Raw genomic sequence first — 54,817 nt, 5'->3', positions numbered from 1 at the left:
AGGTGCACTGCGAACTGCAACCCCACGCCAGCGCCAGCGAGGCCGAGCGCCAGGCGATTGCCACCTGGGTGCAGCAGCGCATGAAAACGCTGATCGGCATCTCGGCCAGCGTGCGCGTGTTCGACCCCGACGCGATCGAACGCACGCAGACCGGCAAGGCGCGACGCGTCGTCGACACGCGGCCCAAGACCTGACCTTAAGCGAAGGACACCACATGTACACCCAAGCCATGGACACCCTGGGCAAGGACGGCGCAGACAGCAAGCCCAAGGCCGTGCGTTGCGCCGAAGAGCTCGCGCTGCAGGCGCGCTTCGACGCCCACATCGACGCGGGCGACTTCATCGAAGCCAAGGACTGGATGCCCGAGCACTACCGCAAGACGCTGGTGCGCCAGATCAGCCAGCATGCGCATTCGGAGATCGTGGGCATGCTGCCCGAGGGCAACTGGATCAGCCGCGCGCCCACGCTCAAGCGCAAGGCCATCCTGCTGGCCAAGGTGCAGGACGAGGGCGGCCATGGCCTGTACCTCTACGCTGCAGCCGAGACGCTGGGCACCTCGCGCGACCAGATGCTGGATGCGCTGCACACCGGCCGCGCCAAGTACAGCTCCATCTTCAACTACCCCACCTTGAGCTGGGCCGACATGGGCACCATCGGCTGGCTGGTGGACGGCGCGGCCATCATGAACCAGGTGCCGATCTGCCGCTGCTCCTACGCGCCCTATGCGCGCGCCATGATCCGCATCTGCCGCGAGGAGAGCTTCCACCAGCGCCAGGGCTACGAATCGCTGCTGACCATGATGACGCAGGGCACAGAGGCGCAGAAAGCCATGGTGCAGGACGCCGTGAACCGCTGGTGGTGGCCGTCCATCATGATGTTCGGCCCGCCGGACGACCAGTCGCCCAACTCCGCGCAGTCCATGCGTTGGGGCATCAAGCGCTTTTCCAACGACGAGCTGCGCCAAAAGTTCATCGACGCCACGGTGGAGCAGGCCCGCATCCTTGGCGTGACCCTGCCCGACCCGGACCTGAAATGGAACGAGGAGCGCCAGGCCCATGACTTCGGCGCCATCGACTGGAGCGAGTTCTGGCGCGTGATCGCCGGCGACGGCCCCTGCAACCGTGAGCGCCTGCAGGCCCGCGTGGACGCCTGGGAGGAAGGCGCCTGGGTGCGCGAAGCCGCGCTGGCCCACGCCCACAGACACAGCATGCAGGAAGCCGCATGAGCACCGACACCACGCAACAAGAGTGGCCCCTGTGGGAGGTCTTCGTGCGCAGCAAGGCCGGCCTGGACCACAAGCACTGCGGCAGCCTGCACGCGGCCGACCCCAAGATGGCGATCCAGCTCGCGCGCGACGTCTACACGCGGCGCCAGGAGGGCAGCAGCATCTGGGTCGTGCGCTCCGACCAGATCGTGGCCAGCGACCCGGGCGACAAGGACATGTTCTTCGACCCCGCGGAGGACAAGGTGTACCGCCATCCCACGTTCTACCAACTGCCCAAGTCCGTGGACCACATGTAAGCCATGCAAGCCTCGATCGAACTGAACCGCACGCCCGCCGTGCAGTACCTGCTGCGCATCGGCGACACCTGCCTGGTGCTGGCCCAGCGCCTGGGCGAATGGTGCGGCCACGCGCCCGTGCTGGAAGAAGACATCGCGATGGCCAACATCGCGCTCGACCTCGTGGGCCAGGCGCGCGCGCTGCTCACACATGCCGGCCAGCTAGAAGGCCGCGCGCACGACGAAGACCAGCTGGCCTTCCTGCGCAGCGAGCGCGACTACTTCAACCTGACCATCGCCGAGCTGCCGCGCGGCGATTTCGCGTTCGCCGTGCTGCGCAACACCATGGTCGCCACGCTGCTCAAGCTGCTGTGGCAAAGGCTCGCGGCATCGAACGACGCCGAGGTCGCCGCCATCGCGGGCAAGGCGCTCAAGGAAGCGCGCTACCACCAGCAGCATTCGGGCGACTGGGTCGTGCGCCTGGGCGACGGCACGGCCGAGTCGCGCCGCCGCACCGAGAAGGCGTTGCGCCAGCTCTGGCTCTACATGCCCGAGATGTTCGAGGGCGATGACATCGATGAGGCTGCCAGCGCCAGCGGCCTGGGCCCGGCCTGGAGCGAGCTGCGCGCGCCCTGGCTGGCCGAGATGCAGCAGGTGCTGGACGCAGCCGGCCTGGCCATGCCGGCCGAGGCGGCCTTCCGCAGCACGGGCAAGCGCGGCGTGCACAGCGAGCACATGGGTTTCATGCTGGCCGAGATGCAGCATTTGCAGCGCAGCTTTCCCGGGGGCCGGTGGTGATCGCCGCCACCACGCGCGTTGAGGCAGCCTGGGCCGTGCTGCAGGGCGTGCCCGATCCGGAAGTGCCGGCCGTCTCGGTCTGCGACCTGGGCATCGTGCGCGAGGTGGTCGAGCATGACGACGGGCTGGAGATCGTGCTCACGCCCACCTATTCCGGCTGCCCCGCGACGGAGGCCATCACGCAGGACGTGCTGGCTGCCATCGCGGCGGCCGGCCTTGGCCCGGCCCGCGTCACACTGCGCCGAGCGCCGGCCTGGACCAGCGACTGGATCAGCGAAGCAGGCCGCGCCAAGCTGCGCAGCTACGGTATTGCGCCACCCGCGCATCTCGGTGAGTCCGTTCCGATCCGCCTCTTCGGCCGCATCGCCGGCGAGCGCATCACCTGCCCGCGCTGCGACAGCCCGCGCACCGAGCGGCTGTCGGCCTTCGGCTCCACGGCCTGCAAGGCACTGTACCGCTGCCTGGCCTGCCGCGAGCCGTTCGAACATTTCAAGCCGATCTAGGCGCCAGCACGATGAGCACCCTGTTCCACCCCCTGCGCGTGCGCGCCGTCGAGCCCGACACGCACGAGGCCGTCATCGTCTCGTTCGAGGTGCCGCCCGACCTGCGCGAGGTCTTCGGCTTCACGCAGGGCCAGTACCTCACGCTGCGCAAGGACATCGATGGGCAGGACCTGCGCCGCTCCTACTCCATCTGCGCCGGCATCGACGACGGCGAGCTGCGTGTGGGCGTGCGCAAGGTGCGCGATGGCGTGTTCTCCAACTGGATCAACGCCAGCCTGCAGCCCGGCGACACGCTGCAGGTGATGGCGCCGCAGGGCCGCTTCTTCGTGCCGATCGAGCCGCAGGCGGCGCGCCACCACGTGGGCATCGCGGGCGGCAGCGGCATCACGCCCATCCTCTCGATCATGAAGACCGTGCTGGCACGCGAGCCGCGCAGCCGCTTCACGCTGATCTACGGCAACCGCCAGCTTCGCTCCACGATGTTCAAGGAAGAGATCGAGGACCTGAAGAACCGTTACATGACGCGCCTGGTGCTGCTGCATGTGTTCTCGGACGAGGCCACCGATTCACCGCTGGGCTCGGGCGTGATGAACCGCGACAAGATCGGCGAGTTCCTCGGGAGCGTGGTGCCGGCCGCGGGCATCGACCATGTCTACGTGTGCGGTCCGTTCCAGATGAACGACGAGGCCCAGGCCGCGCTGGAGGCGGCCGGCGTGCCCGAGGAGCGCATCCACATCGAACGCTTCGGCGTCGCCATGCCCGCCGGCAACCCATCCGCCAGCCAGGTCGGCGCGGTGCTGCACGAGGCCCGGCCCGGCGACGCCCAGCAGGCCCGCGTGACCATCGTGCGCGACGGCCTCAAGCGCGAGATCACCTTCACCGAAGGCCAGCCCAGCATCCTCGACGCCGCCTCGGCCGCAGGGCTGGAAGTGCCGTTCTCCTGCACCTCGGGCGTGTGCGGCACCTGCCGCGCCAGGCTCATGGACGGCCAGGTGCGCATGGAGCGCAACTTCGCGCTCGACAAGCACGAAGTGGCGGCCGGCTTCGTGCTGACCTGCCAGGCCCACCCCCTCACCGAACGCGTCACCCTGTCGTTCGACGAACGCTGAACTCAAGATCACCACCCCAGGAGACCCACCCCATGAACGTCCTCAAGCCCTTGCTGATCGCCGCGCTGTGCGCCACGGCGGCCGCCGCCTGGGCCGACATCAACGTCGGCGTCACCATCTCGGCCACCGGGCCGGCGGCCTCGCTCGGCATTCCCGAGAAGAACACCATCGCGCTGATGCCCAAGACCATTGGCGGGCAGAAGATCAACTACATCGTGCTGGACGATGCGTCGGACACCACGGCCGCGGTGAACAACACGCGCAAGCTGATCGCCGAGAACAAGGTCGACGTGATCCTGGGCTCCACCACCACGCCGAACTCGCTGGCCATGATCGACGTGGCCAGCGAGGCGCAGACGCCGATGATCTCGGTAGCCGCCTCGGCCCGCATCGTCGAGCCCATGGACGCCAAGAAGAAGTGGGTGTTCAAGACGCCGCAGAACGACATCATGATGTCGCTGGCGATTGCCGAGCATATGGCGGCCAACGGCGTGAAGACGGTGGGCTTCGTCGGCTTTGCCGATGCGTACGGCGAAGGCTGGTCGCAGGAATTCGCCAAGGCCGCGGAGCTCAAGAAGATCAAGGTGGTGGCCAACGAGCGTTACGCGCGCACCGACACCTCCGTCACCGGCCAGGTGCTCAAGCTTATGGCGGCCAGGCCCGATGCGGTGCTGGTGGCCGGCTCCGGTACGCCGGCCGCGCTGCCGCAGAAGACGCTCAAGGAGCGCGGCTACACCGGCAAGATGTACCAGACGCACGGCGTGGCGAACGCCGACTTCCTGCGCGTGGGCGGCAAGGACGTGGAAGGCACCTTCCTGCCGGCCGGCCCGGTGCTGGTGGCGGACCAGTTGCCGGCCAGCAACCCGGTGAAGAAGTCTGCGCTGGCCTACGTGGCGACGTATGAGGCCGCGCACGGCAAGGGCTCGGTGTCCACCTTCGGCGCGCATGCGTGGGACGCGGGGCTGCTCATGAGCGCGGCCATCCCGGCGGCCCTCAAGAAGGCCCAGCCCGGCACGGCCGAGTTCCGCGCCGCGCTGCGCGATGCGCTGGAGCAGACGGCCGAAGTGTCGGGCGCGCATGGCGTGTTCAACATGACGCCGAACGACCACCTGGGGCTGGACCAGCGCGCGCGCGTGATGGTCAAGATCGAGAACGGTGGCTGGAAGTACCAGCCTTGAGGAAGGCCACGCAGACCCTCACCCCGACCCTCTCCCGCAGGCGGGAGAGGGAGCAAGGGGGTCTTCACTCCCTCTCCCTCTGGGAGAGGGCGGGGGTGAGGGCCAGCGGCGGTAAAGGAAGTGTGCCGCTTGCACAGGCTACAGCCCCTCACCCCCACCCTCTCCCCAGAGGGGCGAGGGAGCCAGATGGCCCGCACGCTGCGCGCGGCGGACTTCGTTCTATCGGCCCATCAACGGACCCCTGACATGGATCTTCAGATCGCCCTGCTCCTGGCGCAGGACGGCATCGTCAACGGCGCCGTCTACGGACTCATGGCGCTGGCCCTGGTGCTGGTGTTCTCGGTCACGCGCGTGATCTTCATCCCGCAGGGCGAGTTCGTCGCGTTCGGCGCGCTGTCCATGGCCATGCTGCAGACCGAGCGCACCCCGGCCACGCTGTGGCTGCTGCTGGGCCTGGCGGCCGCCACGCTCGTGGTCGAGCTGTGGCGCCACCAGCGCGGCGTGGCCGTGGAATGGCGCTCGGCGCTGACCTGGTGCGCCGCCTTCCCCGCGCTGGCTGCCGCCCTCGTGCTGGGACTCAAACCCAGCGCCCCCGCGCTGCAGGCCCTGACCACGCTGGTGCTCATCGCCCCGCTCGGCCCACTGCTCTACCGCCTGGCCTACCGCCCGCTGGCCGACGCCAGCGTGCTCATGCTGCTGATCGTCTCGGTCGCGCTGCACGGCGTGCTGGTCGGCCTGGGGCTGTACTTCTTCGGGGCAGAGGGCTCGCGCACCACGCCGTTCTGGGACGCGCGCTTCGACCTGGGCGGCATCCCCGTCAGCGGCCAGTCGCTGGTGGTGGTCGGCGTCACCTTCGTGCTGGTGGTCGCCATGTTCTGGTTCTTCGGCCGCTCCATGGTCGGCAAGGCGCTGCGCGCCACGGCCATCAACCGCGTGGGCGCGCGGCTGTCGGGCATCCCGACGGAGCTGTCGGGCGACCTGAGCTTCGCGCTCGCGGCCGTGATCGGCGCCGTCTCGGGCATGCTGATCGCGCCGCTGACCACCGTCTACTACGACACCGGCTTTTTGATCGGCCTCAAGGGCTTCGTCGCGGCCATCGTCGGCGGCCTGGCCAGCTACCCGCTGGCGCTGGCCGGCGCGCTGCTGGTCGGCCAGCTCGAGGCGTTCGCCTCGTTCTGGGCCAGTGCCTACAAGGAGGTGCTGGTGTTCACGCTGATCATCCCGGTGCTGTGGTGGCGCTCGCTGCACAGCCACCATGTGGAGGATGACGAATGAACTCGTCCGTCTCTGCTGCAGTGCCTGACGAGGGCAGGCCGCTGGTCACGCCACGCACGCTCACGCTGGTCGCCATCGCCGCGCTGGCCCTGGCCTGGGGCTGGCTGCCGGACTTCACGGTGGCCGTGCTCAGCAACATCGGCCTGTACGCATTGGTGGCCGTGGGCCTGGTCATGCTCACCGGCGTGGGCGGCATGACGTCCTTCGGCCAGGCCGCCTTCGTGGGCATGGGTGCCTATGCCACGGCCTGGCTCTGCACCTCGCCCATGGCCGCGGGCTGGGCGCTCGCGCCCTGGATCGGCCTGGCACTGGGGCTGGCGCTGACCTTCGCGCTGGCCTGGGCGCTGGGCGCCGTCACGCTCAAGCTGTCGGGCCACTACCTGCCGCTGTGCACCATCGCCTGGGGGCTGAGCCTGTACTTCCTGCTCGGCAACATGGCCTTCCTGGGCGGGCAGACTGGCATCACGGGCGTGCCGCCGCTGGTCGTGTTCGGGCTCTCGCTGGCCACGCCGCGCGCGCTGGGCGTGGTGATCTGGGCCGTGCTGCTGCTGGCGCTGTGGGCGCTGCACAACCTGCTGGACTCGCGCGAGGGCCGCGCCATCCGCGCGCTCAAGGGCGGCAGGCTGATGGCCGAGTCCATGGGCGTGGACACGGCGCGCCACCGCATCAAGCTGTTCGTGCTGGCCGCGCTGCTGGCGGCCGTGTCGGGCTGGCTCTACGCGCACCTGCAGCGCTTCGTGAACCCCACGCCGTTCCACCTCAACATCGGCATCGAGATGCTGTTCATGGCCGTGGTCGGCGGCGCGGGCCACCTGTGGGGCGCGGTGCTGGGCGCGGCGCTGATCACGCTGCTCAAGGAGAAGCTGCAGGACGTGCTGCCCGCGCTGCTGGGCACCAGCGGCAACTTCGAGGTCGTGGTGTTCGGGCTGTTGATGCTGGTGGTGCTGCAGCGCTTTGCCGACGGGCTGTGGCCCACGCTGGCACGCGTGACGCGGCGCTGGGTGCGGCCCGTGGCGGTGCCCGCTGCGGCCGTGGCCACGGCGCCGCTCGAGCAGCGCGCATTGCCGGCCAAGGGCACCGTGCTGCTGCAGGCCGACGCCGTGACCAAGCGCTTCGGCGGCCTGGTGGCCAACGACGCGATCGCCATGACGCTGAACGCGGGCGAGGTGCACGCGCTGATCGGCCCGAACGGGGCCGGCAAGAGCACCTTCTTCAACATGGTCTCGGGCGTGGACGACCCCACGTCGGGCGACGTGCGGCTGATGGCCCAGCCCATGGCCGGCCAGCCCTCGCGCGCGTTCGCGGCGCGCGGCATGGGCCGCACCTTCCAGCATGTGCGCCTGCTGGGCCAGCGCAGCGTGCTGGAGAACGTGGCGCTGGGCGCGCACCTGCGTGGCCAGCGCGGCTGGCTGGCGGCCATGCTGCGGCTGGACCGCGCCGAGGAGGCCGCGCTGCTCGCCGAGGCACGCCGCCAGATCGAACGCTGCGGCCTGGGTGCGCATGTGGACACGCCCGCCGCCTCGCTCTCGCTGGGCCGGCAGCGCGTGGTGGAGATCGCGCGTGCGCTGGCCGGCCAGCCGGCCGTGCTGCTGCTGGACGAGCCCGCCGCTGGCCTGCGCCACCTGGAAAAGCGCGCGCTGTCGGACCTGCTCATTCAGCTGCGCGCCGAGGGCCTGGGCATCCTGGTGGTGGAGCACGACATGGAGTTCGTCATGAACCTGGCCGACCGCATCACCGTGTTGGAGTTCGGGCGCGTGATCGCCACGGGCACGCCGGCCGAGGTGCAGGCGAATCCGAAGGTGCTGGAGGCGTATCTGGGTGGGGCGGACGATGAACTGCTGGGGGGCGCGCCATGACCCACCCCCTGCTCCAACTCGAAGACTTCAGCGTCGCCTACCGCAGCGTCGAGGCCGTGCACAGCGTGCGCCTGCACGTGAACGAGGGCGAGATCGTCACCGTGATCGGCCCCAACGGCGCGGGCAAGACCACGCTGCTGTGCGCCGCCATGGGCCTGTTGCCTTCGACCGGCAAGCTCGCGCTTGACGGTGCGCCCATCCCGCGCGTGAGCGTGGCGACCATGGTCGCGCGCGGCGTGGCGCTGGTGCCCGAGCGGCGCGAGCTGTTCGGCGAGATGTCGGTCGAAGACAACCTGCTGCTGGGCGGCTTCTACCCCTGGCGCAAGGGCCGGCGCGACCAGCGTGCGCGCATGGACGAGATCTTCGCCATCTTCCCGCGGCTGCGCGAGCGGCGCCCGCAGATGGCGTCCACGCTGTCGGGCGGCGAGCGGCAGATGCTGGCCATCGGCCGCGCGCTGATGGCGCGCCCGCGTTTGTTGATGCTGGACGAGCCCTCGCTCGGCCTGGCGCCGCTCGTGGTGCGCGAGGTGCTGCGCGTGGTGGCGCAGCTGCGCACGCATGGCGTCTCGGTGCTGCTGGTCGAGCAGAACGCACGCGCCGCGCTGCAGGTGGCCGACCGCGCCTACGTGCTGGAGATGGGCGCCGTGGCGCTCGAAGGTCCAGCTCGCGAGCTGCTGCACGACCAGCGAATCATCGACACCTACCTCGGCATCGGCAACCGAAGCACATGAAGCCACCCCGTTTGGATGTCTCACTTCGTGTAGACATCCCATCCCCCTTGTATCTTCGCCAAGGAGCCTTTCCATCAGTTTGCGTCAGTGCGCTAAACCTGTTTCCCCCTGGAGCCTTGAGTTCGCCCTTGAGCATCCGGNCCCCCTTGTATCTTCGCCAAGGAGCCTTTCCATCAGTTTGCGTCAGTGCGCTAAACCTGTTTCCCCCTGGAGCCTTGAGTTCGCCCTTGAGCATCCGGTCAACGCACTGACCTCTTTCAYCCTTTCATGTAGCCCGAACAGTTGCCAATCATGAACATGCATGCACAAGGTGGGGTRGTGAACGACCCGACGCGGCCCAACSCTGGCATTGACGTGTCCAAGCAGCATCTCGATGTTTGCCTGGGCACTCAAGATCTGCGGGTGCCCAATGACGGGCCAGGGTGCGAGGAACTGGTTAAGCAGTTCAAGGCCGAGCAGATCGATCTGRTGGTGGTCGAGGCGACGGGTGGCTACGAGCGTGACCTCGTGATGGCTCTGCAGGACGCAGGCATTGCAGTTGCTCGCATCAACCCCCGCCAGAGTCGTGACTTTGCCAAGTCCATGGGGCAGTTGGCCAAGACCGACAAAGTCGATGCGCGCGTGCTGCGTGACTTCGCCGATGTGCTTGCGCGTCACAAGGAGCGAGCAAGCTACATCACCGCCCCTGTGGATGCGCACCGCGCAGAGTTGGCGGCACTGATGACGCGGCGGCGCCAGCTCATCGAAATGCGGGTGGCCGAGAGCCACCGTCTGGAGATGGCAAGCAAGCGCACGGCACGCAGCATTGCCGCGGTCATCAAGACGCTGGACAAGCAGATCGCTGGGATCGATGCTGACGTGGACGCGCACCTGGACAGCCACTTCAAGAGMCAGCGAGAGCTGCTCGATAGCGTCAAGGGCGCGGGACCAGTGGCTATCTTGACGCTCACTGCTGCATTGCCTGAACTGGGGCAACTGGGACGYCGACAGATTTCAAAGCTGGTTGGAGTGGCACCACTGGCCGACGACTCCGGTCAGCGCAGTGGCAAACGCCGAGTYTGGGGCGGACGCGCGCAAGTACGCGCTGTGGTCTACATGGCCACGCTTACGGCGGTTCGCTTCAATCCCGTCTTGAAGGCCTACGACGAGCGCCTGGTGCAAGCGGGCAAGCCCAAGAAGGTGGCCTTGGTCGCTTGCATGCGCAAGCTACTGACGATCCTCAACGCCATGCTCAGGAACCAGGCCCCCTGGGATCCTTTGAAGCACGAGGTCACCCATGCAAACGCTTGACTTTCAACACAGTTGCTCAAGGGGCGCACTCAACGCCATGCTCAGGAACCAGGCCCCCTGGGATCCTTTGAAGCACGAGGTCACCCATGCAAACGCTTGACTTTCAACACAGTTGCTCAAGGGGCGCCGCCAGCGGCCTGGCAGAGCCAGTTCCGCGGCGGCTGCTGGCATGGCCTGCCCCGCGGCCTTCAGCCGCGAGATCTGTGGCCAAACGCCGTGCAACATCGGCAGCGCGGCCAGCCATGGTGCGGCGATGCACTTCGCGAGCGTGGGCGACAATCCCGCCCATGTTTGCCCCCCTCCAGAACGACAGCTTCCTCCGGGCGTGTTTTCGCCAGGCCACCGACCACACGCCGATCTGGCTGATGCGCCAGGCCGGCCGCTACCTGCCCGAATACCGCGCGTCGCGCGCCAAGGCCGGCAGCTTCATGGGGCTGGCGACCAACCCCGACTACGCGACCGAGGTCACGCTGCAGCCATTGGAGCGTTACGCGCTGGACGCGGCCATCCTGTTCAGCGACATCCTGACCGTGCCCGACGCCATGGGCCTGGGCCTGTCGTTCGCGCTGGGCGAGGGCCCGCGTTTCGCTTCGCCGGTGCGCGACGAGGCGGCCGTCGCCAGGCTCGCCGTGCCCGACATGGACAAACTGCGCTATGTGTTCGACGCGGTCACGTCCATCCGCCGCGCGCTGAACGGCCGCGTGCCGCTGATCGGCTTTTCTGGCAGCCCCTGGACGCTGGCCTGTTACATGGTCGAAGGCCAGGGCTCGGACGACTACCGCCTGGTCAAGAGCATGCTGTACAGCCGGCCCGACCTCATGCACCGCATGCTGCAGGTCAACGCCGACGCCGTCGCCGCCTACCTCAATGCACAAATCGAGGCTGGCGCCCAGGCGGTCATGGTGTTCGACAGCTGGGGCGGCGTGCTGGCCGATGGCGCGTTCCAGCAGTTCAGCCTGGCCTACACGCAGCAGGTGCTGCGCCAGCTCAAGACCGAGCACGACGGCCAGCGCATTGCGCGCATCGTGTTCACCAAGGGTGGCGGCATCTGGCTCGACCAGATGGCTGAACTGGATTGCGAAGTGTTGGGCCTGGACTGGACGGTCAACCTCGGCCAGGCCCGCGCGCGCGTGGGCGGTGGCGTGGGCGACGCGCCCGATGCGCGCGCCAAGGCCTTGCAAGGCAATCTGGACCCGAATGTGCTGTTCGCCCCGTCCGCACACATCGCGGCCGAGGCCACGCGACTGGTGGACAGCTTCGGCCGACCACACCAGGGCACCGGCTACGGCCCCACGCACATCTTCAATCTGGGCCATGGCATCAGCCAGCACACGCCGCCCGAGCACGTGCAGGCCCTGGTGGAGGCGGTGCACACGGCATCGCGGGCCGCGCGCCGTTGATCGGCACGCTGCATACATCGATTGCTGACTGACGCCTCGGCGCGGCAGCTTACTTATGCACAAAAGAACAGGGGGACTGGACGGGGGTGTCAAGCCCCACCTGACCCTCGCTACAAAAGCCATAGCCAAGCTAAGTCGTTGATTCATAACGACATCGCAATTTGCTTTTTTTGCGGGCAATGCAGCGGGAACCCTTGATTTGCAAGGGTTTGGAACTGATCCGCCGAGGCTATCAACAAAGTTATCCACAGAAATGTTGGATGACTTCCAAACGGTTTTCAAATCAACGACTTAACGCCGCTTCCGTGAGTTCACATCAACAAACTGCGCTACGCCGGGCCTGACATGTCCTCGGCGCTCGCCGTCGTCGTGCAGACGCCGGCCCACAGCGGGCTGGCCGGGCCGCTGCGTTACCGAAGTGAGCTGGCACTCGCGCCGGGCACCTTGGTGCGCGTGCCCCTGGGCACGCGCGAGACGCTGGGCGTGGTCTGGGACGGCGAAGCGCCCGGGCTGGCCGAGGGCGAGGCCCGCCCCGTCACTGCCGTGCTGGATGGCATCGCGCCGTTGAACCTGGCCTGGCGCCGCCTGGTGGGGTTCGCCGCCGGCTACTACCAGCGGGCGCTGGGCGAGGTGGCGCTGGCCGCCCTGCCGCCGCAGTTGCGCGAGCTCGACGCCGCCCAGTGGGAGCGCCGGCTCAAGCGCCGCAAGCCGGCCGAGCCGGTCGCCCCCGCGGCCGCGCTGCCGCCCGAGCCCAGCGCCGAGCAGGCCCAGGCCTTGGCGCAGATCGCGGCCGCGCCCGGGCCATTCGTGCTGTTCGGCAGCACTGGCAGCGGCAAGACCGAGGTCTACCTGCGCGCCGTGCAGGACCTGTTGCTGGCCGACCCGCAGGCCCAGGCCCTGGTCATGGTGCCGGAGATCAACCTCACGCCGCAGCTGCAAGAGCGCTTCGTGGCCCGCTTCGCGCCGCTGTTCGGCCGCCAGGCGCTGGTCTCGCTGCACAGCGGTATGACGCCGGCGCAGCGGCTGGCGAGCTGGCTGTCTGCCCATGCCGGGCCGGGCGCGGGCGGCGCGCGCATCGTGCTGGGCACGCGCATGGCCGTGTTCGCGTCCATGCCCGGCCTGCGGCTCATCGTGGTCGATGAGGAGCATGACCCCAGCTACAAGCAGCAAGAGGGCGCGCGCTACTCGGCGCGCGACCTGGCCATCTACCGCGCCCAGCTCGAAAGCCGGCTGGCCAGCCCGGGCGCGCAAGTGGGGCCGGCCCGCTGCCGCGTGCTGCTGGGCTCGGCCACGCCCTCGCTGGAGACCTGGCATCACAGCCGCCCGGCGGCCGAGGGGGGCAAGTACCAGCGGCTGGCCATGCCCAGCCGCGTGGGCCTGGGCCGGCTGCCCGCCGTGCGCCTGGTCGACATGAACCAGCAGCCGCGCAAGACCGTGTTCGCCCCCGCGCTGCTGGCCGCGATCGCCGAACGCATCGCGCGCGGCGAGCAGGCCATGGTGCTGCTGAACCGCCGCGGCTACGCGCCGGTGCTGGCCTGCGGCAGCTGCGACTGGAAGAGCGAATGCCCGAACTGCAGTGCCTACCGCGTGTTCCACAAGATCGACCGCACGCTGCGCTGCCACCACTGCGGCTTCACGGAACGCGTGCCGCGTGCCTGCCCCAGCTGCGGCGACATCGACCTGGCGCCCGTCGGCCGCGGCACCGAGCGGCTGCAGGAGCATCTGGAGGAGTTGCTCGCCGGCCTGGAACGGCCCGGCGCCGAGGGCGAAGACCGCCGCGTGCGCGTGTTGCGCATCGACGCCGACAGCACGCGGCACAAGGGCGCGCTGGAGACGCAGCTGGCCCAAGTGCACGCCGGCGACGTGGACGTGCTGGTCGGCACGCAGATGATCGCCAAGGGCCACGACTTTCGGCGCATCACGCTGGTCGCGGCGCTGAACCCGGACGGCGCGCTGTTCTCCAGCGACTTCCGCGCGCCCGAGCGGCTGTTCTCGCTGCTGATGCAGGCGGCAGGCCGGGCCGGCCGCGATGCCGCCCATGGCGCAGCCAGCGAGATGTGGATCCAGACCGACCACCCGCAGCATGCCCTGTTTGCGGCGCTGCGCCGGCACGACTACCCGGCGTTCGCCAAGGCCCAGTTGGAAGAGCGTGAGCAGGCCGGCATGCCGCCGTTCAGCTTCCAGGCCCTGGTGCGCGCCGATGCCCGCACACAGGAGGCGGCGCAGGCCTTCCTGAACCTGGCCAGCCAGGGCGCGGCCGGCCTGCCCGGCGCGGGCGACATCAGCCTGTACGCCGCCGTGCCCATGACCATCCAGCGCGTGGCGAATGTGGAGCGCGCGCAGATGCTGGTGGAAAGCCCGTCGCGGGCCGCGCTGCAGCGCTTTCTGGCGGCCTGGCTGGAGGTGTTGCGCGCCACGCGCCAGGCGCCCGAGGCCAAGGGCGTGATCCGCTGGGCGGTGGACGTGGACCCGCTGTCGATTTGAGCGGCGCGCAGCTCAGTAGAACATCGGCTCGGGGCCGATCTCGGCCTCCCCGATCAGGCCGCGCGCGAAGCGGTTGCGGTTGGCTTCCAGCCAGTGGGCCGGATACCGCGCGGCGATGGCGCGGGCGCCTTCGGCGTACTGCGGCGTGTGCAGCAGGCGCGCGATCGCTTCGCGCGCACCGCACTCGATGGGGTGCCAGACCGCGCCGGCGCCGGTGGCGGCCAGGCACTGGGCGACCTTGAGCTTCTCGAAGTCGGTCGGCATGATGAGCTGGGGTTTGCCGGCCAGCAGGGTCTGGCAGACCAGCGCGGTGGAACCCTGGTTCACGACCGCGTCCGCCTCGGCCAGCACGCGCTCCAGCCGCACCGGCTGGCGCACGATGCGCACGCCGGTGTTGCGGTAGCGCGCCATCACCTCGTCGGGCGCATCGCGCCAGACGCACAGCGTCACGGCATCGGACAGGCGCAGCTCATCCAGCAGCTCGGTCGCGCCTGCGGTGCTGCGCATCTGGGCGAACACGCGGCGGTGCTGCAGCCGGCTCTCGGGCCAGGGCACGTCGACCGTGTCCTGCGGCGCGCCCAGCGGCCCCAGCCACAGGGCCTGTCTGCGCGGGCCATAGGGGTCCAGCTCAGGGATGCACTCGAAGATCTTGCGCGGATGGCGCAGGATGGCCTCCAGCGAACTGCGGGGCCGGCCGGCGAACCGGTCGGCCACCTGCTCGATATGGGCCGACAGCCGGGCCACCCTGGCCGCATTGCGCTGCGCCAGCGCGGAATCGGCGCGCACGCCGGCATAGGGCGGGCAGTCCGGCGGCGGAGCGTCGAAGCCGTTGGTCAGCTGGAAGGCGCGCAGCCCCAGAACGTGGCAGGCCAGCTGCGCAACGGGCGCGTAGTCCAGCAGGACGCACTCAGGCTGTTGTTGCTCGATGATCCGGGCCCAGGCCTGCGTCGCTTCCAGCAGTGCATCGGGCCGGTCGAACCCCACGGGCAGCAACAAGTCGGCAAACGAGTCTGCGCGGAAATCGGGTGCGAAGATTTGCTGTTCGATGACCGGAGACACGAAGCGCCGGTGCGAGAGGCTGACGAGGGCCGGCGCATTGCGCTGGCTGCGCGGCACCACCCAGACCGGCTCGCCGCCCTGCTGCTCGATCAGGCGCGCCACCGTCAGCAACCGCGACAGCCGCCCGAAATTGCGGCCGTGCTCCCAGGCCAGCAGCACGCGGGGACGGCGGCCAGGAGCAGGCCACCGGCGGCTGTTCAACGCGGCATGCTGCGCCGGTTCCACCCCCGTCGCGTGCGGCGCAGGCTGCAAACGTAAGGGTTCGACATCCGACTGCGTGTGGCCCAAGTCCAGTGCCGCACCCGGCGGTCCCATTGCATTCATCATCAGTTACAAAGCTCCAACTTTGTAACTGTATGCAATACATATGGCGGGAGCAAACGGTTTTTACCGCCTCCACGGGCCACCGTCGCTTTATCGGAACCAAGCGCGCAAAAGTCCGCGCGCCGGCCGGCTCGCGCTCAGCGCAGGGGCTGCAGCCAGCCCAGGCCGGCACTGGTCCCGGCGGCCGGCCGGTATTCGCAGCCGACCCAACCCGCGTAGCCCAGGGCGTCCATCACACGCATCAAGTGCGGGAAGTTGACCTCGCCGACATCGGGCTCGTGGCGGGCCGGCACGCCGGCGATCTGGAAGTGCCCGACATGGCCGGTCGGCAGGTACTGCCGCATCTTCATCTCCAGGTCGCCCTCGACGATCTGGCAGTGGTACAGGTCCATCTGCACCTGCAGGCCCGCGTCGGCCACCGCGGCGACCACGGCATGGGCCTGGTCCTGCCGCTGCAGGAAGTACCCCGGCATGTCGCGCCCGTTGATGGGCTCGATCAGCACATGGCGGCCGGCCGCACGGGCCAGGCCCGCAGCCCAGCGCAGGTTCTCGACATAGGTGGCCTGCATGCGGTCGCGGTTCCCGTCCGCGGCCACGAGACCGGCCATGACGTGCAGGCGCGGGCACTGCAGCGCGTCTGCATAGGCAAGCGCCTGCTCGAACCCGGCCCGGAATTGCGCCTCGCGCCCGGGCAGCGCCGCCAGCCCGCGCTCACCGGCGTCGAAGTCGCCGGGCGGCGCATTGAACAGCACCTGCTGCAGGCCGTGGGCAGCCAGCCGCCCGGCCAGCTCCTGTGCCGGCCAGGCGTAAGGAAACAGGAACTCCACACCCTGGAAGCCGTCGCGCGCGGCCGCCGCGAAGCGGTCCAGGAACGCGTGCTCGGTGTACATCATGCTGAGGTTGGCGGCGAAACGTGGCATCGCGGGCTCCTGAAGGACGTCATGCAGAGAAGGACTCGCGTCCGGCCCGGCGATTGTGACCAGCGCCGCCTGCGTGGCATCCAGGGCAACCCGCAGACGAGGGGCGCGACAAGGGCCCCGGCTGAGACCGTGGGGCGTACAGTGGGCGCGGGCCAGGAAGGTCCTGGCCCATTCGCCGGAGATGCCATGTTCCCTGAATACCGCGACCTGATCGCCGAGCTCAAGCGCAGCGATGTGCATTTCCTGCACCTGTTCGACAAACACAACGCCCTGGACCAGAGGATCAAGAACATGGAAGCGCGCACCGAGGCCGGCACGCCGGACGAGATCGAGGTGCTCAAGAAGAAGAAGCTGCTGCTCAAGGACCAGCTGTACGGCATGCTGCAAAAAGCCCGGCCGCAGGGCTGACGCGCCTGTGCCTCAGGCCGTGTCGCCGACGGCATCGCGCAGCGCGAGTTGCTTGTGGAAGTCGGCCTCGGTGTCCGGGTAGCGCCGCGCGATCTCCTGGAATTCGTCCTCGATCGCCAAGAAGGCGTCGACCACGTCCGGATCGAACAGCCGGTCACGCGCCGCGCCGATCAGCGCGACCGCCTCGGCATGGGCGCAGGGCACGCGGCCGATGCGCGGCTGCGTCATCTGGTTGTACACATCGGCCACCGCCACCAACCGCGCCGACAGCGGAATCGCCACGCCAGCCAGGCCGCGCGGGAAGCCGCTGCCGTCCCAGCGTTCTTCATGGGCATGGGCGATCTCCTTGGCAAGCTCCAGCCAGGGCACCGTCCGGCCGAGCCGGCGCTCCACCTGCTCCAGCGCCGCGCGGCCGCGCGCCGGGTGCGTCTGCAGCAGCGCGGTCTCGCGCTGCGTCAACGGTGTGGGCTTGACCAGGATGCGGTCCGGGATGCCAAGCATGCCGATGTCGTGCATGGGGGCGGCGCGGAACAGCAGGTCGATCACGGGCGTGGACAGAGCCGGCGCATGGCGCGGCTGGCGGCTCAGCCTGCGGGCCAGGGCCTGCACGAAGTGCTGCAGGCGCACCAACTGGTGGCCCGTGTCGTTGTCGCGCGCCGTCGCCAGGCCCGCGAGCACCAGCGCCGTCGCCTCATGCACGCCATTCATCTCGTCGGTGCGCCGCGTCACCTCCTGCTCCAGGAACCGGTTCTGCTCATGCAGGCGGTCGCGCGCCTGCTTCAAGTCCAGTTGCACCGCCACCCGGGCCATGACGATGGCGGGGTTCACGGGTTTGGAGATGTAGTCTGCCGCGCCCATGCCCAAGCCCATCTCCTGGTCGATGTCCTCGGCCATGGCCGTGAGGAAGATGACCGGGATGTCGCTGGTGCGCGGGTCGGACTTGAGCTTGCCGCACACGGCATAGCCGTCCATGCCCGGCATCATGATGTCGAGCAGGATCAGGTCCGGTGGCGCGCTCCCTCGCACGATCTCCAGCGCACGCGCGCCGCCGGGTGCCACCTTCACGTGGTAGAGCGGCTGCAGCAGGCCGCTGATGTGCGAAAGATTCTCCGGGACGTCATCGACCACGAGCACGGTGAACTTGGGCCTCGGCATACGGGCAGCTTGCATGGTGCTTCCTCCGTTCCCCCGTCCGGCCCGTGCGATCCCTGCGCGCGCAGGACCTCCGTCCACGGCCATAGAGGTGGTGCCTGGCCAGTTTAGCGACGGCCTGCACGTCGCACAGCGATTTTCGTGTCAAGGGGTTCGGTCCGTCCCCGGCCACGCCTTAACAGGCAACAGGCCCGGTCGCATAATGCCTGCCACCAGACCATGGAACAGACGCCCGTACCGACTCGCCTCGCCGCGTCGCTGCTTGCGGCCGGCCAGGACAGCCGGCGCCAGCAGACACGCAATGCGCTGCGTTGCCCGGTCAGCATCGCGATCGCCGGTGGCCACGCCCGCATGGGCACGACGGTGGACCTGAGCCAGGATGGGCTGTCGCTGTCCACCGACCGCCCCATCGCGCCGGGCTCGCGCTGCACGCTGTGCCTGCACCCGGGCGACCCCGCGCGCAGCTTGTGGTTGGAGGTGAAGTCCGTGTACTCGTCCTATAGCGCACCGGGCGACTTCCGCATCGGCGTGGTGTTCACCGTGCCGGACGCGCAGGCCCAGGGCCGGTTGCGCGCGCTGGCCGCGCAGGGTTGATTAGGCCAGCGGGCCGCCCCACAGCTGCTCCAGGTCCTTGAAGTTCCAGTCCTCGGGCGACTCGCAGCCCACCACCTTGTCCTGCGCCATGGCACCGGCCAGGTCCAGCTCAAAGGGCTCGATGCGGCGCCTGGCCTGCGTGCTGTAGAACACCTTGACCCGCGGCGTCATCGGCGCGTGCGCGTTCTGCCGCGTGACCACGGCCAGCTGCCCCGAGTGCAGCCGCACCAGCGAGCCGATCGGGTAGATGCCCACGGTCTTCACGAAGGTCTGGAACACGGCCGGATCGAAGTGCCCCTTCCACTGCGCCATGCGTCGCAGCGCCTCGCCCGGGTCCCAGCCTTTGTTATAGGGCCGCACCGAAGTGATCGCGTCGTAGACGTCGCAGACCGTGCCCATCTTGGCCATCAGGCTGATCTTGTCGCCGGCCAGGCCGTGCGGGTAGCCCGTGCCGTCGAACTTCTCGTGGTGGTGCAGGCACACGTCCAGCACGACCGGGCCGGCGCCGTGGCCCTCCAGCAGCAAGGCGTGACCGAGTTCCGGATGCCCCTTCATGACCGCGAACTCGTCCTCAGTGAGCTTGCCGGGCTTGTTCAGGATGGCCAGCGGCACCATGGCCTTGCCCAGGTCGTGCAGCATGCCGGCCAGGCCCGCGCGGCGCAGCAGGTTGTCGTTCAACCCCATCTGCCGTCCCAGCGCCAGCATCAGCCCGCACACGGCCACCGAGTGCATATAGGTGTAGTTGTCGTGGCGCTTGAGCCGGGCCACGCTGATCAGCGCGCCGGGGTCGGCCGACACGGAGCGCGCGATCTCATCCACGAGCGCCTCGCAGCCCTGCATGTCCACGGCCTTGCCCATGCGCGCCTCGTTGAACATGGAGGCGATCTGCGGCACGGAGCGGCGCACCAGCGCAGCGGCCGCGTCCATCTGGCTTTCCTGGCTGGGCGACAGCAGGTCCAGCGGCGCGGGCATCGTGACGAACACCTCCAGCCGCCGCTCGACTTCCTCGTCCACCTTCTGGCGGTCGATCACCGCACCGGCCTCCACGTCCAGGCCCTTGGCCGTGTCGATCCACAGCTCGGACACGCCACCCTGCACGACCCGCTGCACCTCGGCCTGCGTGCGGATCGTGAACTTGGAACGCCAAAACGGGTGGTCCATCCACGAGCCGCAGAACTCGTGCACGTGCATACCCACGCGCAGCTGGCTGCTGAGGATCTTCTTGATCATCTTGCGGGCTGCACGTGGGCAGCGGTTCGCGCGGGCATCGGGCCAGTATAGATTTGCGTCAGCGCGGTGCGAGCGGCAGCCACACCACCGCGTCCAGCCCCAGCACCCGCCCGTCGGACGCGCTGCGGTTGTCCAGCGCGATGCGCCCGCCCAACGCCAGCACGATCTCGCGGCAGATCGCCAGGCCCAGGCCCGAGCCGCGCGCCACGTCGCCGGCCGCGAACGGCGCGAACAGGCGCTGGCGCAGCTCGGCCGAAATGCCCGGCCCCGCGTCGCCGACACTGCACCAGGCCTGGCCGTCGCGCGCGGCCACGCGCACCTGCAGCGTGCCCTGCACGGGGCTGTGCTTGATCGCGTTGTGCAGCAGGTTGCGCGCCAGCTCTTGCAGCATCCAGCGGTGGGCGCGCACCTGCACGGGCGCGGCCTCCAGCGAGAAGTCCAGCAGCTTGTCGGCGATCAGCGGCGACAGGTCCAGCGCCACCTCACGCACCAGCGCGGCCAGGTCCAGCGGCTCGAACTCTGGCTGCTGGCGCAGTTGCTCGACCTTGGCCAGCGACAGCATCTGGTTGGCCAGCAGCGTAGCGCGCTGCACCGTGTCGCCGATCTCGGCCAGCGCCAGCGCCGGCGGCGCATCGCCGCGTTGCGCGGACTGCACCTGGGTCTTGAGCACCGCCAGCGGCGTGCGCAGCTGGTGGGCGGCATCGCGCACGAAGCGCTTCTGGTGGTCCAGCAGACGCTGCAGCCGGCCCATCACCGCGGTCATGGCATCGACCAGCGGCGCCAGTTCGCGCGGCACGTCATCGGCGTGGATCGGCGAGAGGTCGTCGGCAGCGCGCTCCTCGATGGCCTGGCCCAGCGCGCGCACGGGGCGCGTGGCGCGCTGCACCACCAGCACCGTGGCACCGGCCACCACGGCCAGCAGCAGCAGCTGGCGCCACAGCATGTCGACCAGCAGCCGGCGCGCCAGCGTTTCGCGCAGCTCCAGCGTCTCGGCCACCTGCACCACGGCCATGCCGCGCCCACGGTCGCTGGCCACGGGCTGCAGCAGCACGGCCATGCGCACCGGCCGGTCGCGAAAGCGCGCATCGTAGAAGTCGACCAGCGCAGCGTACGGCGGGCGCGGCGGCAGCTGGCCGCGCCAGAACGGCAGCTCGGCGAAGCCCGACACCATCTCGCCCTCGCGCGTGGACACGCGGTAGAACATGCGGCTCTGGTTGTCGGCCTCGAAGGCTTCCAGCGCCGAGTACGGCACGGTGGCGCGCAGGATGGCGGCCTCATCGAAGCCGTCCACGTCCAGCTGCTCGCCGATGGTCTTGGCCGAGGCCAGCAGCGTGCGGTCATAAGCCGTGGTGGCGGCGGCCAGCGCCTGGCGATAGACGCTCACGCTGTTGATGACGATGAACAGCGTGAGCGGCGCCAGGAGACCCAGCAGCAGCCGAAAGCGCAGCGAGGTGCGGTGCAGCTTCACTGCGCGGCTTCTTCGCGCAGCAGGTAGCCCAGGCCGCGCAGCGTCATGAGGCTGGCGCCGCTGCCGGCCAGCTTCTTGCGCAGCCGGTAGGCCACGACCTCGATGGCCTCCACCTGCACCTCGCCCTCGCCCGGGAACACCAGCGCGAACAGCCGCTCCTTGCCGACCGCGTGGCCGGGCCGGGCCATCAGCGCGCGCAGCAGGGCCAACTCGCGCGGCGTCAGCTCCAGCACCTCGCCGCGCAGGTAGACCGCGCCGTCGTGCGGGTCCAGCCGCAGCGCGCCGACCTCGGTCGCCACCTCCACGGGCTCGCCCTGGCGGCGGCGCAGGGCGCGCAGCCGCGCCTCCAGTTCGTCCAGGTCGAAAGGCTTGGGCAGGTAGTCGTCGGCGCCGGCGTTCAGGCCCAGCACACGGTCGCCCACGGTGCCGCGCGCGGTCAGCAGCAGAACGGGCGTGCGCAGGCCGGCGGCGCGCGCCTGGGCCAGCACCTGCAGGCCATCGAGGTTCGGCAGGCTCAAGTCCAGCGCGACGACATCGGGCTCCAGCACACGCCACTGCTCCAGCGCCAGTGCGCCGTCGCCGCACACGCGCACGTCGATCTGCCGTCGGCCCAGCGCGCGCTGCAAGGTGGTCTGCATGGAGGGATCGTCTTCGACCAGGAGCAGCTTCATGGGCCGTTGTGAGTGTTTACCCCAGGCTGGTGGACAGCCAACTGACAGGCATGCGCGGCATGATAGCGACGCGATCAGGTTCCAGTCAGCAAGCCTGGGCCTGCTTTTCATCCCTGCAAGGAGACACCCCCATGCGCCGCGATACCTTCCTCAAGTCCCTGGCCGCCCTGGCCGCCACCGGTGCCCTGCCCCTGGCCGCGCATGCCGCGCCCAACGTCAAGATGATGATCCCGGCCAACCCCGGCGGCGGCTGGGACACCACCGGCCGCGCCCTGGGCAAGGCCCTCACCGACGCCAAGGTCGCCGACACCGTGGCCTACGACAACAAGGGCGGCGCGGCCGGCGCCCTGGGCCTGGCCCAGTTCGTCAACGGCTCCAAGAACGACCCGACCGCGCTGATGGTGATGGGCGCCGTGATGCTGGGCGGCATCATCACCGGCAAGCCGCCGGTGAACCTGTCGCAGGCCACGCCGATCGCGCGCATCACCAGCGAATACAACGTGTTCGTGCTGCCGGCCGATTCGCCCTTCAAGACCATGGCCGATGTCGTGGCCCAGCTCAAGAAGGACCCGGGCAGCATCAAATGGGGCGGCGGCTCGCGCGGCTCCACCGAGCACATCGCCGCGGCCATGATCGCGCAGAAGGTCGGCGCCGACCCGTCCAAGATCAACTACGTCGCCTTCCGCGGCGGCGGCGAGGCCACGGCCGCCATTCTGGGCGGCAACGTGAGCATCGGCGGCAGCGGCATGAGCGAGTTCGCACCCTACATCGAGAGCGGCAAGATGCGCGCCATCGCCGTCACCTCGGCCCAGCGCCTGCCGGGCAGCAACGTGCCCACGCTCAAGGAGCAGGGTATCGACGTGGAGATCGGCAACTGGCGCGGCGTGTATGGCGCGCCCGGCATCACGCCCGAGCAGCGCAAGGCCCTGACCGACATGGTGCTGGCCGCGCTGAAGAGCGCCGCCTGGCAGGAGGCACTCAAGAAGAACGAGTGGACCCCCGCCGTGCTGAGCGGCCCGGCGTTCGACAAGTTCGTGGACGATGAGTTCGCGAGCCTGCGGGCCATCATGGCCAAGTCCGGGATGGTCTAGAAGCCCTCCACCGTTTGAACGGCGCACTGCGTGGTGCCGTTCCATCCCCCCGCAGGGGGCGCGACCCGCGGCCTGGCAGAGCCAGTTCCGCGGTGTCCCACGAACGAGCTTCGCTGCGCTCGTCTCGCGTGGCACTCGGTTCTGTTTTCCTCCATCGCTTGGAGTCTCTTGATGACGCTTGATCCTTCGAACCCGCCCGCGGCGGGCAACGGGCCGCAGACGCTGGTCGCGCTCGGTGTGCTGGTCACCGGCCTGGCGCTGGGCTGGGGCGCGGCCGGCATTTCCTCGGACGCCGGCTACGGCGGCGTGGGGCCGAACTTCCTGCCCTGGCTGTGTTCCATCGCGCTGACGCTGTGCGGCGGCTGGCTGCTGTGGGAGGCCCGCACGGGCGGCTTTCGCGGCCTGTCCGACGAGGGTGGCGAGCGCGCCAACTGGAGCGGCTTCGTCTGGGTCTCGGCCGGCCTGCTGCTCAATGCCTCGCTGATCACCACGCTGGGCTTCATCCTGGGTTGCACGCTGTGCTACGTGCTGGCCGTGCAGGGCCTGCGCCGCGCGAGTGGCCAGGCGGTGGCCTCTGCGCCGCGCACCTGGCTCGTCGATGCGGTCACGGGGCTCCTGATCGCCGCGCCCGTGTTCTGGATGTTCACCAAGTTCCTGGCGATCAGCCTGCCGGGATTGACCAGCACCGGCTGGCTGTAGGAGCGGCACGATGGATATTTTCAACGCGCTCCTGGGTGGCTTCGCGCAGGCCATCACCTTCACGAACCTCATGTGGTGCCTGGTCGGTTGTGCCCTGGGCACGGCCGTCGGCGTGCTGCCCGGCATCGGCCCGGCCGTGGCCGTGGCCATGCTGCTGCCCATCACGGGCAAGGTCGAGATCACGTCCTCGATGATCTTCTTCGCCGGCATCTACTACGGTGCGATGTACGGCGGCTCCACCACCTCCATCCTGCTGAACACGCCGGGCGAGACGGCCAGCATGGTCACCGCCATGGAGGGCAACAAGATGGCCAAGAGCGGCCGCGCCGGCGCCGCGCTGGCCACGGCGGCCATCGGCTCGTTCGTGGCCGGCACCATCGCCACCGTGGTCGTCACGCTGTTCGCGCCCGGCGTGGCCGAGTTCGCCGTAAAGCTGGGCCCGCCCGAGTACTTCATGCTGATGCTGCTGGCCTTCACCACGGTGAGCGCCATCATGGGCGAGAGCACATTGCGCGGCATGACGGCGCTGTTCGTCGGGCTGGCCGTGGGCTGCGTGGGCCTGGACCAGATCTCCGGCCAGGGCCGCTACGTGGGCAACATCCCCGAGCTGCTGGACGGCATCGAGATCGTGCTGGTCGCGGTCGGCCTGTTCGCCGTCGCCGAGGTGCTGTACGCCGTGCTGTACGAGGGCCGCGTGGTCGAGACGCAGAACAAGCTGTCGCGCGTGCACATGAGCGGGCGCGACTGGAAACGTTCCGTTCCGGCCTGGCTGCGCGGCACGGCCATCGGCACGCCGTTCGGCTGCATCCCGGCCGGCGGCACCGAGATCCCGACCTTCCTCTCCTATGCCACCGAGAAGAAACTGCTCAAGGACCCGCAGGACAAGGCCGAGTTCGGCACCACCGGCGCCATCGAAGGCGTGGCCGGCCCCGAGGCAGCGAACAACGCGTCCGTCACGGCCGCGCTGATCCCGCTGCTGACGCTGGGCATCCCGACCAGCAACACCACGGCCATTTTGCTGGGCGCATTCCAGAACTACGGCATCCAGCCCGGCCCGCAGCTGTTCACCACATCGGCTGCGCTGGTCTGGACGCTGATCGCCTCGCTCTACATCGGCAACGTGATGCTGCTGGTTCTGAACCTGCCGATGGTCGGCCTGTGGGTCAAGCTGCTCAAGATCCCCAAGCCGCAGCTGTACGCGGGCATCCTGATCTTCGCCACGGTCGGTGCCTACGGCATGCGCCAAAGCGCGTTCGACCTGGTGCTGCTGTATGCCATCGGCGTGCTGGGCGTGGTGATGCGGCGCTACAGCTTCCCGACCGCGCCCGTGGTGGTCGGCATGATCCTGGGCCCGCTGGCCGAGGCGCAGCTGCGCAACGCCATGTCGATCGGCGAAGGCAGCGCGATGGTGTTCCTGCAGCGGCCCATGTCGCTCACGCTGCTGGTCATCGTGGTGCTGGTGCTCGTGCTGCCGCGCCTGCTGGCACGCCGGGCCAAGCGGCTGGCCGCAGCCGCCTGAGCCCCGGTTCTACAAGACCTGCGGGTTGCGCTGCCAGATGGACCAGCTCAAAGCGCAGGCGAAACTGACCCAGGCCAGGTAGGGCAGCAGCAGCAGGCCTGCGCTGCGCCGGATGCGCCAGAACACCACCACCGTGGCAGCCAGCAGCAGCCACAGCAGCGCGACGTCGGCAAAGGCCAGCGCGCCCTGCTGCCAGCGGAAGAACAGCCAGGTCCACAGCGCATTGGCAACGAGCTGCAGCACGAACAGCAGCAGCGCGCCCGATCCGCGCGCCCAGCCACGTGCGCGCCAGACCTGCCAGGCCGCCACCGCCATCATCGCGTACAGCGCGGTCCACACCGGCCCGAAGACGGAGGCCGGTGGCGCCCAGGCCGGGCGGTCCAGCACGTCGTAGATGCCCGCGGAATTGAGCGAAGCCGCCGCGCCCACCGCCGCCACCGCGTAACACAGGGCCAGCCAGGCCAGCAAGGCGAGCCACGGCCGGCCGCCTTCCCTGCGGCGCGCAGCGCCATCCGAAACCAGTGTGTTGTCCATGCGCCGATGGTGAAGCCGGCCAGGCCTGCAACGCGTAGGAACAGCGCCTCTGCCCATGCAGGCCCGCGCTGCCGATGCCCTGGACGACATGGGGGCTTGCTGGCGCAAGCCTACGCGACGGGCGTAATCTGGCCGCCCTTTGACACTCGCAACAGGGGCGCCACATGGAAACACAGGAACTGCACCGAGGCCGGCTGATCGACCACATCCAGCTGGTGGTCCGCGATCTGGCCGCCAGCCGAAGGTTCTACGAGGCCGTGTTCAACGTATTGAAGGTGCCCCTGGGCGGCACGGGCGACGATTACTTCTGGGCCGACGAGCTGTTCGTCTCGTCCAAGGACAGCCAGGCCGCCACAGGCCACCTGACCGGCCGGCACCACCTCGCGTTCCAGGCGCAGGACCGGGCCATGGTGGACGCCTTCCACCAGGCTGCGCTGGCCGCAGGGGGCCAGGACAACGGCGCACCCGGCGAGCGCGCCTACCACCCCGGCTACTACGGCGCCTTCGTGCTCGACCCGGACGGCAACAACATCGAGGCCGTGTTCCACGGCGCGTCGCAGCGCAGCGCGCCGTCGGTGCAGGTGACGTTCTGACCGCCATGCAGATCCGCGAGATCGCCTGCGGGCTGCAGTTCCCCGAAGGCCCGGTGGCCCTGGCCGACGGCTCGGTGCTGCTGGTGGAGATCGCGCGCGGCACGCTGTCGCGCGTGACGCCGGACGGCCGCATCCACGTGGTGGCCGACCTGGGCGGCGGCCCCAACGGCGCGGCCATCGGGCCCGACGGTGCGGTCTACGTCTGCAACAACGGCGGCTTCGCCTGGACCACGGAGCACGGCAACCTGCGCCCCAATGGCCAGCCCGACGACTACTCCGGCGGTCGCATCGAGCGGGTGGACCTGGCCACCGGCCGCAGCGAGCGGCTCTACGACCAGGTGGACGGCATCGGCCTGCGCGGCCCGAACGACCTGGTGTTCGACCCGCAGGGCGGCCTGTACTTCACCGACCTGGGCAAGACGCGCGCGCTGGACATGGACCGTGGCGGCCTCTACTACGCGCGGGCCGACGGCAGCGCCATCCACACCATCGCGCGCCCTGTGCTGACGCCCAACGGCATCGGCCTGTCGCCCGACGGGCGCTCCCTGTACTACGCCGAGACCGAGGGCGCGCGGCTGTGGGCCTTCGACATCACGGCGCCGGGCCAGGTGCGCAAGGACGCCTGGCCTTCGCCGCACGGGGGCCGCATGCTGGCTGCCGCGCCGGGCGGGCACTACCAGCGCTTCGACTCCCTGGCCGTGGACGCTTTCGGCAACATTTGCGTGGCCACGCTGCTGCACGGCGGCATCACCGTGATCGCGCCCGATGGGCGGCTGTTGAGCCATGTGCGCTTGCCAGACCTGTACACGACCAACCTGTGCTTCGGCGGGCCGGGCTTGCGCACGGTCTACGCCACCCTGTCGGGCAGCGGCAAGCTGGTCGCCATCGATGGCTGGCCCGTGCCCGGGCTGCCGCTCGCCTTCAACGCCTGAGCCTCAGCGCCTGGCCTTGCGCGCCGTCTTGGCCGTGGCCTCGCGCTCCTTCCAGCGCCGGTAGCGCTCGAGCAGCTTGCGGCCCTTGGCGGCGATGCGGCGCGCCGCCGCCTCCGTCTTGGGCACGGGCTCGCCCCAGGCGTGGGCCGACAGCGCAAAGCGCGTGGGCTGGCCCTTGGCGTCGACCAGCGGCGGCAGCGTGGCGCGGCCATAGAAGCGCGCGGCCCAGCTGCCTTTGCGGCGCATGTCCTCGGGCGTCATCTCGGCCTCGGCGCGGCGTACGCCAGGCTTCAGATGCGCACCGTCGCTGCGTCGAAACGCGGCGCGCCCGGCCGCCGTCAGCCCGCCCTGCGGGTCGTGCGTGGGCGACTTGGCTTTCTTCGGAACCGCGGCGGCGCGGTGCATCACGGCGGTCGCACTCATTTCTTACCCGCCTTCTTGGACCGCGCGGCCTGCATGTTGTCGACCAGGTTGGGATAGGGCCGGCCGGCCTCCTTGGCATGGCGCTTGGCCGTGGCCTTCTGCGACGGCGTCAAGGTCTTGCTCGGCTCGCCCTTCTTGTGCTTGGGGTTCTCGTGGTCCCACGGCCCGTCGTCTCGCTTGTGCTTGGTGGTGGTCATGGCATCTCCTGCAAGCGGCGCCTGGAATGGCCCGCAGCGCCATGCTGGCGGCTTGCCCACGGCCAGCGGGTGCGCCGAATGCGGTTGCGCCTGTGGGACGCGGCCCACCCCCCGCGTGCGTGCGCAGCTGGCCCGCGCCAGCCCGTGCCGCGGCAACAGCACCGGCGTACGGCCGCGGGGCTGGGCACAACAGGCGGCCCGGCGCGGCGCGCGGTAGCCAAGGCGACAGGCCGCATGCCTGTGCCGCGCTAGGCTCGCCGCTGTCTCGACCGCCGGACCCGCCGCACCATGGACTTCAGCCTTTCCCCCTTCCAACTGGACCTGCAGGAACGCACGCGCCGCTTCATCCTGGATCAAGTCATCCCGCTGGAGAACGACCCCCGCCAGGACCACCACGGCCCCCACGAGGCCCTGCGCGACGAGCTCGTCGCGCGTGCCCGACGCGCCGGCCTGCTCACGCCGCATGCGAGCAAGGAGCACGGCGGCCTGGGCCTCTCGCACGTGGACAAGGCCATCGTGTTCGAGGAGGCCGGCTACTCGCCGCTGGGCCCGGTCGCACTCAACATCCACGCGCCCGACGAAGGCAATGTGCACCTGATGGAAGTGGTGGCCACGGCCGCGCAGAAGGCGCGCTGGCTGCAGCCCCTGGTGGACGGCACGGTGCGCTCGTGCTTCTGCATGACCGAGCCGCCGCCCGGCTCGGGCTCGGACCCGTCCATGCTGCAGACCACCGCCGTGCGCGACGGCGACGACTACCTCATCACCGGCACCAAGTGGTTCATCACGGGCGCCACGGGCGCGGGCTGGGCCATCGTCATGGCGCGCATGGAAGACGGCTCGGCCACGATGTTCCTGGCCGACATGGACCAGCCGCAGATCGTGATCGAGCGCCAGATCGACGCCATGGACAGCTGCTTCACGGGCGGCCACGGCGTGGTGCGCTTCGACGGCCTGCGCGTGCCCGCCACCGACGTGCTAGGCGAGCTGGGCCAGGGCTTTCGCTACGCCCAGGTGCGGCTGGCGCCCGCGCGGCTCACGCACTGCATGCGCTGGCTGGGCCAGGCGCGCCGCGCGCACGAGGCCGCCAGCGACTACGCCAAGAAGCGCCACGCCTTCGGCCAGCCGCTGGTGGAGCACGAGGGCGTGGGCTTCATGCTGGCCGACAACGAGATGGACCTGCATGTCTCGCGCCTGGCCATCTGGCACTGCGCCTGGCTGCTGGACCAGGGCAGCAAGGGGCGCCACGAATCCAGCGTGGCCAAGGTGCTGTGCTCGGAGGCCGAATGGCGCGTGGTCGACCGCTCGGTGCAGATCCTGGGCGCGGCCGGCGTGTCCGGTGAAAGCATCGTCGCGCGCATCTTCAAGGACATGCGCGCGTTCCGCATCTACGACGGCCCGAGCGAAGTGCACCGCTGGAGCATCGCCAAGACCATCGGCCGGCGCTGAGCCGCAGCCGCGCGGAACATCGGGCCGCTACAACGTCACCAGCATCGCGACGACCATCAGCGCCATGGCGCCCGTGGCCACCCATCCCATCCAGCGCAGCCGCCGGCCGATGGCATGCGGCCCCATGGTGGCGGCGCGCGAGGCCAGCAGCATCATGACGACCATGATGGGCACGGCGATCACGCCGTTCAGCACGGCCGCCCAGAACAGCTCCCTGACCGGATCGGTCGGCGTGAAGCACAGCGCCACGCCGCCCACGGTCGAGGCTGCGATCACGGCGTAAAAGCCCCGCCCCTCGCCCTTGTCCAGCCGGGCGCTCAGGCTGCCCGGCCAGCCCGCGGCCTCGGCCACGGCGTAGCCGGCCGAACCCGCCAGCACCGGCACGGCCAGCAGCCCGGTCCCGATGATGCCCAGGCTGAACAACAGGAACGCCAAGTCGCCGGCCAGTGGGCGCAGGGCCTCGGCGGCCTGGGCCGAGGTCTGGATGTCGGTAACCCCTGCGGCGTGCAGCGTGGCCGCCGTGCTCAGGATGATGAAGAACGCGACCAGGTTCGAAAACCCCATGCCGGCGATGGTGTCCACCTTGATGCGCCGCAGGTGCAGGCGCACCTCGCTGGCGGTGTGCGGGGCGCTGTCGCTGGTCTCCTCCACTTCCTGGCCGGCCTGCCAGAAGAACAGGTAGGGGCTGATGGTGGTGCCGAACAGCGCGACCACCATGAGCAGCAGATCGTGGTCCCACGCCATTCGCGGCATGACGATCTCGCGCGCGACCTGCGCCCAGTCCAGGTGCACGGTCCACGCCACCGCCACATAGGAGAGCAAGGCCAGCGTGAGCCATTTCAGCCAGCGCACGTAGGCCTGATACGGCAGGAAAACCTGCAGCACCAGGCACAGCAGCCCGAAGGTGACGGCATAGACATGGGCCGAGCCGCCCACCAGCAGGCGCAGCGCCTCGGCCATCGCGGCGATGTCGGCCGCCAGGTTCAGCGTGTTGGCCACCAGCAGCATGCCCACCACGGCAAGCAGCACGCTGCGCGGAAAGGCCTGCCGGATGTTGGCCGCCAGCCCACGGCGCGTGACATAGCCGATGCGCGCCCCGACGATCTGGATGGCCACCATCAACGGCAGCGTGAAGACCACCGTCCACAGCATCGAGAAGCCGAACTGGGCCCCCGCCTGCGAATAGGTGGCGATGCCGCTGGGGTCGTCGTCGGCAGCGCCGGTGATCAGGCCGGGGCCCAACTGCCGCAGGCTTCGCTGCAGACGGAATTTGCGGATGGGCTTCATGGCGCGGACTCATGGACAGGTGGCGAAGCGGTGCCGCGCCCGGCTGCACGCAGCACGCCTGGTGCAAGGGCTGGACGCCATGCGGTGGCGCGATCGTGCCGCGCCAGGCACACGCTGGTGTTGCAGTGGCGCGGCGCAGTGCTACGGGTGCAACATGGCGCACGCGCCCGGCACCGGCACCGGCCGTGCGCAAGGGGCAGGCACTGTGCCCTATGGCTTGCGCGAAAGCGCCAGCTGCGCCACGAAGCCCAGCCCGCTGAACAGCAGCATCAGCAGCGCCAGCCACACCGGCCCCTGCAGCGGCACCAGGCCGACGACGATGCCGCCGACCGCACCCGTCAGCTGCTGCATCAGCCCTGCCACGGCCGCGGCCGAGCCGGCCAGCGCGGGCACCAGGCCCACGGTGCCCGTCAGCGTGGGCGGCAGCAGCAGGCCGTGGCCGATGCCCAGCAGCAGCAGCGGCAGGGCCAGCGCCAGCGGCGTGTGCACGCCGGCCAGGCCGAGCAGCAGCACGGTGACGATGCCGGTCAGCGTGCTCGCGTGGCCTGCCACCATCAGGAAGCCGTCGCTGCGGCCATTGCGCAGCAGGCGCTGCGTGAGCAGGTTGCCGAACACATAGGCCACGGGCGGGCACATGACATACAGGCCGATGCGCTCGGGCCGCACGCCGTAGTTCGCCAGCACCAGGGGCGCGCCGCCGAGGAAGGTGTAGAAGCTGGCGGCCGTCATGGCGAGGATGGCCACGTGCAGCACGAAGGAGGGCTCGCGCCCCAGCTGCACGTAGCCGGCGACCAGCTGGCGCAGGCCGGCCGTCTGGCCCTGCGCGCTGGGCCGCATGGCGGGCAGACCGCGCCACGCGGCCACGAACAGCCCCACGGCCAGCAGCGCCATCACCACGAAGTTGGCCTGCCAGCCCACGCGCGCATGGACCTGGCCGCCGATCAGCATGGCGGCCGGCGGGCACAGGCCCATCATCATGCCGATGAAGGCCATCACGCGCGTGCGCTCGCCGCCCGTGAACAGGTCCTGCACCATGGCCCGGCCGATCACCATGCCGGCCGCGCAGCCCGCGCCCTGCACGAGGCGCGCGAGGTTCAGCGCCCAGATGTCGGTGGACAGCGCCGCCGCCACCGAGCCGGCGAAGGCGAGCAGCAGGCCGGCCAGCAGCACGGGCTTGCGGCCGATGCGGTCGGACACCGCGCCATACACCAGCTGCGCCACGCCGTAGGCGGCGACATAGCCGCCGAAGCCGAGCTGCACCTGGGCCTGCGTGGCGCCGAACTGCGTGGGCCAGTCCTGCATGGACGGCAGGCAGATGGTCATGGCCAGCAGGCCGAAGGCGAGTTGCGCGACGAGGTTGGCGACCAGCCAGGCGGGCCGGGCGGCGGCAGCAGGGGAAACGGGCATCGAGGGCGGCGGAAAGGGACCGCCGATCATGCCCCATCGCGCGCACGCAGCGGGCGACCTGTCTCTGTCGTACACCGATGTGGCCCGCCGGCGCATGGCGTGGCGCGCCATGTCCTACAGCCATCGCTGCAACGCTGACCACAATCAAGTCATGCGTGACGCATGTGCGTCGCCCGCAACGGGAGGTCCGACATGAGAACCATCGCCCTGCTCTGCGCAGCCTTCGTGGCCGCTCCCGCCTTTGCCGGCGACCTGGTGGCCTACGAGGGCACCGACATGATCCGGCTCACGCCGCAGACCTGCACCAACCAAGCCGTGCTGAACCGCATCGACCCCGAGGTGCGCGAACTCTTCCTGACCGCTTCGGCGACCCTGCGGGGCCAGCGCTACACGGCCTGCTGGAGCATCACGCCGACCGCTGCCTACCTGGTCTACGAAGACGGCGACCAGGGGCTGATTCCATTGACCAAGCTGCAGGTGCCGGTCGACATCTGACCCCCCTGCGATGCCGTGCGACGGCACGGCACTTGCAAACACCGTGGGCACCACTGCCATCCCAGGTCCCCACGCCATGCACCGACGCCATCTGCTGGCCGCGCTCGCGGCCTCGCCACTGATCCCCACCGTTGCGTTCTCGCAGGACAAGCCCCTGCGCATCGTCGTTCCGTTCCCGCCCGGCGGCGCCACCGACATCGCCGGGCGCGCGCTGCAGGAGCCGCTGCAACGCATCCTGGGCCAGTCCGTCGTGGTGGAGAACCGCGCGGGCGCAGGCGGCTCCATCGGCATGGCCGAGGTCGCGCGCGCAGCCGGCGACGGGCTCACGGTGGGCGTGGCCACGCTGTCCACGCATGGCGTGAACCCGTCGGTCTACAGCAGGCTGCCCTATGACCCGGTCAAGGACTTCGCGGGCGTGACCGAGATCGTGAAGGCGCCCGGCATCATCGTCGTCAACCCGCAGATGCTGCCAGTGGCCGACTTCGCCGACCTCGTGAAGTACCTGAAGTCGCGCCCGGGCCAGGTGTCTTACGCCACGCCGGGCAACGGCACCATCGGCCACATGTGGGGCGAGCTGTTCAAGAGCAGCACCGGCACCAGCATGGTGCACATCCCCTACCGCGGCGCGGGCCCGGCCTTGAACGACGTGCTGGGCGGCCAGGTCGCCGTGTACTTCGACCAGGTGGCGGCCTCGTTGCCGCATGTGAAGAGCGGCAAGCTCAAGGCTCTGGCCGTGTCGTGGCCCGGCCGGCTCGACGTGCTGCCCGAGGTGCCGACCTATGCCGAGCTGGGCTACGCGGTGGCCAACGAGCCCTCGTGGTTCGGCCTGGTCGCGCCCGCCGCGACGCCGCCCGACAAGGTGCTGCGCATCCAGCAGGCCGTGGCCACGGCCTTGCAGGAGCCGGCCGTGCGTGAGCGGCTGGCGGGGCAGGGGCTGTATGCGTCGGGCACGTCGCCGGCCGCTTTCACGCAGCAGATCGGGCAGGAGATCGCGAAGATGAAGAAGGTGGCGGCGTACGCGAAGATCAGGGTGGAGTGAGCTGTCTCGCCCCCTGTCCCCAAAGGGGCGAGGGAGCCAGGCCGCACGCACCAAGCGAGGCGCCCGTCCTGCAGCCTCTGCCGCACTGCGCTGACCGCGCCTCAGATTCGCTTCATCCCCACGGTGTAGCCTCCCGCGCATGCGCATCCTGCTCATCGAAGACGACACCTCGCTCGGCTCCACCGTGCAGTCCTGGCTGCAGCTGGACGGCTATGCCGTGGACTGGCTGCAGCGCGGCGACCAGGCCGCCGTGGCGCTGGCCACGCACGACTACCACTGCGTGCTGCTCGACCGCGGCCTGCCCGGCCTGTCGGGCGACGCCGTGCTGCAGGCGCTGCGCGCGCGCCAGTCGCTGCTGCCCGTCATCGTGATCACGGCGCGCGACACCCTGGCCGACCGCGTCGAGGGCCTGGACCTGGGCGCCGACGACTACCTGGTCAAGCCCTTCGACCTGGAAGAGCTGTCGGCCCGCATCCGCGCGGCGCTGCGGCGCGAGGCTCGCCAGCCGGCGGCCGCCCTGCAGCACGGCACCGTCACGCTCGACCCGGCCGCCAAGCGCGCCACGCTGGACGGCCAGGCGCTCACGCTCACCGCGCGCGAGTTCGCCGTGCTGCACGCGCTGATGCGCAAGCCCGGACAGATCCTGTCGCGTGCGCAGTTGGAGGAGGCGCTGTACGGCTGGGGCGAGGAGGTCGAGAGCAACGCGATCGAAGTCCATGTCTACAACCTGCGCAAGAAGCTGGGCAGCGGCTTCATCACCACCGTGCGCAACCAGGGCTACGGCCTGGCGCCGCCATGATGCATCGCTGGCGCCACTGGCGCGCACGGCGCAGCGTCGACCGCGCCGCCGGCAACTACTCGCTGCGCCGCCGGCTGCTGGTCTCGGTGCTGGGCGCCAGTGTCACCGTGTGGCTGGTGAGCCTGGCCATCGTCGTGGGCGTGGCCTGGCGCGAGTCCAGCGAGGTGTTCGACGACGCGCTCGAAGAGAGCGCGCGCCTGGCCCTGGTGCTGGGCACCGGCCTGCAGGCGGGCGCTGCGCCGCAGCGCGCCGCGCGCGAGCCAGACGGCGACCCGCTCAAGCTCAAGATCTACTACCAGCTCGTCGCCCCCGATGGCCGCGTGCTGCAGCGCGCCGACGACGCGCCACGCGAGCCCTTCGTGCGCGACTTCAGCCACCGCAAGGGCCACGCGAACGTGCGCGTGGACGGCGCCTACTGGCGCGTCTATGTGCAGCGCGACCCGGCCTCCGGCCTGCAGGCCCAGGTCGGCCAGCCCTGGGACGAGCGCGCCGAGCTGCTCGAGGAGATGGCCGAGAAGCTGGCCTGGCCCGCGCTCGGCCTGCTGCTGCTGCTGGGCGGCTTTTGCTGGTTCGTGATCCGCCGCCTGCTGGCGCCGCTGGAACGCACGGCCGCCGGCATCGCCGCCAAGTCGCCGCAGCACCTGACGCCCGTCGCATCGGCCGGGCAGCCGCGCGAGCTGCAGCCCATCCTGGGTGCGCTGAACGCGCTGCTGGCGCGGCTGTCCGACGCGCTGCAAACCGAGCGCCGCTTCACGGCCGACGCCGCCCACGAGCTGCGCACGCCGCTGGCCGCACTGCGCATGCGCCTGCAGCTCATCGAGCGCCAGCAGGCTGCGCCGGCGCCCGACCTGCGCGCGCTGCGCGACGACGTGGACCGCTGCACCGCGCTGGTCGAAAGCCTCCTGGCCCTGGCCCGGCTCGACCCGCAGCGCGGCGCACCCGCCCTGGAGCCGGTGGACCTGGCCTGGCTGTTCAGCAGCCTGGACACCACCGCCGCGCACGCGCGCGGCATCGCCGTGCAGTGCGAGGCGCAAGCCGCGCGCGTCATGGCGCAACCCGCGCTGCTGGCCAGCGCGCTGCGCAACCTGCTGGACAACGCCGTGCGCTACGGCGCGCCGGGCGGCCAGGTGCGCATCACCGCCACGCCGCTGCCCGGCGGCGGCGTGCGCATCGCCGTGCAGGACGACGGCCCCGGCGTCACGCCGGCCGACCGCGCGCGCCTGGGCGAGCGCTTCTTCCGCGTGCTGGGCACGGGCCAGACGGGCAACGGGCTGGGCCTGTCCATCGTGGCGCGCATCGCGGCGCTGCACGGCGCGGCGCTGCGTTTCGAGCAGGGGCTGGACGGGCGGGGGTTGGGGGTGGTGCTGGAGTTTGCGGGCTGAACGCAGGCCCGATCAGGCTCCGCCAGTGCCGCGTGACTTGGGCCGAACCGACGCGTTGGCGCTTGCCGCCCTCACCGGCCGCTCGGTCAGGCGGCCCGTGACGTACTTATGCAACACGCTCGCAATCAAGGTCTGGTAAGGAATTCCCTCTTCCAACGCCTTGATCTGAATGTCGCTCAGATCGACCGACGACAACCGGATGTTCACGCGCTTGTCCTTGATGGCCGTTGCGCGTGCCGCCGCCTTCAGTTTGGCCAGCTCGCTTTTGGTCGCGACGGACTTAAGTTGGCCTTCTTCGAAAGCACTGAGGATGGCGATCTCGTCGTCGTCAATCTTCGGCATGTTCTCCACCTTGATGCAAATAGTCTCGTGTGGCCTTGCGACTCGGGATGATCGTCTTCAGGAAGTAGTAGGTCGCCTCTTCGACGAATGGCACCAGGTACGCATAGTGCTCGTAGTCGACCACGAGTACCCGCTGCCGCGGATACTTTTCCTGGTTGGGGTGCGCCAGGATATCCAGCAGCCCCCCACCCTCGATCGCAATCACCATGCTCTCGAACGACACGCCTCGATCTGCTCTCAACGAGTCGTTCTTCTCTTCGCTCCACCGCATGGGCTTCATGTTGCGATGCTAGCTTGATGTGTGCCTTTTGTCACCGGCAACGGCTCAAAGACACCACCAGATCCGGAGCCACGGATAGCTCCTAACCGATCCACCCCACCACCACCCGCGTCGCATCCGCGATCACATCCTCCCGCGCCTTCGCATCGGCCGCCTCGCGCCAGGTGTAGACGACGACCACCAGCGGCGCGCGGCCGGGCGGCCAGACCACGCCGATGTCGCTGGCCGCGCCGTGGTTCCCGGTGCCGGTCTTGTCGCCGACCGCCCAGCCCGCCGGCACGCCGGCGCGGATGCGCGCGCCGCCCGTGGTGTTGCCCAGCAGCCAGTCCTTGAACTGCGCACGCTGCGGCGCCGGCAGCGCGTCGCCGAGCACCAGCGTGCGCAGCGTGCGGGCCATGGCCTGCGGCGTGGTGGTGTCGCGCGGGTCGCTGGCCTGCGCGCTGTTCAGGGCCGGCTCGGTGCGGTCGAGCCGGAACTGCGTGTCGCCCAGCGTGCGCGTATAGGCCGTCAACGCGGCCGGGCCGCCGAGCACCTCCAGCAGCAGGTTGGCCGCCGCGTTGTCGCTGTACTGCACGGTGGCGGCGCACAGGGCGGCCACGGTCATGCCCTGCGCCACATGCTGGCCGGTGACCGGCGAATGCGGCAGCAGGTCGCGCTCGGTGTAGCGCACCAGGCGCTGCAGCAGGGCCGGCTCCTGCACGCTGCGCGCGAGCATGGCGGCCGCCAGGATGGCCTTGAAGCTGCTGGCCATGGCGAAGCGCTCGTCGGCGCGGTGGCCCAGCGTGGCGCCGTCGGCCGTGTCGATGGCGAACACGCCGAGGCGACCGCCCAGGTCGGCTTCGAGGCGGGTGAAGGCGGCCCGCGCCGCGTCTTGGCCGGGGCGGGCCAGGGCGCTGCAGGCGCTGGCCAGCGGCAGGCTGGCGGCGGCCAGCAGCAGCGTGCGTCGGGTGGTGGGGCTGAGCATGAAGGTCTCCAGAAGAATGCACGCCCGACAATGCGGGCGAAGGGTTGGACAGGAACACGGTGTCGCGACAGACCAGATGCTAGGCACGTCAGCCCGCGCCTCCAAGCCACCCGCCCCCGCCGACCCACACCGCTGTAACCGCTGTCACATGCCGCTGCCCACCCTCACCGTCGAACTCACCTCGCCGCAGACCGTGGACGGCCGGCACGCGGCCTACCAGTCGCTGTGGCTGCTGGTGCGGCTGCAGCATGCGCAGCGCACGGCCGGCATCGTGCGGCTGGACGACCTGCGCGGCCAGGTCTCCTCGGCCAGCACCTTGCGCATGGTGGTCAGCCGCGCGTTCCGCGACTTCAAGGCCTGGGGCCTGCAGGTCGGCTGGGGCGAGGACCAGACGCGCGACCCGCGGTTCCTCAATGCCGAGGGCCGCAGCCAGGGGCCGTTCTGGCTGCCCGCGCGCGAGGCAAAACGCCTGCGCCTGCGCGTGGACGGCAAGCCCGCCAGCGCGGCCGAGATCGCCGCATTCCTGGGTCTGTCATCGCCGCGCCGCCGCGCGCCGCCCGGCCCGGCCGCCGCGCCGCCCGACGCCGTGCACGTGCAGGACGCGCAGTTCTGGCAGCAGCTCGTGGCCGCGCAGCAGGCCATGCGCCAGGGCCGCTGGGCCGTCACGGTGCAGGACGGCGGCGGTGCCAGCGCCCTGCAGGCCATGCGCGCGGCCGGTGCGCTGGCCGGCAGCGATTTCCAACGCGCACTGGTCACGCTGAACGAGGCCCTGCTGTGGCGCCGGCTCGGCGACGACGCGCAGGCGCGCAAGCGCGTGGCCGCGCTGCAGCGCCAGCGGCTCGCCCAGCACGTGGCCGGCCACGAGTACCTGGGCGCGATGGCGGCCATCGTGGCGGCCTGGTGCAGCTACACGGCGCGCGACCTGCCGCTGGCGCAGGCGCAGCTCGAAGCCATGGCGCGCGACCCGGCCCACGCGCCGCTGCTGCGCTGGCACCCGCATGTGCGCTTCGAGTGGAGCAACCTGTGGGCGCTGGCCTGCCGCTCGCGCGCGCTGGGCCTGGCGGCGGCCGACCGGCAGGCGGCGCTGGCCCACGCCGACGAGGCCATGCAGCATTTCGGCCGGGCGCTGGCCGCGGCCTTCGAGTCGCATTCCTTCGACGCCGCGCAGCACGTGGCGGCCAACATGGGCATGGCGGTCTGGCTGTTCGAACGCGTGGGCCTGCCGGCCCCGGCCGACGGCGGCGACACCGTGCGCCGCGCCGTGCAGTGGATCGCGTTCAGCGAGTGGCTCAGCGACCAGACCGAAGCCCAGGCGCGCTCCGCCTGGAACGCCATCTACCTGCTACGCATTGCGCGCGGCAGCTGCCGCGCCACGCCCGGGGCGCCGCTTGCGGCGTTCCGCGCGCTGGTGCCGCTGGCGCGCAGCGGCCTGGCGGACCTGGCCGGCGCGCTGGCGCCGACCTTCGCATCGGGCGCCTGGCCCGCGCGCTGGGCCGACGTGGCGCGCGTGCGGCTGGACGAACACGCGAGCGGGCGCCGGCGCTATCCCGGCCTGCAGCTGTGCAGCCTGCTGTTCGAACACGCCTGGTACACGGCCCATGCCGGCGACCTGCGCGCGGCAGCCGCGTCGCTGGCTGCGCTGCGCGCGTTGCTGCCGCAGCTGGTGGCCAGCGACAGGGCCTACTTCCGCGAGGTATGGAACGACGAACTCCCCGCCGAATTGCTGGCTTTGGAGCCCGCGCCGCGGCGCCCGGCCCGTCGGGTGGGATGATGGCCCGATGAACCCCACGCTCTACACGACCCTCCTGTTCCTGCACGTCGCCTCGGCCGCCTTCTGGGTCGGTGGCATGGCGACCATGCACTTCGCCGTGCGGCCCGCCGCCGTGGCCACGCTGGAGCCGCCGCAGCGGCTGCCCTTCATGGCCGCCACGCTGGCGCGCTTCCTGCGCGCGGTGGACGTTGCGCTCGCCGTGCTGTGGGTCAGCGGCCTGGTGATGCTGATGGGCTCGGGCGGCTTCAAGGGCGCGCACTGGCGCGTGCACGCGATGCTCACGCTGGCGCTCGTCATGACCGGGGTCTACGGCCTGGTGCGCGGCCGTGCCTTCCCGGCCATGCGCCGCGCCGTGGCCGCGCAGCAATGGCCGGCCGCTGCGGCGCCGCTGGGCACCATCCGCCAGCTGGTGGCGCTGAACCTGGCGCTGGGCACGCTGGTGTTCGCCGTGGCCTTGATCGGGCGGGCCGCCTGAGGGCCAAGCCGGACAGCGGCCCGTCGACGGCCCATCACGCGAAGCCCTGCCGCCGGGCGCTCAGTGGCCCGTGGCAGTCGTCGTCGCGTTGGTGCCGAATGGCCGAGACGACCACCAGACCGTCGCTCTCGATGTGAAAGAGCGCCACATGGCCCGTGGCGCCGGAGGGGATGACCAGTTCCCGCTCCAGCGGATCCCCTGCGGCGATGCGGCAGGTGAACGGGTTGCGCTGCAGCTCGGCCAGCGCTTCGGCCGTCAGCAGGGCGGCGTAGCGCACGGCTGCTTGTGCCGGGCGCGCGCGTCCTTCTTGAGGGCCGCAACCCGTGCGTTCAGCCGATTGCGCAGGGCGTGGAGCGCATCGTCGGCGGCGCCGCATCGCTGTTTCGAAATGCGTCCCGCGTCACAAAACAAGATCGCAACACAAGCGCCAGGTGCATGGCATAGAGTGACCTTGCCTACCCGGTAGCGGAGACAGGCGGGCGGGCGCACAAGGGGTTCACCACCATGGACACAGAGCACAGCGCTGCCTGGACAGGCACGGTTGCCACGCCGCCGTGCAGTGCCGCCACGCGCGACGAAGCCGCGTCGGCGCTGTCCACCCACCTGGTCGGCCAGTGCGCGCGCTTTCGCGAGGCCATGGACCTGGTGCGGCTCTATGCCACCTGGCCCGCCCCGCTGCTGATCGTCGGCGAGACCGGCACGGGCAAGGAACTGGTGGCGCGCGCCGTGCACTACCAGAGCCCGCGCCGGCACCGCCCGTTCATCCCGGTCAACTGCGCGACGCTGCCCGACCAGCTGGTCGAGAGCGAGCTGTTCGGCCACACGCGCGGGGCCTTCACCGATGCCAGCCAGGCGCGCCAGGGCCTGGTGCGGCTGGCCGAGGGCGGCACGCTGTTCCTGGACGAGGTCGAGGCCCTGTCGCCGCGCGGCCAGGGCGCGCTGCTGCGCTTCCTGCAGGACTCGAGCTACCGCGCGCTGGGTGGCAACCAGCTGCTGCACGCCGACGTGCGCGTGCTCGCCGCGTCCAACGTGGACCTGCGCGGCAAGGCGGCCGCACGCGAGTTCCGCGACGACCTGCTGTACCGGCTCGACGCGTTCCGCGTGCACCTGCCGCCGCTGCGCGAGCGGCTGGACGACCTGCCGCTGCTGGTGCCGCACCTCTTGGCCAAGGCCGCGCGCGAGACCGACGGCGTGCCGCGCCGCATGACCGAGCCCGGCTTCGCCGTGCTGCGCGCCATCGACTGGCCGGGCAACGTGCGACAGCTCGAACACGTGCTGCTCAAGGCCCATGTGGTGTGCCAGGGCGACCAGATCGGCGTGGCCGAGCTGCACCGCAGCGCGCCCGAGCTGGCCCACGCCAGCGTGCAGGCAGCCGCCATGGTGCCCATGCTGCTGTCGCTGCGTGCGGCAAAGCGCGCCGCGGCCGACCAGGCCGAGCGCCAGTTCGTGCAGGACGTGCTGCTGCGCAGCAGCGGCAACATCAGCGAGGCCGCGCGCCTGTCCGGCCTGCAGCGCGCCTCGCTGAGCCGGCTCGCCAAAAAGTACGGCGTGAACGCACGCGCGCTCGGCGGCGTGTAGCGCGCCCTTCGCCCCTTCCGCACATCTCCGTCGGCCCGTCCGGCATCCCCCTTTTGGTGGAAGCATTCGCGCAATGCGCGCGCAGCGGTGTGTCATGCGGCACACAGCCGTGTCGGCGGTGACACACCCCTACGTCAGCCCTGGCACACGGCGCTTGCGGGCCTCTGGCACACCTGTGCCCCGCAGCCGCACCGTGTCGCCCAGCACACGGCCGTGCACCGCCATCCGCAACAAACATCAATCAAATCAAGCGCTTGCAATGTCACCGACGGTGGCACGCTTCTCGCACAGGCCCCACCGCTCGTGACTTCACAAGGTGGTCGCAGGTGCCGTGGTCGACAACATGGATGCGGTGACGCAAACGGCAGCGGCGCTGCGCCGCTATCTGCTGGCCCACCCGGACGCCTGCGACACCGTGGCCGGTATCGGCACCTGGTGGCTGCACTGCAGGCCCGACGTGGCCGGCGCGGCCGTCGCGCAACTCGTGGCGAGCGGGGAGATGGAGTTTTCGTCGGGACTGGACGGCCAGACCGTTTACCGCGCCGCAAGGCCCCTGCAGCGCAGCGACCCGCGTGGCGCTGCGTGACGTGTTTGCCCTTGACAAGGAGGCTCTATGCCCAGTGCCCTGAGTTACCCAGGCGTCTATGTGGAAGAAGTGCCCAGCGGCGTGCGCACGCTGACCGGCGTGGCCACCTCGATCACGGCCTTCGTCGGCTCGGCCACCGCCGGCCCGACCCACGAGGCCGTGATGCTCACCAGCTATGCCGATTACGAACGCCGGTTCGGCGGCCTGGCGCTGGCCAGCCCCATGAGCTACGCAGTGCGCGACTTCTACCTCAACGGCGGCGCGCTGGCGCTGGTCGTGCGCGTGGCGGCCGGCGACGCGGCGGCGGCCACCGTCACGCTGCCCGGCGCGGACGACCTGGTGCTCACGGCCGCCAGCGTGGGCGCCTGGGGCGGGCGCCTGTCGGCCGCGGTCGACCACGACACCGACCTGGCGCTGGGCGCGGGCAATACCGACGACACGCGCTACAACCTGCGCCTGCGCTACCAGCCGCGCGCCGGGCGCGACGAGTTCGTGTTCGAGACGCTGAGCTCGGTCTCCACCGTCGCAACCGACCCGCGCTACCTGCCGCTGGTGCTGGAGCGCGAGTCGTCCCTGGCGCGCGCGCTGGACGACGTGCCCGCCGCGCGGCCGACCTCCACCGTGGACGCCGACGGCACGGTGAACTGGGTGGCCGGCGCGGGCGGCAGCGACGGCGCGGCCCTGGCCAACACCGACCTGCTGGGCAATGCCGCGGCCCGCACCGGCATGCATGCGCTGGCCGGTGCCGACCTGTTCAACCTGCTCGTGATCCCGCCGCTGGTGCGCGACGTGACGACGCTGCCGTCCACTTACACGGTGGTGCCCGCCGACGTCTGGCAGGCCGCGCTGGCCATGTGCGTGGAGCGCCGCGCGATGCTGATCGTGGACCCCGATCCGGCCTGGGCCAGCCCCATCGCCGACGCGCTGGACAACGCGCGCAACGGCCGGCTGGACCTGAACCTGAGCGGGCCGGCCGCGCGCAACGCGGCGCTGTACTTCCCGGCGCTGCGCATGATCGACCCGCTGCGCGACAGCCGCGTCGACACCTTCATGCCCAGCGGCGTGGTGGCCGGCATCATCGCGCGCACCGACGTCGCGCGCGGCGTGTGGAAGGCCCCGGCCGGGCTGGACGCGTCGCTGAACGGCGTGCAGGACCTGCAGATCAACCTGAACGACCTGCAGAACGGCCAGCTCAACCCGCTGGGCATCAACTGCCTGCGCTCCATGGGCGTGAACGGCCGCGTGGTCTGGGGCGCGCGCACCCTGCGCGGCGCCGACGCGAGTGCCGACGAATACAAGTACCTGCCCGTGCGCCGGCTCGCGCTGTTCCTGGAGGAGAGCCTGTACCGCGGCACGCAATGGGCCGTGTTCGAGCCCAACGACGAGCCGCTGTGGGCGCAGGTGCGGCTCAACGTCGGCGCCTTCATGCAGGGCCTGTTCCGCCAGGGCGCGTTCCAGGGCGCGTCGGCGCGCGATGCGTACTTCGTGAAGTGCGACAGCCAGACGACGACGCAGGCCGACATCAACCTGGGGGTGCTGAATGTGATCGTGGGCTTCGCGCCGCTCAAGCCCGCGGAGTTCGTCGTGATCAAGGTCCAGCAGATGGCTGGCCAGATTCCAGTATGACCACCCCCGTTTCTTGCTCACTTCGTGTAGCCGAATCCCCCCTCAAGGGGGCGCACCCAGCGGCCCGGCAGAGCCGGTTCCGCGGGTGCCCCCGAACGGGCTTCGCTGCGCTCGCCACGTGGGGCCGCGCCGTCGATGGGCGCAGCGCCGGGTACAACTGACCGAGGACTAAAAATGGCCCAATTCAGCGTCAACGCCACCCGCTTCGACCCCTACAAGAACTTCAAATTCCGCGTGAAGTGGGACGGCCGCTACGTGGCCGGCATCTCCAAGGTCGGCGCCTTGAAGCGCAGCACCGAGCCCGTGGAGCACCGCGAGGGCGGCGACCCGTCGACCACGCGCAAGTCGCCCGGGCGCACCAAGTACGAGGCCATCACGCTGGAGCGCGGCGTCACGCACGACCAGGAATTCGAGAAGTGGGCCAACAAGCTGTGGAACTTCGGCTCGGGCCTGGGCGCGGAGGTGTCGCTCAAGGACTTCCGCAAGGACCTGATCATCGAGGTCTACAACGAGGCCGGCCAGCTCGCCATCGCCTACAAGGTGTTCCGCTGCTGGGTGTCCGAGTACCAGGCGCTGCCGGACCTGGACGCGAACGCCAACGCCATCGCGATCCAGACGCTGAAGCTGGAGAACGAGGGCTGGGAACGCGACTACGACGTGGTCGAGCCGGCCGAGCCGACCTTCAACGAGCCGGCCTGAAGGCCGCCACGCGATGCAAGCGCTGGCCGGCCCCGAACTGCTCTCGCTGTGGGAGCGCGGCGCCAGCCGCCACGCACTGGACCGCAGCGCCTTGCTGGCCGCCGCGGCCCGGCCCGACTGGCCCGCGGCCGGCATCGCAGACCGGCCGCTGGGCCAGGTCAACGCCAGCCTGCTGCGCCTGCGCGCCGCCACCTTCGGCCCGCGCATCGACGGCCATGCCGACTGCACGCAATGCGGCCAGCGCCTTGCCTTCACGCTGGATGCGCGCGTGCTGCTGCCGGCCACGGCCGACGAGGACGACGCGCCGCGCACCACCGAGGCCGCCGGCCTGCGCGTGCGCGCGCCCAGCCTGCGCGACCTGGCCGGTGTCGCCACCGAAGCCGATGCCGAGCGCGCCATGCGCGCGCTGCTGGCGCGCTGCACCCTGGCCGGTGACCTGGCACAGGTCGACGACGCCGCGCTGGCCACCATCGAAGACGCGCTGGACGCGCTGGACCCGCAGGCCGACCTGGTGCTGGCGCTGCAGTGCGTGGCCTGCGGCCATGCCGGCCAGGCCCAGCTGGACGCGGGTGCGCTGCTGTGGGACGAGATCGATGCGCAGGCCCGCGTGCTGCTGGCCGAGGTGCACCGCCTGGCCAGCGCCTACGGCTGGAGCGAGGCGCAGATCCTCGCGCTGAGCCCGGCGCGGCGTGCCAGCTATCTGGCGCTGGTGGAGGCGCGATGACCGGCCTGCTGCACCGGCTGGCCGCGCGCGCCACGGGCACCGCGTGGACCGTGCGCACCGATGCGCGGCTGCCGTTCGGCGCGGCGCCTGCATTCGAAGGCGATGCCATGCACGAGCCCGCGCCCGCGGTGTGGCCCGGCGCCACCGCCCGGCACGCGGCGCCCCACACGCAGGCCGACGCCGGCACGGGCGTGGCGCCATGGACCACCGCGCCCCCCGGCGCGGCCATAGCGCACACCGTGCTGCCCGATGCCCCACCCGGCGCATCGCCCACGCGCCCGGCACCCGACACGACGCGTCCGCCCCAGGCCCCCGACACGCTCGCGGCACCGGCCTTGCAGCGGCCCCATGCGCTGCACGCGACGGGCGTGCAGGCGCGGGCCACGCCCGGCACGCCGGCTGCGCCCGCAGCGCCCACGACCGGCGCCAGCGCTCCGCACGCCGGAGCGGCGCCACCCGGGCGCAGGCCGCCCGCGCGCGAAGACCCCGCGCCGCTGCTCCCCCGCATGGCCGACGCGGCGCCGCGCCCGCCCGGCGCACCGGCCGCCCCGCTGCCAGCGCCTGCGCCGCGCGGCCCCGGCGCAGCGATGCCCACGGCGCCGCTGGACACCGAGGTCCACATCCACATCGGCCGCATCGACGTGACGGCCCTGCACGAGGCGCCCGCGCCCAAGCCGCGCCCACGCGAGCGCACGCAGCCCGTGTCGCTGGACGCCTACCTCGCCAGGCGTGGAGACCCACGATGAGCACGGCCCTGGCCATCGCCGGTGTCACGGCCGTGCTGCGCGACCTGCTCAACGACGGGCTGGTCAACCACAACATCAGCGGCGTGCTGGGCTCCAGCGTGACCGTGAGCCTGCTGGCGCCCGACCGCGTGGTGCCGACCGACGGCCCCGAGGCCTCGCAGATCAACCTGTTCCTGTACGGCGTGACGCCCAACCTGGGCTGGCGCAACGAGGCCCTGCCGTCCCGCGACGGCGCCGGCCGCGCGCGGCTCACCAACCCGCCGCTGGCGCTGGACCTGCACTACCTGCTGTCGGCCTACAGCGGCGGCGAGCTGCATGCCGAGATCCTGCTGGGCTATGCCATGCAGCTGCTGCACGAGATGCCAGTGCTCACGCGCGAGGCCATCCGCACGGCGCTGAACCCCTCGCCCGTGGTCGCGCCCAACCTGCCGCCGGCCCTGCGCGCGCTGGCCGAGTCGGGCCTGGCCGACCAGGTGGAGCTGATCAAGCTCACGCCGCAGCACCTGAACACCGAGGAAATGTCCAAGCTGTGGACCGCCACGCAGAGCCACCTGCGGCCCAGCGTGGCCTACAGCGCGTCGGTCGTGCTGATCCAGGCCCGGCGCCCCGCGCGCACGCCGCTGCCGGTGCTCACGCGCGGCCGCGTCGACCCGGTCACGGGCCGCGAAGCCGGCATCGCCGTGCAGCCAGGCCTGGTGCCCGCCGTGCCGCTGCTCACGGCCGCCGTGTTGCCGCTGCGCCAGCCCGTCGCGGCCATCGGCGACGAGGTCGTGCTGCAGGGCCGCCTGCTGGACGGCACGGCGCGCAGCGTGCGGCTGGTGCAGGACCGCCTGGAGATCGACGTGACGCTGCCCGTGCTGGCCGAGCAGCTGCCCGACCGCCCGGCCGCCACCGTGGCCGCCGTCTCGCTGGCAGGCCAGCAGGCCGCCTTGCCGGCCGGCGTGTACCGCGTGGTGGTCCGCGTGACGCGGCCCGATGCGCAGGGCGTGGACCAGGTGCATCTGACCAACCCGCTCATGCTCACGCTGGCGCCGCAGATCACCAACCTGCCGCAGCAGGTGGGGCGCGCGGGCGATGGCTCGGCCGCGCTCACCATCGTCTTCACGCCGGCCCTGCGCGTGGGGCAGCGGGCCGTGCTGGTGCTGGGCGCCAGCGAGTACGCACCCGAGGTGGCGGGCGCCACGCCGACCTCGCTGGACTTCGTGGTGCCCGATGCGCAGGTCGGCGTGCACCTCGCGCGGCTGCGCATCGACGGGGTCGACAGCCCCATCATCGACATGGATTTCGAGCCGCCGGAACTGCCGGGGTTCCTGGACCGGACGGTGGAGTTCACATGAGTGCGTGGGCCAGCCCTGTCTTACCCCCTCTCCCCCCGGGAGAGGGTTGGGGTGAGGGCGAGCGGCGGTGGATGAAGCGCGGCACTTGCATAGGCCGTCGCCCCTCACCCCAACCCTCTCCCCAGAGGGGCGAGGGAGTCAGGCAGCCCGCGCGGCGCTCTTCACTCCCTCTCCCCCTGGGAGAGGGCGGGGGTGAGGGCTCCCCAGGCCGAGCGCAGCGATGGCCCGAACAGGACCCCGCTCCCCGGGCCCCCTGTACCTGCGCCGAGCAGCGCAGCGTCAGGGGTGGCGCAAGAGCATCTTGCGCTTCGTGGTCTGACTCATTGCACCTGTTCGAGCTGAGTGAGCGCAGCGAACGGTGCGAGTTGTGCAATGCACCCCTGACGCGAGCAGCGCAGGTTGCCCGGAGCGCAGCGCAGGGTCGCAGGGACCGGGGTCGGCTTCTCTTTGGTTACTTTCTCTTGCCGAGACAAGAGAAAGTGACTGCGCTGCCGGGCGCACATCCCGGCACCGTTGCGCAAGCAGAGTGCTTCATCAAAGGCCGGTTCGACCATTCCAGCAATGTGCTTGCGCCACCGTGCGGGGTCTCGCCCCCGCGGGCGACTTACTTTTCTTGCTTCGCCAAGAAAAGTAAGCAAAAGAAGGCGACCCCGGTTCCCGTGTCCCTCCGCTGCGCTACGGGCAACCTGCGGTGCTCACGGCATGGGCGCATTGCACAACTCACTTCGTTCACTGCGTTCACTCCGTTCAAACAAGGTGCAATGGGTCAGTCCACGATGCGCAAGGTGCCCTTGCGCCGCCCATGCCGCTCCGCTCCTCGGCACGGGCACAGGGGATGGGGAAGCGGGGTCCCGCACGGGCCATCGCTATGCCCGGCCCCGGGCGTTTCAGGACCCGCCCCATGAACGCCCCCGACCGCCTCCTCGACTGGACCGACGCCAACCAGCGCCTGCTCGTCGCCGAATTCGCCCGCATCGCCGCCCTGCTCGGCGACGGCGCCCCCGACAGCGCCGCCACGGACACCACGGCCCTGCGCGCCGCCATGCCCGCCCCCGCCGCCATCGACGCCCTGGCCGCCCTGTTCAAACTCAGCGACTTCGAGCGCGACCTGCTGCTGCTCGTCGCAGGCGTCGAGATGGACGCGCGCATCGCCAGCCTGTGCGCCCAGGGCAGCGGCCAGCCGCAACGCCCCTGGGCCACCTTCGGCCTGGCGCTGGCCGTGCTGCCGCAGCCCCACTGGAGCGCCATCGCCCCGCACGAGCCGCTGCGCCGCTGGCGCCTGCTGGAGATCGACGAGACGGCCGGCACCGGCAGCGCGCGCCTGAAGCTGGACGAGCGCGTGCTGCACTTCATCGCCGGCCTCAACGCGCTCGACCACCGCCTGCAACCCCTCCTGCAGCCCCAGCCGCCGGCCGGCGCCATGGGCCAGGCACAGCAGGCCGCCGTCACCGATGTGCTGGCACGACTGCGCGCGTGCACGGGCCGGCCGCCCGCCATCGTGCTCGACGGCGACGACAACGCCGGCCAGGCCGATGTCGCCGCCTCCATCGCCGCGGCCCTGGGCACGGGCCTGTACCAGCTGCGCGCCAGCGACATCCCCACCGCCGCCACCGAGCAGGCCGCACTGGCCGCGCTGTGGTCGCGCGAGGCCGCGCTGCTGGGCTGCGGCCTGCTCATCCACTGCGACGAACGCGAAGCCCAGGCCCCGCTCGCGCGGCTGCTGGAGCGGCTGGACGGCCTGGTGTTCGTGCGCGGGCCGGACCTGGCCCTGGGCGACACGCCGCAGCTGCGCCACACCATCGCCCGCCCCGAAGCGCCCGAACGCCTGCAACTGTGGCGAGCGGCCCTCGCGGACCGGGCCACGGCACTCGGCCCCGTGGTCGACACGCTGGCCAACCAGTACCGCCTGGGCGCACGCCGCATCGCGCAGATCGCGGCGCAGACGCCCGGCGCCGACGCCGCCACGCTGCACCAGGCCAGCCGCGGCGACCTGCCCGGCATGCCAGGCCTGGCGCAGCGCATCGACACGCGCGCGCGCTGGACCGACCTGGTGCTGCCCGAGGCGCAGCAGGCCGTGCTGCGCCAGGTCGCGGCCCACACGCGGCACCGGCTCACCGTGCACCACCAGTGGGGCTTCGCCGGCCAGGGCGCGCGCGGCCTGGGCATCGCCACGCTGTTCTGGGGCGACAGCGGCACCGGCAAGACGCTGGGCGCCGAGGTCATCGCAGCCGAGCTGGGGCTGGCGCTGTACCGCATCGACCTGTCGGCCGTGGTCAGCAAGTACATCGGCGAGACCGAGAAGAATCTGCGCCGCTTGTTCGACGCAGCCGAGGACGCGGGCGCCATCCTGCTGTTCGACGAGGCCGACGCGCTGTTCGGCAAGCGCAGCGAGGTCAAAGACAGCCACGACCGCTACGCCAACATCGAGGTCAGCTATTTGCTGCAACGCATGGAGGCCTACAGCGGCCTGGCCATCCTCACGACCAACCACAAGGCCGCGCTGGACCCGGCCTTCCAGCGCCGGCTGCGCTTCGTCGTGCACTTCCCGTTTCCCGACCAGGTGCAGCGCGAAGGCATCTGGCGCACCGTGTTCCCGGCCGCCGCGCCGCTGGACGCCGGCATCGCCTACGACAGGCTGGCCCGGCTCAGCGTGGCCGGCGGCACGATCCGCAACATCGCGCTGTCGGCCGCCTTCCTCGCGGCCGAGGACGGCACGGCCATCGGCATGGCGCAACTGCTGCGCGCAGCGCAGCTCGATGCGGCCAAGCGCGACAAGCCTTATTCCGACGCAGAGACCAGGGGGTGGACATGAACCGCATCGTCTTGCATGTGGACCGGCTGGTCCTGAAGGGTTTCCATGCCGATGCACGCGATGGCATGGCTGCCGCGCTGCAGGCCGACCTGCAGGCAGAGCTGGGCCGGTTGCTGGCCGAGCCCGGCGCCCTCGCGCAGCTCTCGGCGGCGGGCTCCTCGCAGCGGCTTGCCGCGCCGCGCGAACCCGGCACTCACGTGCCCGTGTCGGCGGGCACGGCTGCGGCGCGCGCCATTGTGCGGGGAGCACCGCGATGAGCCGCGCCGCACCGCTGGCCCGGCAGCCCGCCGCCCCGGCCGCTGCCGCTGCAACGCGCGGCTTCCTGCAGCGCAAGTGCGCCTGCGGGGCCGAGCGCGACGAGGAGGCCTTGCTGCGCAGCGCCGCACCCGGCGCCGCCACACCGCAGGCCGCGCCAGGCGCATGGCCCGCCATCGTCGGCGAGGTGCTGGCCTCGCCGGGCCAGCCGCTGGACGCGCCCACCAGCGCGGCGCTGTCCGCGCGCTTCGCACACGACTTCGGCCGCGTGCGCGTGGATGCCGGCCGCAGCAGCGCAGCGCTGGAGCAGGAGGCCGAGCAGGCCGCGGCCCGCATCGGCGGCCAGCCGCTGCAGCTTGCAGCGCCCGGCACCAGCGCACCACCCCATGCCCACGACTTCAGCCGCGTGCGCATCCACACCGATGCGCGCGCCGCGGCGTCGGCGCGCGCGGTGCATGCGCTGGCCTACACGGTGGGCGAGCACATCGTGTTCGGCGCCGGGCAGTTCGGCACCGACAGCGATGCCGGCCGGCGCCTGCTGGCCCATGAGCTGACCCACACGGTGCAGCAGGGCGGCGGCCTGCACCGCCTGGCGCGCGCATGCGACCCGGCCTGGGCCGGCCTGCCCTGGGACCAGCGCGTGGCGAACGCCAAGGGCGCCAGCGGCGACAACCAGTGCGTGGCCGACATGATGGGCGAGGCGTTGCGCGGCAGCGCGACGGTGGAGCAAAAGACGAACACCGCGCCCAACGTCAACGCCGCGATCGCCGCGGGCCGCTATGTCGAGTGGGGCACGCTGAGCGACACGCACGTCAACTACGACCGCAACCTGAACCAGAAGATCGGCAACAACGCCTTGTTCGGCTTTGCCACTTTCCGCACCAACGCTGCGCAGCCGGACGCGATCCGGATCTTCATCCTGTTCGGCCCCCAGGCGCTCAACGCGCACGGCCCCGACTTCACCCAGATGGTGTTCGAACACGAGAGCGCGCACGCCTGGGACTTCCTGCGCGACTGGGCCATGCAGGGCTCGTCGCCGCACAGCGCCACACCCGGGGAGGAACTGGCGATCTACGCGGAAGGCTTCTCGCGCCACTTCCTGGACATGTGGACCCTGAACAATGCCCCGCCCGGCTCGTTCCAGATGGCCGAGGCCTTCAGCCCGCTGTTCCACGAATTCGGCCTGGCCGCCACGACCGAGCAGGACGCGGCCTTCGAGAGCATGCGGCTGTTCCACCAGGTCCGCATCGTGGGCATCGCGTGCAACGAGATGAAGTTCAAGATCTGGCTGCAGATGATGCAGAACCAGCGCGCCGCGGGCGACCCGCTGGTGGCGCGGCTCAACGCGCTGCCGGGCCTGGGGCTGACGCGCGGCACCAACGCCGCCAACCACCTCAACACCGGGCTGTCGTGCTCCTGACCCCCGGCCTGCCCCGCACGACGTGAAGGACGCACCATGGGCACATCTCCCCAGTCCCCCAAGCTGGTCAAGGGCGGCCTGGTCGTGGTCGACCCCGCATCGGCCCAGGTGCTGCGCGTGGTCTCGCTGCAATACAACGCCGACACGCTGACACGCAAGCTGCAGCCGCAAGAGGCCGGCGGCGAAGGCGGCGGCAACCGCGCCGAGCCCACGCGCTTCAAGGGCCCGGCCGTGGAGACCATCAGCTTTGACGCCGACATCGACGCCACCGACCAGCTGGAGTTCCCCGAGCAGAACGCCAACGCCACGGCCTTCGGCATCGGCCCGCAGCTGGCGGTGCTGGAGGCGCTGTCGCAGCCCACGTCGGCGCAGCTGCAACGCGTGGACAGCCAGGCCGGCTCGGGCACCCTGGAGATCGCGCCCATGCTCGCGCCGCTGCTGCTGTTCGTGTGGGGCAAGACGCGGATCATCCCCGTGAAGCTGACCGACTTCTCGATCACCGAGGAGGCCTTCGACCCGTCGCTGAACCCGATCCGCGCCAAGGTGTCGTTCAGCCTGCGCGTGCTGACGGTGGACGACCTGGGGTTCGCGTCCAAGGGCGGGGCCTTGTTCATGACGTATCTGCAGGGCAAGGAGCGGCTGGCGGGGAAGGTGCAGCCGGTGAGCTTTGCGACGCTGGGGATCGGGGGCATCGCATGAACGCCGCGCTGTTCTCTTCGCTCCCTCTCCCTCTGGAAGAGGGCTGGGGTGAAGGCCAGCGGCCACGGCCGACACACAGCCCTTCGTTCAGGAGCCACCCATGATCGACCCGATCCAGGCCTTCATGCAGTCCAACGGACTTGCCCAGCCGGCCTTCACGCCCGACAGCCGCTATTACGGCCTGCCCACCGCGCAGGCCACGCTGCCCGACGGCCGCACCGTCGTCTTCGTCACGCGCCGCTTCCTGCCGCCGCCCGAGAACTTCACGCGCCTGGCGACGGCCACCATCGTGGCCGGCGACCGGCTCGACAACCTGGCCGCGCGCCACCTGGGTGCGGCCGAGCAGAACTGGCGCTTGAGCGATGCGAACGGCGCGATGCTGCCCGAAGCCCTCGTCGCCGAGGTCGGCAAGACACTCGCCATCACGCTGCCCGAAGGCGTGCCCGGAGCAGGAGGCTGACATGCCCCCATGCTCATCGCTTCGCGTATCGCTGCCCCCCGAGGGGGCGCGTCAATGCCTTCGGGCGGCCGGGCGGCACTGACATGCTCGCTCAAGGCATCCAGCTCACCCTGCTGATCGGCCCCATCGTGCCGATCCCAGTGCCGCGCGTGGTGCTCGAAGCCTTGGAGAGCGTGGAGGTGCGCACGGCCACCGGCGCCGCCTCGGGCTTCCAGCTCCGGTTCTCGATCACGGCCCGCTCCGAGCTCAACACCATCTTCCTGCTGGCCGGCGCCAGCAACGTGAGCCCCGCCACGCCGCCGCTGCGCGTGACCCTGGTCGTGACCATGAACGGCCAGCCGCAACCCCTCTTCGACGGCGTGATGACGCATGTGCAGGTGCAGGCCGGCAGCCAGGGCCAGCCCGGCAGCCTCACGGTGACGGGCGAGGACGTCACCCGCGCCATGGACAAGATCGACTGGAGCGGCCTGCCGTTCCCGGCCGTGCCGGTGGAGGGCCGCGTGGCGCTGCTGTGCGCCAAGTACGCGCCGTTCGGGCTGATCCCCATGATCATCCCGGTGCTGTTCCCCGACGTGCAGATCCCCATCGACAAGATCCCGTCGCAGCGCGGCACCGACCTGGCCTACATCCAGGAACTGGCGCGCCAGGTGGGCTATGTGTTCTACGTGGAGCCGGGGCCGGCGGTGGGCACCAACATCGCCTACTTCGGCCCCGAGATCAAGATCGGCGTGCCGCAGCCGGCGCTGAACGTGGACATGGACGCGCTGACGAACGTGGAGAACCTGTCGTTCACGTTCGACCCCGAGAAGGGCGTGCTGCCCATCGTGTTCATCCAGAACCAGCTCACGCGCGCGCCGATCCCGATACCGATCCCCAACATCAACCCGCTGCAGCCGCCACTGGCCGTGCTGCCCACGCCGCTGGCCAACGTCAAGGTCATGAAGGACACGGCCAAGATGAGCCCCATGCGCGCCATCTCGGCCGGCCTGGCCGAGGCCGCCAAGTCGCAGGACGCCGTGACCGGCACGGGCAGCCTGGACGTGCTGCGCTACGGCCGGCCGCTCAAGGCAAGAGGCCTGGTCGGCGTGCGCGGCGTGGGCGTGGCCTACGACGGGCTGTACTACGTGAACAGCGTGACCAGCACGCTCAAGCGCGGCGAGTTCAAGCAGAGCTTCGAGCTCACGCGCAACGGGCTCGTCTCCATCACTCCGAAAGTCCCCGTATGAAGGAGCCCTCGTGAGCGAGAAGTTCTACGGCAAGTACCGCGGCCTGGTCATGAACAACATCGACCCCATGCAGATGGGCCGGCTCATGGTGCAGGTGCCCGACGTGACGGGGCTGATGCCCTCGACCTGGGCCATGCCCTGCGTGCCCGTGGCCGGCATCCAGAACGGCATGTTCGCGCTGCCCCTGATCGGCTCGGGCGTGTGGATCGAGTACGAGCAGGGCGACCCCGACCACCCGATCTGGGTCGGCTGCTTCTGGGGCAGCGCGGCCGAGGTGCCGGCGCTGGCCCGCGCCACGCCGCCGGCCGTGCAGGCCATCACGCTGCAGACGCCGCTGCAGAACGGCCTGACCATCAGCGACCTGCCCGGCCCCACGGGCGGGATCATGCTCAAGAGCGCGACCGGCGCGACGCTGATCGTGAACGACACGGGCATCTACATCCAGAACGGCAAGGGCGCTTCGCTGACGATGCTGGGGCCGACGGTGAACATCAACGCGGGCGCGTTGACCATCGTATGACGCACGACCGCGCCCTCTTGCCCCCTCTCCCGCGTGCGGGAGAGGGCTGGGGTGAGGGTGTTTGCCTGTGGCGGGGCCTGTGCCTGTGCCGGCCCCTCACCCCCACCCTCTCCCCAGAGGGGCGAGGGAGCCAGGGAGGCGCGCCGTGACCGGCCCCGTCCTCCACCTCGGCGCCACCGTGCTCTGCGCCCACGGCGGCCAGGCCACGCCCAGCGCGCCCGTGCCGCGCGTGCTGGTCTCGGGCCAGCCGGTCGCGACGCAGGCCGCACCCTGGCTGGTCGCAGGCTGCGCCTTCTCGCCGCCGCAGGGCAACGGGCCTTGCGTGACGGCGCAATGGGTGGTGGCCGCCACGCGCGTGTTCGCCACCGGCCAGCCCGTGCTGCTGCTGAGCAGCCAGGCCATCTGCGCACCGACCGGCACGCCGCTGATGCCCGTGGCCGCGCAGACCCGCGTCATAGGGATGTGAACCATGTCTTCCCACCTTGCTTTCCCCTACCGCGTCGA

General features: G+C 70.7%; 58 protein-coding genes (2 of these 58 running past the window's edge). 43 read left to right on the top strand and 15 right to left on the bottom strand.

The features are described 5' to 3' along the window. The 13 genes from paaK to priA form a co-directional block, all read left to right on the top strand. Positions 1-194 carry the 3' portion of a phenylacetate--CoA ligase PaaK gene (gene paaK, locus ASF43_RS28300; RefSeq protein WP_056189207.1) on the top strand. 1,138 nt of this gene lie to the left of the window's left edge, so only the last 194 of its 1,332 coding nucleotides appear in the window; the start codon falls outside the window, past its left edge; the stop codon is at positions 192-194. 20 nt (positions 195-214) lie between these two features. Next, entirely contained in the window at positions 215-1,225 is a 1,011-nt protein-coding gene (gene paaA, locus ASF43_RS28295) for a 1,2-phenylacetyl-CoA epoxidase subunit PaaA (protein WP_056189204.1), read from the top strand. Continuing rightward, a complete protein-coding gene (paaB, locus tag ASF43_RS31065) occupies positions 1,222-1,521 on the top strand; it encodes a 1,2-phenylacetyl-CoA epoxidase subunit PaaB (protein WP_056189201.1) in 300 nt (99 codons plus the stop codon). The genes paaA and paaB overlap by 4 nt, the downstream gene beginning before the upstream one ends. Positions 1,522-1,524: 3 nt before the next feature. Next, on the top strand, positions 1,525-2,298 hold the full coding sequence (gene paaC, locus ASF43_RS28285; protein ID WP_056189198.1) for a 1,2-phenylacetyl-CoA epoxidase subunit PaaC: 774 nt from the start codon (positions 1,525-1,527) through the stop codon (positions 2,296-2,298). After that, entirely contained in the window at positions 2,292-2,801 is a 510-nt protein-coding gene (paaD, locus tag ASF43_RS28280) for a 1,2-phenylacetyl-CoA epoxidase subunit PaaD (protein WP_369803356.1), read from the top strand. Before paaC ends, paaD begins: the two co-directional genes overlap by 7 nt. Before the next feature lie 11 nt (positions 2,802-2,812). Next, positions 2,813-3,910 (top strand): 1,2-phenylacetyl-CoA epoxidase subunit PaaE, encoded by a 1,098-nt coding sequence (paaE, locus tag ASF43_RS28275; RefSeq protein WP_056189195.1) that lies wholly within the window; start codon positions 2,813-2,815, stop codon positions 3,908-3,910. A 32-nt stretch (positions 3,911-3,942) separates the two neighbouring features. Continuing rightward, positions 3,943-5,088 (top strand): ABC transporter substrate-binding protein, encoded by a 1,146-nt coding sequence (locus tag ASF43_RS28270; RefSeq protein ID WP_056189193.1) that lies wholly within the window; start codon positions 3,943-3,945, stop codon positions 5,086-5,088. 246 nt (positions 5,089-5,334) lie between these two features. Continuing rightward, complete coding sequence (locus tag ASF43_RS28265) at positions 5,335-6,363, top strand: branched-chain amino acid ABC transporter permease (RefSeq protein WP_056189190.1); 1,029 nt, start codon at positions 5,335-5,337, stop codon at positions 6,361-6,363. Continuing rightward, positions 6,360-8,219 (top strand): ATP-binding cassette domain-containing protein, encoded by a 1,860-nt coding sequence (locus ASF43_RS28260; protein ID WP_082498221.1) that lies wholly within the window; start codon positions 6,360-6,362, stop codon positions 8,217-8,219. Before ASF43_RS28265 ends, ASF43_RS28260 begins: the two co-directional genes overlap by 4 nt. Continuing rightward, positions 8,216-8,950 (top strand): ABC transporter ATP-binding protein, encoded by a 735-nt coding sequence (locus ASF43_RS28255; protein ID WP_056189186.1) that lies wholly within the window; start codon positions 8,216-8,218, stop codon positions 8,948-8,950. The genes ASF43_RS28260 and ASF43_RS28255 overlap by 4 nt, the downstream gene beginning before the upstream one ends. 297 nt (positions 8,951-9,247) lie before the next feature. Further along, a complete protein-coding gene (locus ASF43_RS28250; RefSeq protein WP_056189184.1) occupies positions 9,248-10,240 on the top strand; it encodes an IS110 family transposase in 993 nt (330 codons plus the stop codon). Between the two features lie 287 nt (positions 10,241-10,527). Continuing rightward, positions 10,528-11,640 carry a uroporphyrinogen decarboxylase gene (gene hemE / locus ASF43_RS28245; protein WP_056189182.1) on the top strand — a complete coding sequence of 371 codons (1,113 nt, stop codon included), beginning with the start codon at positions 10,528-10,530 and terminating at the stop codon, positions 11,638-11,640. Positions 11,641-11,985: 345 nt separating this feature from the next. Then, positions 11,986-14,124, top strand: coding sequence for a primosomal protein N' (gene priA, locus ASF43_RS28240; protein ID WP_056189179.1), 2,139 nt, complete (start codon positions 11,986-11,988; stop codon positions 14,122-14,124). A 12-nt stretch (positions 14,125-14,136) separates the two neighbouring features. Here the strand turns inward: priA and ASF43_RS28235 are convergent, their stop codons facing one another. Both ASF43_RS28235 and otnI read right to left on the bottom strand, forming a co-directional pair. Then, the gene (locus ASF43_RS28235; protein WP_056189177.1) at positions 14,137-15,342 is read right to left on the bottom strand and encodes a glycosyltransferase; all 1,206 of its coding nucleotides are present in this window, start codon (positions 15,340-15,342) and stop codon (positions 14,137-14,139) included. A gap of 302 nt (positions 15,343-15,644) precedes the next feature. After that, positions 15,645-16,427: a 2-oxo-tetronate isomerase gene (otnI, locus tag ASF43_RS28230; RefSeq protein ID WP_056189174.1), complete on the bottom strand. Its 783-nt coding sequence runs from the start codon at positions 16,425-16,427 to the stop codon at positions 15,645-15,647. A 186-nt stretch (positions 16,428-16,613) separates the two neighbouring features. On the opposite strand from otnI, the gene ASF43_RS28225 reads away from it, so the two are divergent. Continuing rightward, positions 16,614-16,835: a YdcH family protein gene (locus ASF43_RS28225; protein ID WP_056189171.1), complete on the top strand. Its 222-nt coding sequence runs from the start codon at positions 16,614-16,616 to the stop codon at positions 16,833-16,835. A 12-nt stretch (positions 16,836-16,847) separates the two neighbouring features. Here ASF43_RS28225 and ASF43_RS28220 read toward each other — a convergent pair whose 3' ends face one another. Further along, positions 16,848-18,005 carry an HD domain-containing phosphohydrolase gene (locus ASF43_RS28220; RefSeq protein ID WP_056189168.1) on the bottom strand — a complete coding sequence of 386 codons (1,158 nt, stop codon included), beginning with the start codon at positions 18,003-18,005 and terminating at the stop codon, positions 16,848-16,850. 201 nt (positions 18,006-18,206) lie between these two features. On the opposite strand from ASF43_RS28220, the gene ASF43_RS28215 reads away from it, so the two are divergent. After that, entirely contained in the window at positions 18,207-18,581 is a 375-nt protein-coding gene (locus ASF43_RS28215; RefSeq protein WP_056189167.1) for a PilZ domain-containing protein, read from the top strand. Here the strand turns inward: ASF43_RS28215 and ASF43_RS28210 are convergent, their stop codons facing one another. From ASF43_RS28210 to ASF43_RS28200, 3 genes are read right to left on the bottom strand one after another with little or no spacing between them, the layout of a single operon-like run. Then, positions 18,582-19,811 (bottom strand): HD-GYP domain-containing protein, encoded by a 1,230-nt coding sequence (locus tag ASF43_RS28210; protein ID WP_056189165.1) that lies wholly within the window; start codon positions 19,809-19,811, stop codon positions 18,582-18,584. It lies immediately after the preceding gene. A gap of 58 nt (positions 19,812-19,869) precedes the next feature. Then, positions 19,870-21,279: a sensor histidine kinase gene (locus tag ASF43_RS28205; RefSeq protein ID WP_235578398.1), complete on the bottom strand. Its 1,410-nt coding sequence runs from the start codon at positions 21,277-21,279 to the stop codon at positions 19,870-19,872. Then, positions 21,276-21,950, bottom strand: a complete 675-nt coding sequence (locus ASF43_RS28200) for a response regulator transcription factor (RefSeq protein ID WP_056189158.1) — start codon at positions 21,948-21,950, stop codon at positions 21,276-21,278. The genes ASF43_RS28205 and ASF43_RS28200 overlap by 4 nt, the downstream gene beginning before the upstream one ends. A 131-nt stretch (positions 21,951-22,081) precedes the next feature. Here ASF43_RS28200 and ASF43_RS28195 point away from each other — a divergent pair, with 131 nt between their 5' ends. The 3 genes from ASF43_RS28195 (at position 22,082) to ASF43_RS28185 (ending at position 25,259) form a co-directional block, all read left to right on the top strand. Beyond that, a complete protein-coding gene (locus ASF43_RS28195; protein ID WP_056189155.1) occupies positions 22,082-23,041 on the top strand; it encodes a tripartite tricarboxylate transporter substrate binding protein in 960 nt (319 codons plus the stop codon). Between the two features lie 171 nt (positions 23,042-23,212). Further along, positions 23,213-23,740, top strand: coding sequence for a tripartite tricarboxylate transporter TctB family protein (locus ASF43_RS28190; protein WP_056189150.1), 528 nt, complete (start codon positions 23,213-23,215; stop codon positions 23,738-23,740). Between the two features lie 10 nt (positions 23,741-23,750). Continuing rightward, the gene (locus tag ASF43_RS28185) at positions 23,751-25,259 is read left to right on the top strand and encodes a tripartite tricarboxylate transporter permease (RefSeq protein WP_056189147.1); all 1,509 of its coding nucleotides are present in this window, start codon (positions 23,751-23,753) and stop codon (positions 25,257-25,259) included. Between the two features lie 9 nt (positions 25,260-25,268). On the opposite strand, the gene ASF43_RS28180 is transcribed toward ASF43_RS28185, so the two are convergent. After that, complete coding sequence (locus tag ASF43_RS28180; RefSeq protein ID WP_082498220.1) at positions 25,269-25,793, bottom strand: TspO/MBR family protein; 525 nt, start codon at positions 25,791-25,793, stop codon at positions 25,269-25,271. Positions 25,794-25,957: 164 nt separating this feature from the next. Between ASF43_RS28180 and ASF43_RS28175 the strand changes: the two genes are divergently transcribed. Together ASF43_RS28175 and ASF43_RS28170 are read left to right on the top strand one after the other, a co-directional pair. Continuing rightward, positions 25,958-26,386 carry a VOC family protein gene (locus ASF43_RS28175; protein WP_056189144.1) on the top strand — a complete coding sequence of 143 codons (429 nt, stop codon included), beginning with the start codon at positions 25,958-25,960 and terminating at the stop codon, positions 26,384-26,386. A 5-nt stretch (positions 26,387-26,391) separates the two neighbouring features. Continuing rightward, positions 26,392-27,318 carry an SMP-30/gluconolactonase/LRE family protein gene (locus ASF43_RS28170; RefSeq protein ID WP_056189142.1) on the top strand — a complete coding sequence of 309 codons (927 nt, stop codon included), beginning with the start codon at positions 26,392-26,394 and terminating at the stop codon, positions 27,316-27,318. 3 nt (positions 27,319-27,321) lie between these two features. Here ASF43_RS28170 and ASF43_RS28165 read toward each other — a convergent pair whose 3' ends face one another. Both ASF43_RS28165 and ASF43_RS31475 read right to left on the bottom strand, forming a co-directional pair. Beyond that, complete coding sequence (locus tag ASF43_RS28165) at positions 27,322-27,741, bottom strand: DUF6321 domain-containing protein (RefSeq protein ID WP_200932628.1); 420 nt, start codon at positions 27,739-27,741, stop codon at positions 27,322-27,324. Beyond that, positions 27,738-27,938: a hypothetical protein gene (locus ASF43_RS31475; protein ID WP_056189139.1), complete on the bottom strand. Its 201-nt coding sequence runs from the start codon at positions 27,936-27,938 to the stop codon at positions 27,738-27,740. Before ASF43_RS31475 ends, ASF43_RS28165 begins: the two co-directional genes overlap by 4 nt. A gap of 288 nt (positions 27,939-28,226) precedes the next feature. Here ASF43_RS31475 and ASF43_RS28155 point away from each other — a divergent pair, with 288 nt between their 5' ends. Next, entirely contained in the window at positions 28,227-29,384 is a 1,158-nt protein-coding gene (locus ASF43_RS28155) for an acyl-CoA dehydrogenase family protein (RefSeq protein ID WP_056189135.1), read from the top strand. A 27-nt stretch (positions 29,385-29,411) separates the two neighbouring features. Here the strand turns inward: ASF43_RS28155 and ASF43_RS28150 are convergent, their stop codons facing one another. Both ASF43_RS28150 and ASF43_RS28145 read right to left on the bottom strand, forming a co-directional pair. Then, the gene (locus tag ASF43_RS28150; RefSeq protein WP_056189132.1) at positions 29,412-30,671 is read right to left on the bottom strand and encodes an NRAMP family divalent metal transporter; all 1,260 of its coding nucleotides are present in this window, start codon (positions 30,669-30,671) and stop codon (positions 29,412-29,414) included. Between the two features lie 210 nt (positions 30,672-30,881). Further along, positions 30,882-32,078, bottom strand: coding sequence for an MFS transporter (locus ASF43_RS28145; protein ID WP_162241864.1), 1,197 nt, complete (start codon positions 32,076-32,078; stop codon positions 30,882-30,884). Positions 32,079-32,270: 192 nt separating this feature from the next. Here ASF43_RS28145 and ASF43_RS28140 point away from each other — a divergent pair, with 192 nt between their 5' ends. The 4 genes from ASF43_RS28140 (at position 32,271) to ASF43_RS28125 (ending at position 35,793) form a co-directional block, all read left to right on the top strand. Beyond that, on the top strand, positions 32,271-32,573 hold the full coding sequence (locus ASF43_RS28140; RefSeq protein WP_056189126.1) for a hypothetical protein: 303 nt from the start codon (positions 32,271-32,273) through the stop codon (positions 32,571-32,573). A 76-nt stretch (positions 32,574-32,649) separates the two neighbouring features. After that, a complete protein-coding gene (locus tag ASF43_RS28135) occupies positions 32,650-33,612 on the top strand; it encodes a tripartite tricarboxylate transporter substrate binding protein BugE (RefSeq protein WP_056189123.1) in 963 nt (320 codons plus the stop codon). Positions 33,613-33,751: 139 nt separating this feature from the next. Next, entirely contained in the window at positions 33,752-34,411 is a 660-nt protein-coding gene (locus ASF43_RS28130; protein WP_056189122.1) for a response regulator transcription factor, read from the top strand. Continuing rightward, positions 34,408-35,793 carry an ATP-binding protein gene (locus tag ASF43_RS28125; RefSeq protein ID WP_235578397.1) on the top strand — a complete coding sequence of 462 codons (1,386 nt, stop codon included), beginning with the start codon at positions 34,408-34,410 and terminating at the stop codon, positions 35,791-35,793. Before ASF43_RS28130 ends, ASF43_RS28125 begins: the two co-directional genes overlap by 4 nt. Positions 35,794-35,805: 12 nt before the next feature. On the opposite strand, the gene ASF43_RS28120 is transcribed toward ASF43_RS28125, so the two are convergent. From ASF43_RS28120 to bla, 3 genes are all read right to left on the bottom strand, one after another. Next, positions 35,806-36,135, bottom strand: a complete 330-nt coding sequence (locus tag ASF43_RS28120; protein ID WP_056189119.1) for a hypothetical protein — start codon at positions 36,133-36,135, stop codon at positions 35,806-35,808. After that, positions 36,122-36,415, bottom strand: coding sequence for a toxin (locus tag ASF43_RS28115; protein WP_056189117.1), 294 nt, complete (start codon positions 36,413-36,415; stop codon positions 36,122-36,124). The genes ASF43_RS28120 and ASF43_RS28115 overlap by 14 nt, the downstream gene beginning before the upstream one ends. Positions 36,416-36,497: 82 nt before the next feature. After that, positions 36,498-37,379 carry a class A beta-lactamase gene (gene bla, locus ASF43_RS28110; protein ID WP_056189112.1) on the bottom strand — a complete coding sequence of 294 codons (882 nt, stop codon included), beginning with the start codon at positions 37,377-37,379 and terminating at the stop codon, positions 36,498-36,500. Between the two features lie 148 nt (positions 37,380-37,527). Between bla and ASF43_RS28105 the strand changes: the two genes are divergently transcribed. Beyond that, the gene (locus tag ASF43_RS28105) at positions 37,528-39,150 is read left to right on the top strand and encodes a hypothetical protein (RefSeq protein ID WP_056189109.1); all 1,623 of its coding nucleotides are present in this window, start codon (positions 37,528-37,530) and stop codon (positions 39,148-39,150) included. Between the two features lie 7 nt (positions 39,151-39,157). Beyond that, positions 39,158-39,625, top strand: a complete 468-nt coding sequence (locus ASF43_RS28100; RefSeq protein WP_056189105.1) for a CopD family protein — start codon at positions 39,158-39,160, stop codon at positions 39,623-39,625. Between the two features lie 34 nt (positions 39,626-39,659). On the opposite strand, the gene ASF43_RS30220 is transcribed toward ASF43_RS28100, so the two are convergent. Next, positions 39,660-39,902: a type II toxin-antitoxin system RelE/ParE family toxin gene (locus tag ASF43_RS30220; protein WP_235578396.1), complete on the bottom strand. Its 243-nt coding sequence runs from the start codon at positions 39,900-39,902 to the stop codon at positions 39,660-39,662. 227 nt (positions 39,903-40,129) lie between these two features. Between ASF43_RS30220 and ASF43_RS28090 the strand changes: the two genes are divergently transcribed. From ASF43_RS28090 to ASF43_RS28015, 16 genes are all read left to right on the top strand, one after another. Then, a complete protein-coding gene (locus tag ASF43_RS28090) occupies positions 40,130-41,203 on the top strand; it encodes a sigma 54-interacting transcriptional regulator (protein ID WP_056189102.1) in 1,074 nt (357 codons plus the stop codon). 316 nt (positions 41,204-41,519) lie between these two features. Then, positions 41,520-41,789 (top strand): hypothetical protein, encoded by a 270-nt coding sequence (locus ASF43_RS28085; protein WP_056189099.1) that lies wholly within the window; start codon positions 41,520-41,522, stop codon positions 41,787-41,789. A gap of 27 nt (positions 41,790-41,816) precedes the next feature. Further along, entirely contained in the window at positions 41,817-43,415 is a 1,599-nt protein-coding gene (locus ASF43_RS28080; RefSeq protein ID WP_056189097.1) for a phage tail sheath C-terminal domain-containing protein, read from the top strand. A 174-nt stretch (positions 43,416-43,589) separates the two neighbouring features. Next, on the top strand, positions 43,590-44,114 hold the full coding sequence (locus tag ASF43_RS28075) for a phage tail protein (RefSeq protein WP_056189095.1): 525 nt from the start codon (positions 43,590-43,592) through the stop codon (positions 44,112-44,114). A 13-nt stretch (positions 44,115-44,127) separates the two neighbouring features. After that, entirely contained in the window at positions 44,128-44,838 is a 711-nt protein-coding gene (locus ASF43_RS28070) for a hypothetical protein (protein WP_056189092.1), read from the top strand. After that, positions 44,835-45,584 carry a hypothetical protein gene (locus tag ASF43_RS28065; RefSeq protein WP_056189088.1) on the top strand — a complete coding sequence of 250 codons (750 nt, stop codon included), beginning with the start codon at positions 44,835-44,837 and terminating at the stop codon, positions 45,582-45,584. The genes ASF43_RS28070 and ASF43_RS28065 overlap by 4 nt, the downstream gene beginning before the upstream one ends. Continuing rightward, the gene (locus tag ASF43_RS28060) at positions 45,581-46,921 is read left to right on the top strand and encodes a DUF4255 domain-containing protein (protein ID WP_056189086.1); all 1,341 of its coding nucleotides are present in this window, start codon (positions 45,581-45,583) and stop codon (positions 46,919-46,921) included. The genes ASF43_RS28065 and ASF43_RS28060 overlap by 4 nt, the downstream gene beginning before the upstream one ends. A gap of 901 nt (positions 46,922-47,822) precedes the next feature. Continuing rightward, positions 47,823-49,733, top strand: coding sequence for an ATP-binding protein (locus ASF43_RS28055; protein ID WP_056189083.1), 1,911 nt, complete (start codon positions 47,823-47,825; stop codon positions 49,731-49,733). Continuing rightward, complete coding sequence (locus ASF43_RS28050; protein WP_056189081.1) at positions 49,730-49,990, top strand: hypothetical protein; 261 nt, start codon at positions 49,730-49,732, stop codon at positions 49,988-49,990. Before ASF43_RS28055 ends, ASF43_RS28050 begins: the two co-directional genes overlap by 4 nt. Continuing rightward, positions 49,987-51,408, top strand: a complete 1,422-nt coding sequence (locus ASF43_RS28045) for a DUF4157 domain-containing protein (RefSeq protein ID WP_056189078.1) — start codon at positions 49,987-49,989, stop codon at positions 51,406-51,408. Before ASF43_RS28050 ends, ASF43_RS28045 begins: the two co-directional genes overlap by 4 nt. Positions 51,409-51,444: 36 nt before the next feature. Beyond that, a complete protein-coding gene (locus tag ASF43_RS28040; RefSeq protein WP_056189075.1) occupies positions 51,445-52,107 on the top strand; it encodes a hypothetical protein in 663 nt (220 codons plus the stop codon). 100 nt (positions 52,108-52,207) lie between these two features. Then, positions 52,208-52,567, top strand: coding sequence for a hypothetical protein (locus ASF43_RS28035; protein ID WP_056189072.1), 360 nt, complete (start codon positions 52,208-52,210; stop codon positions 52,565-52,567). 83 nt (positions 52,568-52,650) lie between these two features. Continuing rightward, positions 52,651-53,793, top strand: a complete 1,143-nt coding sequence (locus ASF43_RS28030) for a hypothetical protein (protein ID WP_056189069.1) — start codon at positions 52,651-52,653, stop codon at positions 53,791-53,793. Between the two features lie 10 nt (positions 53,794-53,803). Next, entirely contained in the window at positions 53,804-54,313 is a 510-nt protein-coding gene (locus tag ASF43_RS28025; RefSeq protein ID WP_056189066.1) for a phage baseplate assembly protein V, read from the top strand. Between the two features lie 145 nt (positions 54,314-54,458). Then, positions 54,459-54,779, top strand: coding sequence for a hypothetical protein (locus ASF43_RS28020; RefSeq protein WP_056189063.1), 321 nt, complete (start codon positions 54,459-54,461; stop codon positions 54,777-54,779). Positions 54,780-54,782: 3 nt separating this feature from the next. Then, positions 54,783-54,817, top strand: the beginning of a protein-coding gene (locus ASF43_RS28015; RefSeq protein WP_056189060.1) for a GPW/gp25 family protein. Its footprint extends 334 nt past the window's final position; the window shows 35 of its 369 coding nt (coding positions 1-35); its start codon is at positions 54,783-54,785; the stop codon falls past the right edge of the window.

Source organism: Pseudorhodoferax sp. Leaf267 (assembly GCF_001422405.1).
Classification (GTDB): Bacteria; Pseudomonadota; Gammaproteobacteria; order Burkholderiales; family Burkholderiaceae_C; genus Pseudorhodoferax.
Note: the sequence above shows the minus strand (reverse complement) of the source record. Positions and strands in the feature narration are given on the sequence as shown.

Excerpts from the sequence above, each read along its gene's own strand:
- ASF43_RS28075 (WP_056189095.1), top strand. The coding sequence starts at position 43,590 with ATGGCCCAATTCAGCGTCAACGCCACCCGCTTCGACCCCTACAAGAAC.
- ASF43_RS28135 (WP_056189123.1), top strand. The coding sequence starts at position 32,650 with ATGCACCGACGCCATCTGCTGGCCGCGCTCGCGGCCTCGCCACTGATC.
- ASF43_RS31475 (WP_056189139.1), bottom strand. The coding sequence starts at position 27,938 with ATGACCACCACCAAGCACAAGCGAGACGACGGGCCGTGGGACCACGAG.
- ASF43_RS28115 (WP_056189117.1), bottom strand. The coding sequence starts at position 36,415 with ATGAAGCCCATGCGGTGGAGCGAAGAGAAGAACGACTCGTTGAGAGCA.
- bla (WP_056189112.1), bottom strand. The coding sequence starts at position 37,379 with ATGCTCAGCCCCACCACCCGACGCACGCTGCTGCTGGCCGCCGCCAGC.
- ASF43_RS28100 (WP_056189105.1), top strand. The coding sequence starts at position 39,158 with ATGAACCCCACGCTCTACACGACCCTCCTGTTCCTGCACGTCGCCTCG.
- ASF43_RS28090 (WP_056189102.1), top strand. The coding sequence starts at position 40,130 with ATGGACACAGAGCACAGCGCTGCCTGGACAGGCACGGTTGCCACGCCG.
- ASF43_RS28130 (WP_056189122.1), top strand. The coding sequence starts at position 33,752 with ATGCGCATCCTGCTCATCGAAGACGACACCTCGCTCGGCTCCACCGTG.
- ASF43_RS28120 (WP_056189119.1), bottom strand. The coding sequence starts at position 36,135 with ATGCCGAAGATTGACGACGACGAGATCGCCATCCTCAGTGCTTTCGAA.
- ASF43_RS28080 (WP_056189097.1), top strand. The coding sequence starts at position 41,817 with ATGCCCAGTGCCCTGAGTTACCCAGGCGTCTATGTGGAAGAAGTGCCC.
- ASF43_RS28265 (WP_056189190.1), top strand. The coding sequence starts at position 5,335 with ATGGATCTTCAGATCGCCCTGCTCCTGGCGCAGGACGGCATCGTCAAC.
- ASF43_RS28030 (WP_056189069.1), top strand. The coding sequence starts at position 52,651 with ATGCTCGCTCAAGGCATCCAGCTCACCCTGCTGATCGGCCCCATCGTG.
- ASF43_RS28180 (WP_082498220.1), bottom strand. The coding sequence starts at position 25,793 with ATGGACAACACACTGGTTTCGGATGGCGCTGCGCGCCGCAGGGAAGGC.
- ASF43_RS28140 (WP_056189126.1), top strand. The coding sequence starts at position 32,271 with ATGAGAACCATCGCCCTGCTCTGCGCAGCCTTCGTGGCCGCTCCCGCC.
- paaB (WP_056189201.1), top strand. The coding sequence starts at position 1,222 with ATGAGCACCGACACCACGCAACAAGAGTGGCCCCTGTGGGAGGTCTTC.
- ASF43_RS28050 (WP_056189081.1), top strand. The coding sequence starts at position 49,730 with ATGAACCGCATCGTCTTGCATGTGGACCGGCTGGTCCTGAAGGGTTTC.
- ASF43_RS28065 (WP_056189088.1), top strand. The coding sequence starts at position 44,835 with ATGACCGGCCTGCTGCACCGGCTGGCCGCGCGCGCCACGGGCACCGCG.
- ASF43_RS28145 (WP_162241864.1), bottom strand. The coding sequence starts at position 32,078 with ATGCCCGTTTCCCCTGCTGCCGCCGCCCGGCCCGCCTGGCTGGTCGCC.
- paaC (WP_056189198.1), top strand. The coding sequence starts at position 1,525 with ATGCAAGCCTCGATCGAACTGAACCGCACGCCCGCCGTGCAGTACCTG.
- ASF43_RS28210 (WP_056189165.1), bottom strand. The coding sequence starts at position 19,811 with ATGATCAAGAAGATCCTCAGCAGCCAGCTGCGCGTGGGTATGCACGTG.
- paaA (WP_056189204.1), top strand. The coding sequence starts at position 215 with ATGTACACCCAAGCCATGGACACCCTGGGCAAGGACGGCGCAGACAGC.
- ASF43_RS28040 (WP_056189075.1), top strand. The coding sequence starts at position 51,445 with ATGGGCACATCTCCCCAGTCCCCCAAGCTGGTCAAGGGCGGCCTGGTC.
- hemE (WP_056189182.1), top strand. The coding sequence starts at position 10,528 with ATGTTTGCCCCCCTCCAGAACGACAGCTTCCTCCGGGCGTGTTTTCGC.
- ASF43_RS28150 (WP_056189132.1), bottom strand. The coding sequence starts at position 30,671 with ATGAAGCCCATCCGCAAATTCCGTCTGCAGCGAAGCCTGCGGCAGTTG.
- ASF43_RS28060 (WP_056189086.1), top strand. The coding sequence starts at position 45,581 with ATGAGCACGGCCCTGGCCATCGCCGGTGTCACGGCCGTGCTGCGCGAC.
- ASF43_RS28195 (WP_056189155.1), top strand. The coding sequence starts at position 22,082 with ATGCGCCGCGATACCTTCCTCAAGTCCCTGGCCGCCCTGGCCGCCACC.
- ASF43_RS28055 (WP_056189083.1), top strand. The coding sequence starts at position 47,823 with ATGAACGCCCCCGACCGCCTCCTCGACTGGACCGACGCCAACCAGCGC.
- ASF43_RS28045 (WP_056189078.1), top strand. The coding sequence starts at position 49,987 with ATGAGCCGCGCCGCACCGCTGGCCCGGCAGCCCGCCGCCCCGGCCGCT.
- otnI (WP_056189174.1), bottom strand. The coding sequence starts at position 16,427 with ATGCCACGTTTCGCCGCCAACCTCAGCATGATGTACACCGAGCACGCG.
- ASF43_RS28175 (WP_056189144.1), top strand. The coding sequence starts at position 25,958 with ATGGAAACACAGGAACTGCACCGAGGCCGGCTGATCGACCACATCCAG.
- ASF43_RS28215 (WP_056189167.1), top strand. The coding sequence starts at position 18,207 with ATGGAACAGACGCCCGTACCGACTCGCCTCGCCGCGTCGCTGCTTGCG.
- ASF43_RS28190 (WP_056189150.1), top strand. The coding sequence starts at position 23,213 with ATGACGCTTGATCCTTCGAACCCGCCCGCGGCGGGCAACGGGCCGCAG.
- ASF43_RS28125 (WP_235578397.1), top strand. The coding sequence starts at position 34,408 with ATGATGCATCGCTGGCGCCACTGGCGCGCACGGCGCAGCGTCGACCGC.
- ASF43_RS28270 (WP_056189193.1), top strand. The coding sequence starts at position 3,943 with ATGAACGTCCTCAAGCCCTTGCTGATCGCCGCGCTGTGCGCCACGGCG.
- ASF43_RS28035 (WP_056189072.1), top strand. The coding sequence starts at position 52,208 with ATGATCGACCCGATCCAGGCCTTCATGCAGTCCAACGGACTTGCCCAG.
- ASF43_RS28170 (WP_056189142.1), top strand. The coding sequence starts at position 26,392 with ATGCAGATCCGCGAGATCGCCTGCGGGCTGCAGTTCCCCGAAGGCCCG.
- priA (WP_056189179.1), top strand. The coding sequence starts at position 11,986 with ATGTCCTCGGCGCTCGCCGTCGTCGTGCAGACGCCGGCCCACAGCGGG.
- ASF43_RS28185 (WP_056189147.1), top strand. The coding sequence starts at position 23,751 with ATGGATATTTTCAACGCGCTCCTGGGTGGCTTCGCGCAGGCCATCACC.
- ASF43_RS28260 (WP_082498221.1), top strand. The coding sequence starts at position 6,360 with ATGAACTCGTCCGTCTCTGCTGCAGTGCCTGACGAGGGCAGGCCGCTG.
- ASF43_RS28105 (WP_056189109.1), top strand. The coding sequence starts at position 37,528 with ATGCCGCTGCCCACCCTCACCGTCGAACTCACCTCGCCGCAGACCGTG.
- ASF43_RS28070 (WP_056189092.1), top strand. The coding sequence starts at position 44,128 with ATGCAAGCGCTGGCCGGCCCCGAACTGCTCTCGCTGTGGGAGCGCGGC.
- ASF43_RS28155 (WP_056189135.1), top strand. The coding sequence starts at position 28,227 with ATGGACTTCAGCCTTTCCCCCTTCCAACTGGACCTGCAGGAACGCACG.
- ASF43_RS28255 (WP_056189186.1), top strand. The coding sequence starts at position 8,216 with ATGACCCACCCCCTGCTCCAACTCGAAGACTTCAGCGTCGCCTACCGC.
- ASF43_RS28165 (WP_200932628.1), bottom strand. The coding sequence starts at position 27,741 with ATGAGTGCGACCGCCGTGATGCACCGCGCCGCCGCGGTTCCGAAGAAA.
- ASF43_RS28200 (WP_056189158.1), bottom strand. The coding sequence starts at position 21,950 with ATGAAGCTGCTCCTGGTCGAAGACGATCCCTCCATGCAGACCACCTTG.
- ASF43_RS28220 (WP_056189168.1), bottom strand. The coding sequence starts at position 18,005 with ATGCAAGCTGCCCGTATGCCGAGGCCCAAGTTCACCGTGCTCGTGGTC.
- ASF43_RS28225 (WP_056189171.1), top strand. The coding sequence starts at position 16,614 with ATGTTCCCTGAATACCGCGACCTGATCGCCGAGCTCAAGCGCAGCGAT.
- paaE (WP_056189195.1), top strand. The coding sequence starts at position 2,813 with ATGAGCACCCTGTTCCACCCCCTGCGCGTGCGCGCCGTCGAGCCCGAC.